This is a genomic window from Acetobacterium sp. (assembly GCF_039830195.1).
In the GTDB taxonomy this organism is placed as follows: Bacteria; Bacillota; Clostridia; order Eubacteriales; family Eubacteriaceae; genus Acetobacterium.
This window is the reverse complement of the sequence record NZ_JBDODG010000022.1, coordinates 1-50,378: the sequence shown is the minus strand read 5'-3', so window position 1 is coordinate 50,378 and position 50,378 is coordinate 1. Positions and strand designations below refer to the sequence as shown.

The following is a 50,378-nucleotide window of genomic DNA, read 5'->3' as shown; positions in this document are numbered from 1 at the left end:
ACGGTGGTGTGGGAGGTCGGCTGATCAATTAATGGTCAGCCTCCTACCCGATTGTGGCGCTTTTGTAAGCAGATTGTGGTTGTAAATCGCGGCGATTTCGGTGGGCTCCAGCGGTTTGCTGAAGACATAGCCCTGGATTCCATCGCAGCCGCTATTTTTGAGGATGGCCACCTTGTCCCACGCCTCGATGCCCTCGGCCATAATTTTTAAATTAAGGCTGTGAGCCAGCAGGATCAGGCTTTCAATCACCTTGAAGCGGTTGCCCTGCAAAAACTGATCGCTGATCGATTTATCCAGTTTTATTTTGTTGACCGGCAGATAGGTCAGGCAATTCAGCGACGAATAGCCAGTGCCAAAATCATCCAGGGCCACCGACAGGCCGGCCGCTTTAAGCGCTTTGAGAAACTGATCGGTCTGGTAATCATTTTCCATCAAGATGCTTTCGGTAATCTCGATCTCAATAAACCGCGGCTCGACGTGATGCTGTTGCAGCAGCGTGGTGATATAACTGACGTAATCTTTGTCGCGCAGTTGGCGGTTGGAAAAATTAATCGCCACCGGTTTTTCCGCCAGGCCTTGCTTGCGCCAGCGGACGATCTGGGCCACCGCTTCCCGGGCTACCCAGCGGCCGATCTCGCTGATCAGGCCGGTTTCTTCGGCCACCGGAATAAACTGATCCGGACCGAGACTATGTTCCTTGACTCGCAGCAGGGCTTCAAAGCCGCCGGTCTGGCCGCTGCGTAAATCCACCTGGGGCTGATAGACCAGTTTAAAACCATCGCATTTTAGTGCTGCCCGGAGCATCATCTCAATTTCGATTTTGCGGTTCATTTCCGTTTTCAGTTCCTGATGATAATACATAAAGTGGTTTTTGCCGCGGTTCTTAACCTCGTACATGGCCGTATCGGCGTTCATAATCAGCTGATCGATGGCACTGCTGTCCCGGGGATAACAGGAAATGCCCATGCTGATACTGATAAAAACCTCCCGGTTGTCCAGCATAAAGGCCGCATCAAAGGCCGCCAGGATCAGATTGGCAGCGCTTTCGAGCTCGGCCGGTTGGCATTTATCGGGGATCAGAATCAGAAACTCATCGCCGCCGAGGCGACCGACCATCATCTTGTCGTCAGCCATCGATTGTAGCCGGCCGGCAATCTGCTTGAGCAATTCATCGCCATAGAGATGGCCGAGGGTATCATTGATGCTTTTGAAATTATCTATATCCAGGAGCAGCACCGCCCCGCTGCGGCCGGCAGTCAGTTCTTTTTCGAGCTGCACCAGAAAGCTCATCCGGTTGGGCAACTGGGTTAAAAAATCATGTCGGGCCAGATGCCGGATCTGTTCTTCCTGAACCTTAAATTTGGTATTATCAAACAGGATCCCGTGTAACTTGCAAAAGCTGCCGGCTGCTGATTTGATCCCCTTGCCGCGGATCAGCAACCATTTCTGGTGCGGCTCGGGGCCCGCCGTCAGCACCTGAATGTTGATCTGGGTTGATTTTCCCTGGAGGTAATTACGGACTTCGGCAATCAGCCGCTCACGATGACCGGCCTCCAGGACGAGGTCCATCCAGTAATGGACACTGCTGTGATTACTGACGGCTTTATTGATAATCCGCGAGCAGTCACCGGCGAAATGGACCGTTTTGGACGTGAGATCCACTTCCCAGACGGCGCTGTTGGTGCCTTCAATGGCCAGCTCAAACTTCTGGTTCAGTTCGCCGACTTCGCGATCGTGCTCTTCCATCACTTCATATTGGCGCCGTAGTGCCCCTTCCACCGCTTCCAGTTCATCGTAGGTTATTTTAAGCTCGGCATTACTGAACTCCAGCGCTTTTTGGATACTCCGACGTTTCAGATTATCGTAGATCAGCAGCAGCGTCACCAGCGTCAGGACAATCAGCAAAATCGCCGCGGCCAGAATCAGAGTGCGGTATTTATCCAGCGGGTATTCGGTTTTGTTGATCAGCACCGCATTCGCGGGAATCAGTTGATCGGGAATCTTAAATTGCTGGATCAGCGCATAATCGAAAATATAATAATAGGGCGTCGCTTCAATTAACGCCAGCGATTCGACCGGGGTCCCGGAAAAAATATCCACGACCAGCTCGGCCGCGGTTTTTCCCAGGGCCCGGTAATCCACCATTTTTCCGCCCATCAACCCCGCACCGACCCCACCCACCGAGGCCCGGTAAACCGGGATCTGGGTATGCTGGTATAAAAAGGCCGCGGCTTTTTCAAACGCCATATATTCCCCATGCTTATCGGGATTCATATCGAGAAACAGCAGAATCGTCTCATCCCCCAGTTGCGCCAGTTCCGTGCCCAGCTCAGCAAAGCTGTAGTCCGGGGTATTGAGGGTGGTAAAGGTCAGCTCGGGAAAGTCCTGGCGGAAGGATTCAAACTGCAGGCGGTTGCCCTGACCGGTCAGGGTTTCATCGACAATCCCGACGACTCGGGTGGCCTGGGGGTTAAAGACCCGAGCGATGTCGAGGGTTTCTTTAATCGAGATCCGTTCCATGATGCCGGTGATGTAGGGATCAGCCGCCGCCTGTCGGGCCCGGGTTTCATCGTTTACACCTAAAAAAACAATCGGGGTCTGGGGAAACAGTTCGGTCTGATAATCGCTGACAAATTGGAGGGCATTGTCATCCCCCACAATCACGGCATCATAGGGTGGCAGATTGGCCAATTTAAATTTCAGGCTCTGATAAAAAACCTGCTTGTTTTCCGGGGTATCGAGGCGCTTGGTATCCATGTATTCAATTTCCAGATTGATCTGCTGTTGCTCAAAAACCGACTGAACGCCGGCAATCTGGTCAGGAACCGAGACAAAGCTCTCGCTGTAGGAGCTGATAAAAAGAACGGATTTTGCCTCCTCGGCCCGAACCAAAAAAGCCGGTCCGGCGAGTAGGCAGACTAAGAAGATGCTGATACAGATGAGCATCCTCACAATTAAGACGGGTTTGGCGGATTTATGGCTGGTCATTTTTTGATTTGGCGCTTGATAAGTCATCGACCCCTCCGTTAATAAAACCTCTTTATTTCACTTCAACGCGATTACGGCCCTTTTCCTTGGCCTGATATAAGGCCGTATCAGCCCGGGAAACGATGGTTTCCGGAGTCTTGTCGGTGGTATACGCCGACACCCCGAGGCTGATCGTGACCTGCCCGGCGGTGCTAAATGAATAGTCGGCAACTGCCTGGCGCAGGCGTTGCGCCAGCAAGGTGGCGTCGGCCAGGGTGGTATCCGGCAGGATAATCAGAAACTCTTCGCCGCCCCAGCGCCCCACCACATCGCCATCACGGACATTTTCATGAAGGATGGCGACCAGTTCAATCAGGACCCGGTCCCCGACCTGATGGCCGTAGGTATCGTTGACCAGCTTGAAATGATCAATATCTAGAATGATGATCGCAAACGGTAACCCACTGTCTTTTGACCACTCAAATTGCGTTTCCATGGTTTCGTCCAGTTTCAGACGGTTGAAGCTTTGGGTCAGCTTATCAGTGATCGACAGCCGCCGGATCTCTTCCTCCATGATTTTTCGTTCGCTGATATCCCGGCTGACCCCGAGCATCCCGACAAAGCGGCCGTCTTCGCTGTAAATCCCGGAAACCGTTGCCTCAGTCCAGACGGTGCTGCCGTCTTTGCAGGGTTGCTCCAGCTCGCCCCGAAAAACCTGAAACGGCAGACCATTCATCACCGAGTTGATGGCCCGGGTCAAACCCTCCTGCATATGAATCAGTGAGCCCGGACACAAGACCTCTTCGGCGCTCTGGGCCAGCACCTCCTCAACCGTGTAGCCTCGGAGTTTTTCCACCGAGGGGCTGACATAGGTGAACCGCCCCTCCAGATCCATGGTCCAGATCACATCCGCGGCATTGTCAGCCAGCAGCCGATGCCGTTCTTCACTCTGCTGCAATTTCGCTTCAATGGCTTTAAGATCAGTGATATCCCGGATCACACTGAGGGTATGGGGAATCCCGTCAATGACGATCAGGTTTGATGACACCAGACCAATATGCTGTTGATTGTTTTTGCCCAGAAAAGAAAATTCCAGGTTTTCGACAAAACCATCTCGTTCGAGATTCCGGATAAAGGTTTCCCGATGGCTGAGATCAAGATAAAGATCCGCGATATTGAACTCACCGTCGCTTAAATCGGCATCGGTGAATTTAGTCGCTTCCATAAAGGCCCGGTTATAGGCAACCAGGGTGCCGTCGGATATTTTGGTAATCACGGTAGCGTCGGGAATGGTCTGAAACACCATTTCAAAATGGGAGCGGGCTTCTTCCAAATCGTGAATCGAGGTCTCCAGTTTTTCGGTCATGCTGTTAAAGGCCTCGGAAAAATCGCCGAGAAAATGGACCCGTTGGGAAAAGTCGCCCGATGCAATGGTTTTGGTGATCCAGGTCAGATTCCGCAGCGACGCCTGGAGATTTTTGATCGAGCCCAGCACATAGCCCCTGCCTTTAATATCATGGGACAGATTGCCATTGCCCAGTTCAGCCGCAGCCGCCCGGATCGTTTTAAGGGTCTGATCAAGCTCCAGAAAGGTCTCATCATTGCTGACACTTTCCAGGGGGACAGCGCTGACGCGCAGGTCATTAAGTAGGGCTTTAAAATACTCTAAAATTGACCGAACCTCGTTACTGCTCATATTAGTATGTCAGCTCCCTTCTGTAGTGATTGTTGATGTTGTCTTGTTGCGTGCTTCGTAACGGCGCCCGATTAATGCCTAGCACTCAGGTTCTGCGGGCACAGCGATTGCTGTGGCGCTGAACCGACAGGTCCGGTCCCCGGTACACCAGCAGTCGACCTCTTTGACAATAAAGGGTTTACCGGAAAAACCTTACAGCAGCGCCGCAATAAAGCCTTCATCATAGGTACAGATCTCATAGCTGTCCTCCGGCAGTCCTGAGCAATCGAGATCTTCGGAGATGGTCAGTATTAATTCGCCTTTGTCCATATCCACCTGTTCAACCCGGAGGATGCCCATGCCCAATTCTTTGAGGGTCTCCTTCAACTGATTGACAAAATGGTTAAGATCATCGGTGGGGGTTATCATATGCTGATAAAAAGCCTGCCCCGCCAGCTGTCCGGCCTGATAAAAGATTTCATCGGTCTCTGTTGCCCCGACATGTTTTTCGATGATGTCTCTGAAGGTAAATTGCATCAGCCGATACACCTCCACCCGGGTGGTATTGCCCAGATTCGGCCGTCCGGCGCCAATATCGCCCAGCAGCTCCCAGGAAAATTCATATTTTCTTGCCAATGATGATCGCCTCCGCTTCGTGATCCGTCGTTACGGATGCCGCTTGTTTTGCGGCATCCGTAAATTGATTCTATTTCTTTATTTTACCACGTCGACCCGGGGGATTGTCAAGGTGCTTTAATTGGCATCACGGCTATTTTATCGAAAACCGGCGTTTTATTTTGCGCATGACGCAGCCAATTATTTTGTGAAAACGATTCTTATAAAAGTTGACTTGACAATTAAAAATTCTTTGGATAAAATAGATAGCATGCTAAGTAATGGAGGACACATGGATAAAAAAGTCTTTAATTTTGGGGGCACTATCAAACAATTGAACAATATTATGGAAATGCGCTTCAATCATTCTCTGAAACAATGGGATCTGACCTCATCCCAGTTTTCCGTGATTATGTATTTGTTAAAAAACCAGGATCAGGCAGTCATTCAGAAAAATATTGAGGAAGCCTTCCTACTTAAAGGGCCAACCGTGACCGGAATTGTTAAACGTTTGGTCGAAAAAGGTTTTATTGAACGAAGGATTGATGCTCAGGATCGGCGCATAAACCATCTGGTTTTGACAGCCCGGGGGCGGGAACTCCAACCCCTACTCTTTGCAGAAATCACTCGCCTCGAAGCCGAAACCCTGGAAGGTCTGTCATCTGATGATCTTGTTTTATTAGAGACGATCCTGCGGCAGATCCTTAAAAACATCACCACACCCTGTCAATCTGCCGATCCCTGCTTCATCCCCTGCCCCTCCACTGAAAATTAGTAATTGCCTTACTCGCAAACAACACACAACAATTGGTCGATGCGGTAGCGAAGGACAAACCACTCTTTTTTTTTGCAAAATTGTTCGCTGCAAACCGGCAGCGAAGCTCAAGACCGTATCGCAATGACCGAACCCGATGATTCAACGAAAGGAATTATTTTTATGAAAAACGATTTATTTGAAAAGTACCCCGTCCCCAAGGCGGTTATGACCCTGGCGATCCCCACGATGCTGAGCATGCTGGTGACGATTGTCTACAATATGGCTGATACCTACTTCGTCGGCCAGACCGGCGATCCCAACCAGGTGGCCGCTGTCACCCTGACGATGCCGATCTTCTTCCTGCTGATGGCCTTTGGTAATATTTTTGGCATCGGCGGCGGTTCCTATATTTCGCGGCTGTTGGGTGAGCGGAAAATCGCCGACATTAAACACACCTCCGCTTTTGCCTTCTACGGCTCGATTGCCCTGGGCCTGATCGGGATGGTGGTGTTCCTGCTCTTTATGGATCCGATCCTGACGATTGCCGGCGCCAGCCCTAACACCCTCGGCCTGGCCAAAAGTTATCTGACCGTTATTGCCTATGGTGCGGTCGCCATCAGCCTGCAGAATTCCCTGGCCCAGATTGTCCGATCCGTTGGTGCGGCCAAAGAATCGATGATTGGGATGATGATCGGAACCATCGTCAACATCATCCTCGACCCGATTATGATTCTGTCCATGGGCATGGGCGTGGCCGGAGCGGCCTGGGCCACCGTGATTGGTAATGCCTGTGCGGTGCTCTATTTTATCTATTACATTTTCAAGCACAGTGATGTGCTGTCGATTGCCCCCAACGATTTCCGGATGGAAGGCGCCATCGCCAAAAACACCTTTGCCATCGGGATTCCCGCCTCGGTTAATAATATTCTGATGAGTTTTTCGATGATCATGTTAAACAGCTTTGCTTCAGCTTATGGCGATACCGTGATTGCCGCGCTGGGGGTTTCCGGCCGGGTCTTCTCGGTCGTGGTGATGCTCGCGCTGGGTCTGGCGATGGGGATTCAACCCTTTATCGGCTACAATTATGCCCAGCATAACTATAAGCGGATGAACGATGCGATCAAGTTTACCGCCATTATCGGGATGATCATGGGCACTGTAGTGATGATCGTCTCGATCGTTTTTGCCACCCAGATCGTGACCTTCTTTATCAACGACCCTGAGGTCATTGCCATCGGTGCAACGATGCTGATTATTCAAATGCTGGTCAGCCCCTTCCTGGGTCTGCAGTTTATTGTCACCACCGTCTATCAGTCGCTCGGCAAGGCGCTCCCGTCCCTGATCCTGACCGTTTGCCGCCAGGGTCTGGCCTTTATCCCAATTCTGATTATCGGCTCCTCGCTGTTTCAGCTTCAGGGCATTATCTGGGCCCAACCCCTGGCCGACGTCGTTTCAATCATCCTGGCGGTTTCAATGTACACCGTCACCTACCGTAAACTGCGGGCCAGCAAGGCCGAACCGGTTTCCCTGGCGATGGAAGACGGCCTGGCTTAAGCCATCAAAAACGCGCCCGTCTAAAGGCGCCCAGGTTGGTGGAAAACTACCGTACCGACCAATTATTAATCTGTTGTTCGCCGCGGAATCGGACAGGCTACGCCGTGTCCGCTCCGATGCGTACAACATGATGTAATAATTGTCGGTACTGGGTTAGTATTTAAAGATTAACTTGAGCGTCCTAATTAGGGGCGCTTTTTTGATTCGCTGGCGCGGAGCCGGTGTTCGGTGTGGAGCATGCCGATGTTGGTGGTCATGACGTTGCCGGTGGTGGCTGGGTAGTCCAGGAAGATGGCGATGGTGACGGCCAGGGCCAGGCCTTCCAGGGGGATGCCCAGCAGGTTGAAGACAATCGTAAAGAGAAAGGCGCCCATCCCCGGCGAGGGCGGTACGGCCACCGAGAGGATCATACAGAGGATCACCACCGGGATCATATCCGGCAGGGTAAAACTGATCCCGTATATATTGCCGACGAACAGGGCCGTCAGCAACAGCATCGGGATGGCGTCCTGCTTGTTGAACAGCACCCCCACCGGGATCGAAAAGTGGACCACGTAGTCGCGGATTTTCTGTTTGCTCAGGGCGGTGGCGGTGTGGCTGGCAAAGGTAGCGCTGGAGCTGGCGGTGGACAAGGCAATCAGCAGAAACGGCGCGGCCGAGCGCAGATACGCCAGCGGGCTCATTTTATGGGCAACCGTCAGGCTCAGCAGCATCACCAGATCGATAATCAGGTAGGCGCCGAGCAGCAACGCAATCAGGCCAAAGGCCCCCAGCAGGGCGGCGCCCTCGCCGGAGATCATCATGTTCAGGATACTGATAAAGACCACCCCGGGCATCAGCGCGCAGACGGCGTCGAGGATCGTGGCAAAGACCAGATTGGCTTCCGTGATGATCCGGGTGATGGCGGGAAAGCGGCCCTTTAAGGTCAGCATTACAACCCCGCCGATAATCGCCAGAAACATGATCTGCAGGGTATTGCCGTCAATAAAAGGTTGGATGATATTGGTGGGAATAATCCCGAAGACCATCGCCCCGATCTGATTCCACAGGTCATCCTGGCCGCCGGCACTGGCCGAACCGCTGCGGCCCAGCAGAAACAGCTGGGCCAGGGCCAGCGAGACCGCCGAGGCAAGCAGAATAACGGCCATTGACCAGGTCAGCAGCAGCCGGAAGATCCGCTTCATCTGGGCCAGGTTATCCATATTGACAATACTGCCGATGGCCGAGAAAAACAGCACCGGAATGACGATGGCGTTTAAAAAGCCGAAAAAGGTTGAACTGATCGGGGTCAGAATCACGCTACCCAGCTGCTTGCCGAGCTCCGGCGCCACCACCTGTAACCCCAGCCCCGCCAGGATCGCCGTCACCAGCGCCACGGCCGTAGTCAGGGCCGGGTTCAGTGGTTTCTGTTTAAGGGTATAAGAGACGTTGTTACAGCCTTTTTCATAGGAGTAGGTCACGGCTGATAAACCAATCAGAATATTCTGCCCGATCCGGTTGTAGTCCGCTTCCTCATCTTCTGACGGTTCCGGCAGGGTCAGCGGGTTTTGGGGATCGCCCCAGTAGTTCAAAGTCAGGGTAATCGTCTTAAAGCGTTTTTGAATCGCCAATTCAAAGCTGGCCGTATCATCGGCCTGATCGGCCCAGTAAACAATCGCTTCTTCGACAAACAGCTGAGCTTTCAGATTGTCGCTTTTGGGACACTTATAGTGGTTTAACAGCGCTTCAACAAAGGCATTGGCTTCATCAAGGCTCGCTAAGCGGAGTGGTAAAATCTTTTTTGTTTCCATGGTTCCCCCTCTGGTGTGGTATCTTATGACGATGTTGGAAGTGAACCATACTACGCTGTACCCACACAAATAACACCGGATCGATGACCCGGTGTTATTGACAGTGATGGAAAACTTGTCTGCTCATCAAATCAACCTGTTAGTCTAATATTACCACTATTATACCACTTGTCCCAGCCGGCCGTCATCATAATTTAACTGCCAGCCGACCCCAAATTTATCAATCAGGGATCCGTAGACCTTGCTCCAGAAGGTTTCCTGGAGTTCCATCTCAACCGTGCCCCCGTCTTTTAATTTATAGTAGAGAATCTTGATCTCATCGAGATCGTCGCTGAAAATCACCAGGGTCATTTTTTCCTTATGGAGATCCCGGTCTTTCGGGAAGGTCGCCGAGTGTTTCAGGTGGTTCTGATCCGGCTCTAGCTCTGCCCGGATGACCACCTTATCGGAGCGATCCTCCAGCTCGGGAACGGCCGGTTCGGGCAGCAAATCACTAAACAAAATAATTTCCGGGATATCGGTGCCGAACACATCGGCATAAAATTCTACCGCTTCCTGACAATTTCCATTAAAACTGAGATAGGGTTGTATCTGCATTGCTACACTCCTTTTCCTTGGGATGCGACACGGAATCCGCGTACTTCCTGAATCCGCTGTGTTTTCGTTTTAATCAATTTTACCGAACCATGACACTCTATTACATTGTATAGCCTCTTTTTTACGCTTTAAACGGTTTCGGGTAAAATTTTTGTTAGTTTCTGTAAAATAAAATTGACCTCAGGCCTATCTGCTGGTATTGTAGTAATGGCTGTCAATGCATTTTTATTTCTTTTCATTTTGTAGGTCATCATTTATGTCATCATTTGTATCTTTATAAGGAGGATTTTTGTGAGTATTATTTTATTAATTATCGGGCTGGTTTTATTAGTCAAAGGCGCCGATTATTTTGTGGAGGGTTCGTCCTCCATTGCCAAACGTTTTAACATCCCCAGCATGGTCATCGGTTTGACCCTGGTGGCTTTTGGAACCAGTGCCCCGGAACTGGCGGTGTCGGTGTCCGGATCGCTGAATCAGGCCAACGGGATTGTCTTTGGGAACGTGGTCGGCTCCAATATTGTCAATGTCCTCTTTATCCTGGGGATCTCAGCCTTTATTACCCCAATCAGTATCAAGTCCAAAACAATTTTTAAAGAGATGCCGTTTGCCATCCTGACCACCGTCGCACTGATGCTGATGGTCATGGATGGCCTGATCAATGGCGACCCGATCTCGGTGGTTTCCCGTTCGGAAGGCTGGATCTTACTGTTGTTTTTTGCCATTTATCTGTATTCGATGGTCGAAATCGCGATTCTCGGCAAGGAAGAATCCGCAGGCGAGATTATCCTGCTGCCGATGCCGAAAAGCACTGTCTTTACCATCGGTGGCCTGGCAGCCGTCATTTTTGGTGCCGATCTGGTCGTCAACGCCGCCATTGAAATTGCGACGCTGATGGGCTTATCCGAAACCGTTATCGGTTTAACAATTGTTGCCATCGGCACCTCCCTGCCGGAACTGATCACCTCGGTGGTCGCCGCCAAGAAGGGCGAAAACGACATTGCCGTCGGAAATATCGTCGGTTCCTGCATTTTTAATGTGCTTCTGGTCATGGGCATTTCCGGAATCATCTATCCGATCGAGATCGCCATGGAAAACTATGCCGATCTGTGGATCCTGTTGGCGTCCATGGTCGTCGTGGTCCCGATGATGTACACCTCCAAGAAGATCAGCCGCTGGGAAGGCGTGGTGATGATGCTCGGCTACGTCGGCTACTCCGCCTTTATCGTGATGCGGGCGATCTCTTAACCGCCGCGCAATCTAAACTAAACAAAGCAAACGAAAAAAAGCACCGGTTTTAAGCCAGTGCTTTTTTTCTATCAAAATGGATAACCCAGTACCGACAATTGTTCTATCATGTTGTGTGCCTCTAGGCGAACAGTTGCGGCGAAAAACAAGAGTATTTGAATCATTTAATTCGCAACTGTACGAATTGTGCGCATACAACAGATTAACAATTGGTCGGTACGGCAGTTTAACACCAACCGGCGCGCAGGCCTATGCCCGGGCTTCGTAGCGACTGATCAGCTCGTCGAGACCGGCAATGGTGGCTTCTTGGGGCAGCACGTAGGGGCTGTCAGGGAGGCTGCGGAAAAAGTCGTCAAAGGCGGCGACGATATTGGCTTCGGTTAATTTGATGGTCTTAAAGACCTGCTGATCGCCTTTTTTGTAGTGCAGAATCAGATGCACCAGGGTGGCTTCATTGACAAACTCCACCGCCGCATTCAGGGCGATCTTGGTTTCATCAAAGGCATAGGTTTTGCGGACCCCGGCGGCGATATCGTCGCGGACCTGTTTGATCAGCAGCAGCCGTTCCGCCGGCGTAAAGGGATGGCAAACGTCCTCCGGAAAGTACATGTTGCCGTCTTCCATGAAGGTGGCCAGATTGGTCAGCGAAAAGACGTTGATCATCGAACGGTTTTCCTGTTTAAAATAATCATAGAAGCGATTAGTCGCGGTCACTAGCGGTTCATAAAAGGGCAAGCTCTTGCGGACCTTGGCGGCGACCATCTCATGGGTAGCGTAATAGGCAAAACAGGGCAGCGGTTCCACCACCGCACGGATTCGATAGGTGCTATCCAGGGAATAAATGGCAAATAAGTCCCGGCTTTCTTCAATAAACTGTTCCGTCTGCTGGAGGATCGTCACAAAGCCCTTCTGGTAGAGGCGGTAAAACTCCGGATCACGATAACGGATCGCCTGACTGAAATCCCGGGAAATGGTGATGACATCTTCTGAGGTCAGGATAAAATACGGAAACAGCGCATTGATTTCCGGAGCATCCCCGGCGCACTGATAATAGTAATGGGAGTGATAGCTGACATTATCCAGCAGCGACAGGCCAATCAGGGTTTTCAGAATCCCCAGGCCCGGATCGGCCGCCGTTTCGGTGCCGGTTTCCAGAAAACTCTGGACGTCCTGCAAGATCAGTTGTTTCTGGTTGCCCAGCATCTGTTGAAAAATATGCTGATAGACCGCTTCAAATCGACTGGGAACGGCCAGCTTTAAATGGGGCTGCTCTTTACTAAACAGTTCGCGGTCAATACAGTTTTCGATCATCGTCAGCACCGCTCCGGCGCCGGTGACGACCCGGATGCTTTCCGGGGCATCAATGGCCATGTCACCGCTGTTACTGATTTTGATTTCTTTGGAAAAAGGGATTTGATAGCTGGTCAGTTCAGAGATGATCCCGATCAGTTCAATTATTTTGTGACGATTGTAATAGGTGCGTTCCCCGACCTGGGTGATTTCCATCAGTATCTGTAATTCTTCGGCTTCGGTATTTGACAGACGCAAGGCCCTGGTTAAGCTGTCAAAAACTTTTTTGGTGGGCAGCCGTTCACCGGTTTTAATCCGCTGCAGGGTAGTGCGGTTGATTTTGCCCGTTTCCGCAAGGAATTGAATCGTTTCACCGCTTTCCTCGAATAGTTCTGAGATTCTTTTGCTAAATTGTGTCATGAGCTGCTCCTGTTTAAATTTATTTTGCTGACGCTAGTTTATCTGCCGTAATTTTTTTCGTTCACTTATTTAAATTTATTTATAGCATTAATTTGTAATATTAATATCATTACTTTATTCAAATCATTAGCGAAACGATGCTACCTTTTATTATAGCGATGTTTCAGTCAATTGCAAGATGTGGCGTTTAGTGTGCCAGAATATTCAGACTTTTTATTTTTTTCCTGGCCCCGCAGCGCCGTTCGTCGTTGCGTCGTAAAAAAAGACAGCCCACTCAGTTGACCTGAAGGAGCTGTCTTTTTGCGTGGCAGTGTGATTTATTTTTACTGTCTGATGTGGCATCGCTGTCAGGCAATATTACCAATGACATTCTTGGCCCAGTTAATTGCCTCGCGGTAGTCGTGATAAATACAGTAATCCTCGATTTTTAACGCCTCGGCTGCTGCCTCAACCACGGCCCAGTCACCTTTTTCATAGGCTAGCATCAATTCATGAATGGGCTGCAGGCTGCCTTGCTCGTTGATCAGGGCAGCGAGAATTGATTGCGGCAGGGTAATGCCCGCCAGCACCACCTCCATAGGCTGATCCAGAATCGCGTCCAGCACGCTAAACAGACCCATCAGCGCGGCATCATGTTCCTGGTCGAACATCCCGGCGCGTTTAGCCAGGGATTCGGCAAAACGGGTGCGGATCAGGGATATTCTAATCAGTTCGGTGGGTTTATCCTTGCTGAGCTCATGGATCATTAAAATACTGATCCAGCGTTCAAATTCGCGCAGACCGATATAGCTCAAGGCAAATTTGATCGAGCTGATCAATTCGCTGCCGGCTCGAAAACTGGCTAACCGCAGCAGTCGATAGGTCAGCGTCACATCCTGTTCAATCAGATCCGCCAGCCGCTCAAACGAGGGTTCGTCGGTGTGTATTTCAGTCATCAGCTTCAGATACTGGATCTGGGTCGGTGTGGCCCGGATGGACCGCCCGGCAATCCGCGGCTTGCTGAAGAAATAGCCCTGGAACAGGGAAAAGCCCATTTCTTTCGCTTGGTTAAACTCATCCTCGGTTTCCACCTTTTCGGCCAGCAGGGTCTTTCCCTGGGCCAGGCCGGTCGGGACATCAGCGGCGATGGTATCCAGCGGGGTGATCATAATATCGTATTTGATAATATCGGCCAGCGGCGTCAGCGGGTAGGTTTGATAGGTCTGGGCAAAATCATCCAGGGCGATGCAGTAACCCATCGCTTTAATATCGGTCAACCGCTCCATCAGATTGTCGCTGACTTCAATGTCTTCCAGCATTTCCACAATCATCCGATCGGGTTTGATCAGTTCCACGGCCTCGGAATGGATAAAAATCTCGTCAAAATTAATGAAGGCGATTTTGTCTTCGATGAGATTTTCCAGGCCCGATTCAAACAGACCGGTAATGACCATGGCGGTGGCACCCTGAGATGATACCCCGCCAAATTGAGTGGACTGGCGATTAAGCCGAAATAACAGCTCATAACCGTACACTTCAAGCTGAGCGTTAAAAATCGGTTGTCTGGCAATAAACATGGGGCCTCCTGAGACTTTGATATACAGGTGCAAATTTATAATTGTCGGTTCCTTTGCAATATCTACATTGTAGCACTTTGTTTCATCAAGGACAAGCTATTTGTCTTATCATGCGCGTTTTAATTGCATCGTTATTTATTAAAAGGCGTCACTAAAAAAACACCGCGACTGATCATATGATCAGCTGTGGTGCTTTCACGGTCGTTTATTTGGCCGGTTTGCCGTAGGCAAATTTCCCTTTATAGACGAGCCGGCCATTGCGGTCGTAGGAGCGCCCTTCGCCATGCCAGACGCCATTGACAAATTCGCCTTCATATTTAAGCTGGCCATTGTCGTAGTATTCTTTGCAATGCCCGGTGGGCACTGAGGGGTCTTTGATGTTTTCCTGATTGCTGGGCAGCCGGGCAAAATTGCCTTCGCATTTGAGTTTGCCGTTGGCATCAAAGATCCGGCCCTGTCCGGCGGCGTAGCCATAGGCAAAATTGCCGATATATTTGAGTTTGCCGTTTTCTTCATAGAGCTTCCCCGCTCCGGAGGCCAGGCCGTTGGCGAAGTTGCCTTCGTATTTGAGGGTGCCGTTGGGGTAATACTCTTTGCCGGGTCCGACCTGGATGGCGTTGACAAAGACCCCTTCGGAGGCCAGCCGGTTAGCGACGAAGCGCTGGCCGAAAAAGCGGCTGCCCTGATAATAACCGATGATGTAGCCGTCCTGGCAGGGGATTCTGATCTGGGGCTGCTGGCCATTGGCCGGGCTGCTGCGCGGGGATGTCAGATAGAGCCACAGGCCCACCGCGACGATGACGACCAGAACCAGAAAAATAATACCGCCCATAAGCTACACCTCACTTTTCATGGATTTTCGGGACTGCAAAACAATTTTGTGTGAACTGGAGGTTGGCACTGCGCTGGCGTACCGACCAATTGTTAATCTGTTGTTCGCTGCGGGATCGGACAGGTTTATCAACCTGTTCGCCCCGATGCGTACAACATGATGTAACAATTGTCGGTACTGGGGTTGATTTAGTCATTCAGTTTGGTTTTATTCTTTACAAAATTGTTTTTGGGACCGAGAGCAAAGTAACTATGTTCTTTTCGTAATATCCTTTTAATTATTATACCCTGGTTGGCGCCAATGCTGCAAGCGGTTCAGTGAAATCGGGGACGGCGGCAGGTTCGTATTCGGCAATCATGGCATCCATAACCGCCAGGGTGGTTTCGGTGGGCAGCACGTACTCGCTGTTCGGCAGGCTGGTGAAAAATTCCTTAAAGGCGGCAATAATGCCGGGTTCCCGGAGTTCGATGGTTTTATATACCACCCGACCGGCAACTTTATAATGCAATACCAATCGCAGGCAGCTGGTGCTTTCGTAGATGAATTCGACCGCCTGGTTCATTGACAGCTTATCATCATCCAAGGCAAAGAGGATGCGGCGATCATGAAACAGATCATCTCTAACCTGGGTCAAGATCATCAGCCGTTCAACCGGGGTTAGTAAATGATAGATTTCTTCCGGAAAAACCAGGCTGCCATCGTTCATGAACTGGCGCAGGTTTTTCAGCGAAAAAACATTGAGCATCCCCCCGCTGACCTGCCGGAAGTAATTAAAATAGCGATCCACCGCCTCAAGTAGCGGTTCATAATAAGGAAAATCCTTATTCAGCTTGGCTTCCAACAGCTCCCGGTCGGTATAGTATGCAATACATGGCAGTGGTTCAACCACCACTTCCACCTTGAAGTTCCGGTCCAGATCAAACACCTTAAAGAGATCATTACTCTCCAGAATAAACGGCTGGGTCGTCGCCAGCATTTCGGCGAAGCAGTCGCTGTAGAGGTGTAAAAAGGCCGGGTCCTGGTAGATGACGGCCTGGGTCAGATCCCCGGAGATGGTGATGACGGCACTGGAGGTCAGGATAAAGTACGGGAACAGGGCGCTGATTTCCGGGCCGGGGATGGCTTCATCTGTTTGCGAAACCCAGCAATGGGACTGATAATTGACATTGTCCAGCAGCGTCAGGGCGATCAGATGTTTCAGGGCGCCCAGCAGCGGATCGGCCGTGGCAACGCCCGCTTCCCGGCGCAGGTTGAGGACATCCTGGAGGTTTAAGGTTTTCTTGTTCCCCATCAGTTGCTGAAAAAGATAATCATAAACCGCCTGGAAACCATAGGGAATCGCCAGCTTTACGGCGGGTTCGGCGGCTTCAAATAACTCCCGGTCAATGTTGCACTCAATCAGGCTCAGCACCTGTTTGGCCCCGGCGACAACCTGCAGCGCCGGGGTTACGGCGGCGCTATGGTTGGGGTTTTGCTGCTGCCGTAGCTCCTTGGAAAAGGGGATCTGATATTCGGTTAATTCGGCGATCGTTTCAATCAGTTCGATGATCTTTTGGCGGTTGGCGTAGGTGCCATCCCCCACCTGGGCGATGGCCAGCAGGGTTTCCAGTTCTGCTTCTTCGGCCGGTGACAGCCGCAGCACCCGGGTCAATTTTTTAAAAAAAGCGCGGGTCGGCAGCCGTTCCCCGGACTTAACCCGCTGCAGGGTGGTGCGGTTGATGTTGCCCATCTCCGCCAGCGACTGGACGCTTTCGCCACTTTCGATAATATACTCTTCGATTTTTTGACTGAGTAAAGACATGATACCTCCACGGTGTTCGAGATGTTGCCTAATGCGACTTTATTAATGTTTCTTAAAGATTTATATTCACTTATCTTTTTTATTATTCATCGGCATCCCTAATCATAATCGTTTTATTAAATACTGGCAAGTGTAATATTTTGTGATTGTTACAGATTGCTGCGTTTGTCAAATGGAGGCCTGCTTTTTTTGATTTGAATTTTTCGATTTATTTTGTTTTTTTTTAACCGTAACGCTGGTAAATAAACCGCTAAATCGCTATAATAGGTAATGTTGCTTGCTGTTTCGCAGCGTTTTTGGATTGCCTTAGGCTCCCCCGGCCTGACAGCGTATTTGTCCACCAACGCCAACACCGGATTCAACCCATGTCGTGTGACAATCCCAACCGATTGGAGATACCGTTGAATACCCGGACAAGCGGTTAGCAGTCAGCACCAATCACCAACAGAAAGAGGTTAATTAATGGAAGAAAACGAACAATCACAACCCGACACCACCATCATTCCGGCCCCGGATATGGCCGTTGTCCCCGAGCAGCGGGTGATCAAAAAACACCTGTCCACCAAACTGCTGGGTTTCACCCTGGCGATCCTGGCCCTGGCGGTCATCGCCCTTGGACTTATTTCTTATCATATGGGGTCTTCCGGCATCACGGCCAAAGCCAATGAAGACGCCCTCAAATACACCAACGAAGGCGCGGCCCACGTGGCGGCCATCATTTCCGGGAATCTGGAAACCCTGGCTGAAGTCAGTAAACGCAATGGCGTTGCCTCGATGGATTACCCCACCCAGGTGGCGGCCCTCGTCGGTGACGTTGAAGCGCTGGGTTATGAGGATCTGGCTGTCATGAACCTGGCCGGTCATGCCAAATACGTCATAAGTGGCGGCGAGTTTGACTCCTGGGGCGAATTCTGGTACGAGAACGGCTTTAAAGGTGAAATGGCCATCTCTGATGTCGCCATCAGTAAGGTCACCAAGGCCCCCTGTGTCTTTGAAGTGGCACCGATTAAAAGCAACGGCCAGATCGTCGGGCTGCTGGTCGGCCGTCGTTCCCCCACCTTCTTAAAAGTAACTACCAACGCCATGGGCGACGGCGCGCATCAATACGGCTTTGTCGTGAACAACGAGGGCGGTTTTATGGCCCATCCCAATGATGAGGTTATTTTAAACCAGACCAATGTCTTTGCCGAAATTGAAGCCGGTGGTGACTGGAAAGATTTAGGGCTGGCGATGCAGCAGTTGGGAACCGGTCAGGCCGGGATGCTGTCCTACACCCTCAAGGGTGAGGCCAAAAGCGGGGCCATGGCGCCGATCCCGGGGACCAACTGGAACCTGATCATCGCCCAGTACCAGAGTGACGTGCTGGCGCCGATGGTGGCGCTACGCAATGTCACGATCCTGCTTTCGCTGCTGGTGCTGCTGATCGGCGGCGCGGCGGCCTGGTATCTGGCGAAGCGGATCACCGCCCCGATTGTGGCGCTCACCGACGTGGCCAATCAGTTGGCCCAGGGCGATATGGAGTTGGTCATCGACACCGGCCGGGAAGACGAAATCGGCGCGCTGATGGCTTCTTTTGCCACCATCATCGATAACCGCAAGGTTCAGGCCGAGGCCGCCAAACGGCTGTCGCAAGGGGATTTTGCGGTAGCCATCGTGCCCCAGTCCGACAAGGATGTACTGTCCTACGCGTTGATTGACATGGTCGCTGAAATGAACAAACTCAGTGCCGATATCAAAAAGATCGGGGCTGCCGCTCAGGACGGACAGCTAAATTACCGCGGCAATACGACTATCTACAACGGTGCCTACAAAGAGATGATCATCAGCCTCAACAACATGATCAATACCTTTGTCAAGCCGCTCAAAGTCGCTAACAAAGCCATCGAGCGGATTGGCCACGGGATCATCCCACCGGCCATCACCACCGAATACAAGGGCGATTTCAACGACCTTAAAACCAATATCAATGCCTGCATCGAGGGCCTCGGCGCCCTGACCGAAGGCAACGCGGTACTGGCGCTGCTCTGTGCCAATGATCTGTCGACCAAAATTACCGGCCAGTACACCGGGATCTATGCCGAGATTGGGGAATCGATCAACGGCGTTCACGCTCAGCTGACCCACATCGTCGAAATTACCAATAACATTGCCGCCGGCAACCTCTGTGATCTGGACAGCCTGAAAGCGATTGGCCAGCGCAGCGACAACGACACCCTGGTGCCCAGCCTGATTTCAATGATCGACAGCATTGCCCTGCTGGTCACCGAAACCCAGACAATGACTCAGATCGCCGTCGAAGGGGATCTGACCACCCGTGGTGATGTGAGCAAGTTCCAGGGCGAATACGCCAAGGTCGTGGAAGGCTTCAATCAGACCCTGGACGTGGTGATCGAACCGATTAATGCCGCCTCGGCAACGCTCCGGGAACTGTCCCGGGGTAATCTCCACACCGCCATGAGCGGCGACTTTAAAGGCCAGCACGGACAGATTAAAGAAGATATGAACCAGACCATTGCCTTCCTGAAAGAATATGTCGAAGAAATTACCGAGACCCTGGAAGAAATCGGCCGCGGTAACCTCAATCAGGAAATTACGACCACCTATCTGGGCGATTTCCAGGCCATCAAACTGGCGCTCAACAGCATTACCGGAAGTCTCAGCGGTACCCTGGCGGATATTGACAATGCCGCCGGTCAGGTGGAATCCGGGGCCCGTCAGATTTCGGATGGCAGCCAGGCAATGGCTCAAGGCGCGACGGAACAGGCTTCCGCGATTCAGGAACTGACCGCGTCAATTGAAGAAGTGGCGCAGGAAACCAAACAGAATGCGGTCCATGCCAACGAAGCCAACCAGCGCGCCATTGAGGTGCGCAACCACGCCGAAATCGGCAATGTCCGGATGACCAACATGGTCACCGCGATGGTTGACATCAATGCCGCCTCCCAGAATATTTCTAAAATCATCAAGGTGATTGACGATATCGCCTTCCAGACCAATATTCTGGCCCTCAATGCCGCCGTTGAAGCGGCTCGGGCCGGTCAGCACGGCAAGGGCTTTGCAGTGGTCGCCGAAGAAGTCCGGACCCTGGCCGCCCGCTCCGCCGAAGCCGCCAAAGAAACCACCGGCCTGATTGAAGGCTCCATCGACAAGGTCTCCGTCGGCACCAAAATTGCCGATGAAACCGCCGAAAGCCTGACCCAGATCCGCGCCGATATTGAGAAGGTCACCAGCCTGGTTGGCAACATCGCCCGGGCGTCCAACGACCAGGCCGCGGAAATCACCCAGATTACCCAGGGCATTGAACAGGTCTCCGAGGTGGTCCAGACCAACTCCGCCACCGCCGAAGAAAGCGCCGCCGCCAGTGAAGAACTGTCCGGCCAGGCCGAACTGCTCAAACAGATGGTCGGTACCTTTACCATCAAGGCCAGCAGTGGCCGTTTAACCGCCGCGACCCCCACCCCGGCCGCAAAACCAGTGGCTCACCCAGCCCCTCCTACTCCACCGGCACCAACCGCCGAACCGCGGATCGTGTTGGATGATTGGGACAATGATAAGTATTAAACAATGTAGAACAAAATTTGCTTTGATGACGGTTTTCGCAAACTATTTCGTAACGTGTAGTAGAAATTGTTTGGCGTAAACCGGCAGCGAAGCTTGAACGAACGTTTTTGTATTTAATTTAGAATCACTCTTGATTTCTGTGCCGTCACAGGTTATAATTTACTCATAACTAATTTAATAATCAACCAACATAATTTTATACACGCGGAGGATTTTACTATGGCAATCGTATGGACCCAGGATTTATCAGTCGGAGTCAACAGCATTGACGGACAGCATCAACAATTATTTAAAATGGCCGATGAACTATTTGAAGCCGGCAAAACCGGCAAATCCAAAGAAAAAGTCGGTGAACTGCTGAACTTTTTGGATGCGTATACCAAACAGCATTTCAGTGACGAAGAAGCCTATATGAAGAGCATCAATTACCCCGGCCTGGCTGAACAGCAGACCGCTCACAAAAATTTTATCGCCGAGCTGGCCAAATTAAAAGCCGCTTATGATACCTCTGGTGGTAATATTTCAGTGATTATCGGTGCCAACCAGATGGTCGTTGACTGGCTGACCAAGCACATCTCCGGTATGGACAAAAAAATCGGCACCCACGCCTAAAACCACGCCATTCATGTGAATTCATGACCTTAAGAAATCCCCCCAATGACGGTTTAACTGTCGTTGGGGGGATTTTTGCGCGGTTGCGGCGGGTCTTCCTGCCCCAGTTCAGCGACCACCTGTTTGAGGCGCCGCGGGATCGGGACGCCGGCACCTTCTTTCTGGGTTAGTGGTACGTAGGGGTGGTAAGCCGCGTGGACACGGCGGTATTTTTTTATAAGCAACCGCTGGTTTGAGATCAAAGTACCAATTCCGAAGGGTTCGAAGGGGTTTGGGGCTAAAAAAAGTCGGTTTACTGGAAATATTTTATTTTTTTTCGCCAGAGCTGAGTTTACAAAAAAAAGCCTTCGACCCCTTTGAATCCTTTATTACAGCCGTTTGTGCCCTTCGGAACCCCTTCGAAAGCTTCGGAACCCCTTCGTTTTAAGGGTCTTTACGCTAGCGATTTCGCCACTTTGTCTCATTTTGTTCATCATCAGCCTAAATCTGCTAACTCTTCCAGATCAATCCCGACTTAAATCGACCTTCTTGACAGTGAATCCTTCTCTCTTTCCACCATGCCAAAACTTTCTTTCAGCTCCATCCAGAAGCGTTTCTGACTGACCGGTAGCGGGTCAGTCCCGCCAGGGCCCAGTTGAAAATCCCCAGCGCTTCGGTGACAAAGCAGTCCTTTATTTGATGCATCTCGACGTGATCGGCGCGCAGATATTTACGGACGATCTGTTTGCGGTAGACCTTTCCTCCGCTTTCTTGATATTTAAAATCAGCCTAGTTTAAATCTTTAATCGCTTCTTTTTTTATTTTTTTACTTGAGAAACCATTAAGATTCAACCGATTCGCCAACTGTCTGGCAATTTTACAAGCGTTTCCCGCAAATTCCCAAACAAAAAAGCCCTACCGCTTGATCAGCCGGAAGGGCTTTTTGTTTGACGCGTTGTTTGTTGGTCGCTACACCAGGTACCGTTCAAGCCCCGCCGCCGCTTTGGTCGGCAGAAATTCCAGGACATCGTAGTCGGCCACCTGTTCCAGATAAAAAGGATCTTCGGCGATAATCGCCCAGACCTCATCCTTATCTTTGGCCTGACAGAGAATCACCCCACCGGTCCGGGGACTTTTGCGGCCGGACAAAACAAATTTATCCAACTGATAATAACGCTCGAGATACTCAATATGCGCGGGGATCACTGCCTCCACCACTTCGATCGGTTTAATGTAGTTTAGTAAGATAATAAACATTCTTTCTCCTCAATCTGCTTGTAGTTCGTAAAGTTTCATTTTGCTCACACTGCCCGCTCAGTCATGATCCGACAGATCGTCCTTGATTTCCAGAATCCGGTCCCAGATGGCAAATAAAATATCAATCAGCACGGGGTCAAACATCGCGCCCCGCTGTTCGCTCAGAAAGGCTCTGACCTGCTCCAGCGCCTGCATATAGGCTGCTTCATCAGAGCCGTAGCGGCGGGCCTGGTCGCGGAAAAAGTCATAGTCGATGGGCTCATCCTCGTAAAAACTGGCCCAGAAAAATATGCCCCATCCGCTGATCATTGATATAAATAGGGGTGGCAATGTCCCAGAGATTGTTTTTGAATGAGCCGTGATCCCCTACATCAGCACGATCAGACTCAGCGCCATCAGCATCATCCCGGCGATCAGCCCGTAGATCGACAGATGGTGTTCGCCGTATTCCCTGGCCGTGGGCAGCAGCTCATCAAGGGAGATAAACACCATGATCCCGGCGATGCCGGCAAAGAGGATCCCGAAAACGGTGTCGTTGAGAAAGGGCAGCAAGATAAAATAGGCAACAATCGCCCCGACTGGTTCGGCCATCCCCGAAAACAGCGACCAGCCGAGGGCCTTTTTGCGGGACCCGGTGGCGCAGAAAACCGGTATCGCCACCGACATCCCCTCGGGAATATTATGAATCGCCACGGCAATGGCAATCGCCAACCCCAGTGAGGGTTGCTGAATGGCAGAGACAAAGGTGGCCATCCCTTCGGGAAAATTATGGATGGCGATGATGACGGCGGTAAAAATCCCGGTCCGCAGCAGTTTCTGACTGCCATCCACGGGGCAGGAGGCGGCTTCTTCGAGCATATGGGTCTCGTGGGGATTTTCGTAGGAGGGCACCAGCTTATCGATGATGGCAATCAGCAACATCCCGCCAAAAAAAGCGATGACATTGACCCAGACCCCGGTTTCCGGGCCGAGATTGAGAATCAGCAGGCGCCGGGACTCAAACAACAGCTCAACAAAGGAGACATAAATCATGACGCCGGCGGAAAAACCCAGCGCCACGGATAAAAGTTTGGTATTGGTTTTTTCAAAAAGCAGCACAATCAGCCCCCCGATTCCGGTTGACAAGCCGGCTAAGACGGTGAAGAGGATGGCGATTGCCAGATTTGCAGAGTTCATTGGTTCACATCCTTATGAGGTTTTTTAATGATCAGTTTGTTTCATTGTAAAAAGGGCAACAGAAATAATATAACACGAATAATAAAAAAATGAAACCGGAAAACACAAATCATCACCGCTCCGGAAACAGCGCATTAAAAAAAGAAGCATTCCACTGGATGATTGAGATCCGGGCTATCGCTTCTTTCCATGGATTTATGCTTGACAATCGAAGCATTAGAATAAACTGTTGGCGGCTTTGCGGCTGGTCTGTCCCAGCACTAGTTTTTTCGGTTGCTGCGGTTCAGCGGGCTGGCTATCATCCGCGCGGCTTTTCATTTCGGCATTATAGGCCGCGACGGTAATTTTGCCGGACAACACCAGGCCTTTGAGTTCCGAACTGGTGTAGCCGCCCAGCTGATTGCCGGATACCTGCTCGTCTTCCGGTTCATCTTCCTCAGCCAGCTGGCTTTTGGGCTCTTTTTTGTCAACGTAATCTTCTTCATCCGGCTTGACCCGGGCCGCTTTCTGGTCAATGGTGGAACTCTGCTGATCGGTATCACTGTTGACGGTGGCATTTTCGCTCTTCATCCGATACCCGACATATTCCCGACTGAGTTCCATGGTGTCGTATTTGTAGTAAGAATTGGCCTCATTGGCAGCATTCTGGGCGTTGACACTGTCACCGGTGGGTTTAATGGTAACCGCATCAATTTTCTTTGACAGCGATGTGGCCGGCCCCTGCAATTCGACGGCATTTAAACTGATTGGATCCATATTCGTTCCCCTTTCCTGACTGTGGCACGCTCAAGTGACACTCCCCTGAGCCTAAAATTGGTTGACTACATTATTAAAAGTAGTATACCACAATTCCCCAGAAATTTCATCAATTTTCGTTAAATCACGGTTGTTTGTATTTCAAAAAGACATCAGGATGGTGGGAGATCCACGGATCGTTTGTCGCTACCGTACCGACCTATTGTTAATCTGTTATTCCCAAACAACCGTGAGCTTTGCCACCGGTTTGCGCGAAACAATTCTTACACTGTACGCCGTACAGAATCGTTTGCGAAACCGACACAAAGCAATCATTGTTCGATTCAAACTACGAAAAGCCGTATTATTAGAGACAAAACACCCCGGTTGCCCGGGGTGCCTGTGTTGTTGTGATCTTGATTAGAATTTTTTATAGGCTTTGGTGGTGGCCAGCATTTCGACGACTTCATCGAAGGATGAGCCAATGGAGGCTTCAACCGCGCCAAAGATGGTGCCTTCGACGATGGGCGCATCAATGATCTTGACCTGACTGCCGCCTTCCCGCATTTCGATGGCCATTTCCGAGCTCATCACGGCACTGCCGAGATCAACCAGAATGACCACGCCATCGCCTTCATCAACGGCTTCAATGGCGTCGGAAATTTTGGCGACGTCGGTACCGATGCTGCCGTCAGCCATCCCGCCGGCAGCAGCTATCTTGGCATCAGCAGCCATTTGGCGGGCCAGTTCAACCGCGCCTTCAGCTATTTTCTGACTGTGAGAAACAACTACAATTCCGACCATCGCTTATTTACCCGCCTTCTCAGCGACTTCGCGGGCCGCCTGAAAAGCATAAGCCATCGAAGTCGCACCGGGGTCCTGATGACCGATACTGCGTTCCCCCAGATAAGAGGCCCGGCCTTTGGTGGCAATGATCGTTTTGGTATACTCGACGCCATCCCAGGCGGCCGCTTCCCCATTGATCAGGGCTTCCCGCATCGATTTGCCGGCGGCAATGCTGGCTTTAATGGCATCGATAGCTGGCATCATGCTGTCGAGAATGGTTTTTTCACCCTTGACGGCCTTGCCCCGGAACTGAATCCCGCCGACGGCTTCATCAAAAGCCAGAATCACATCCTCACTAGATAATTCTTCCTTACCCTTAACCGCCGCCCCGGCTTTCATAAACGCCGTGCCATACAGGGGCCCGGAGGCTCCACCAACTGTGGAAACCAGCGTCATCCCCACCATTTTTAAAATATCATCAATATTTTTTTCTTCAACCGTCGGTAATTTTTCCATCACCGCTTTAAATCCCCGGCTCATGTTAATGCCATGATCGCCGTCACCGATTGCCTGATCAAAATCGGTCAATTCTTGTCGATGTTCTGCCATCTTATCCGCATAAACCCGAATAAAATCCAGCACTTCTGCCTTTGTTGCCATGTATTTTCCTCGTTTCTATGTTTGGTGGTTATTTTTAGTACATTTTGAAGCCGATGGTATCAGCTTGGGCCAGTAATAAGTCTTTGAGTTCAGCGTCCAGTTTTAATAAGGTGATGGATGCACCGGCCATGTCGATGGAGGTCATGTAATCGCCAACGAAGGTTTTGAAGACTTTAACGCCCTTGTCAGCCAGGATCTGCGAAACCCGACGGTTTAAGATATACAGTTCCATTGGTGGGGTGGCGCCGGCACCATTGATCATCACGGCAACTTCGTCGCCTGCCTTTGGATCCATATCTTTTAAGATCCGTTCCATCAGGTAATCAACAATTTCATCAGCCGTCTGGATTGGTTTTCGTTCGGTTCCCGGTTCGCCATGGATCCCGATGCCCAGTTCCATTTCATCTTCCGTCAGTTCAAAGCCCGGCTTTCCAGCCGCGGGAACGGTACACGGTTTTAGTGCCACACCCATGGTGCGAACGTTGGCTATAACCTTTTCAGCGGTCGCCTTAACTTCATCCAGGCTAGCGCCGGTTTCAGCTTTAGCGCCGGCAATTTTATGAACAAAAACAGTTCCAGCCACGCCGCGACGGCCAGTGGTATAAAGACTATCTTCAACAGCAACATCATCATTGGTAACCACGTTGGCAACCTTAATGCCTTCGGCTTCAGCCAGTTCAGCGGCCATTTCGAAGTTCATGATATCACCGGTATAATTCTTGATAACTAATAATACACCCTGTCCGGCATCAACCGCTTTGATCGCTTCGAATACCTGGTCTGGTGTGGGAGAAGTAAATACAGAGCCTGCTACAGCACCGTCGAGCATCCCTTTACCGACAAATCCGCCATGGGATGGTTCATGACCGCTGCCGCCGCCGCTTACCAAAGCAACCTTGCCAACTTTTTTGTCAGCGCGGACCAGCACATCAAAACCTTCCAGACGGGCTACGTATTCAGGATGGGCCAGAACGATACCTTCCAGCATTTCATTTTCCACATTTTCTACATCGTTAATAAACTTTTTCATAAGACTTCCTCCTATAAACATTATTAGTCCGGTACGTGCACAAGGGCCGTGAGCTTTGCATTCAGTTTCGCACGAAACACTAGAAGAAATCGCACTGCGAATTTCTTCTTTGTCGCGGGCAGTCGCCAACTACAAGCAAGCTTGTGATTGGCTCGTTGTCTTCGCGAATTTCTACACTGTACGGCGTACAGGCTATCGCCTGTTCGCCTACACGTTACGAAATTGTTTGTGGAAACTAAACGCAAAGCAATCATTGTTCGATGTTTATTCACTTGCAATTGTACATACCTTAAACCATACTATAACACGTTTTTACCCATTTTGAAGATAAAAAAACGATATCAAGAGATCTTTTTTGGTGTGGTTCCCACAATTCAATAAAATTTACGAACCCGACAGGTAATTTTTCGATCTGTCAATAGGGTTGGGGGTTGCTGGATAAAATTTATGTTAATCTTTTGTAAATTTTGTATGCTTTTATAATCAGTTGAATGATGATTAACGCTATACTTAAACCATGACGTTATCCTGCCTGTACCTCGCAGCGCAACCTTCATCTATGGGTCAGTATTCAGTACCAAAAGCACTGCTAGAAAACAAACCCAGTACCGACAATTGTTACATCATGTTGTGTTCCTCAAGGCGAACAGTTGCGAAAACTCGCTGTTGCTATAATAATCACTGAATACGCAACTGTACGAATTGTGCGCATACAACAGATTAACAATTGGTCGGTACGGTATCTCACGCCATCCCTGCCCCTTAAACCAGTGCCGCCTTCATCTTGCGGACGTAGTCGGTCAGCGGGCCGGTGGACGCGGCGCCGTGCTCGGCGATGATCCGGACGATGGCGCTGCCGACGATGACGCCATCGGCGAGCTGAGAAATCGTCGTGGCCTGTTCCGGGGTGGCGATCCCAAAGCCCACCGCCACTGGCGTCTGAGTCACCGCGCGGATGTCGGCAATGATCGCGGCCAGATCGGTTTTGATCTCGCTGCGGACCCCGGTGACCCCCAGCGACGAGACCAGGTAGATAAAGCCCGTCGCCTCCCGGGCCAGCATCTGAATGCGATCCTGGGAGGTCGGGGCGATCAGAGTAATCACATCGACCTCATGAGCCTGGGCGACGCTTAAAATCTCGCCTTTTTCTTCAAACGGCAGATCCGGGATAATGATGCCGTTAATCCCATTATTCTGACAGGCGGCAAAAAAGCGCTCCACCCCGTAGACAAACACCGGATTCATATAGGTTAAAAAAACCAGCGGAATACCCGTTTGGGCCCGGACCCGGGCGACCATCGCAAAGATCGCATCGGTGGTGGTGCCGACCCGCAGGGCCCGCTCGTTGGCGGCTTCAATCACCGGCCCCTCGGCAATCGGGTCCGAAAACGGAATCCCGATTTCAATCAGATCGGCTCCGGCCGCAGCCATCGCCAGGATAAATTCCTCGGTTTTATCTAAAGACGGATCACCGGCGGTTAAAAAGGCGATAAAGGCTTTCTGGTCCGCAAAGATCTGCGAAATGGTGTTATTTTCGATATTCGTTATCTTATTCATGGATATCTTCCCCCTTATAGCGGGCAATTGCCGCCACATCCTTATCACCCCGGCCGGATACATTGACAATTATGATCTGCTCTTTGCTCATTGTCGGTGCCAGCACCATGGCATAGGCAATGGCATGGGCCGATTCGATGGCCGGAATAATCCCCTCGGTGCGCGACAGGTATTCAAAGGCCGCGACGGCCTCGTCATCGGTGATCGGCACGTATTCGGCCCGTTTGCTGTCGTGGAGATGGGCATGCTCCGGCCCGATCCCGGGATAATCAAGCCCGGCCGAAATGGAGTAAACCGGGGCGATCTGGCCGTATTCGTCCTGACAGAAATAGGACTTCATGCCATGAAAAATCCCCAGGCTGCCCCGGGCGATGGTGGCGGCGTGTTCTTCTGTATCGACCCCGTGGCCCGCCGCTTCACAGCCGATCAGCCGGACGGACTCATCAGGAATAAAGTTATAGAAAGCACCGATAGCATTGCTGCCGCCGCCAACACAGGCGATCACGGCATCCGGCAGGCGTCCTTCTTTTGTAAGAATCTGCTCCCGGGCTTCACGGCTGATGACACTCTGAAAATCCCTAACCATTTCCGGGAAGGGATGGGGTCCCATCACCGAACCCAGCACATAATGGGTGTCGTCCACCCGGGTGGTCCATTCCCGGAAGGTTTCGTTAACAGCATCCTTTAAGGTCATCGTCCCGGAGGTGACCACATGAACCGTGGCACCCAGCAGCCGCATCCGAAAGACGTTGAGGGCCTGACGGTCGGTGTCTTCCTTGCCCATAAAAATCTCGCATTCAAAACCCATCAGGGCCGCGGCGGTGGCCGTGGCAACGCCATGCTGACCGGCGCCGGTTTCGGCAATCAGTCGGGTTTTCCCCATTTTCTTGGCCAGCAGCGCCTGACCCAACACGTTGTTGATCTTATGGGAGCCGGTATGGTTTAAATCTTCGCGCTTGAGATAAATCTTGGCCCCGCCCAGATCGGCGGTCATTTTCTTGGCATAATAAAGCCATGAGGGCCGGCCAGCGTATTCATTCAATAATTCGGTTAACTCGGCCTGAAAGGCCGGATCGTTTTTATAGTGTTCGTAGGCTTTTTCCACTTCAATTATGGCATTCATCAGGGTTTCTGGTGTGTACTGACCCCCGTGGATCCCGTATTTTCCTTTACTCATTTTCTTTCTCCTTTTTCGTATCGTCCTTTATTGGACTGCCGTGAGCTTTGCTGACGGTTTTGAGGACAATTTTGGGTGAACTTGAGGTTGGCACTTCGCTGGCGTACCGACCAATTGTTAATCTGTTGAATGCGCACACCACGAGAAATACGCTTCGCTCCTTTCTCTTTGGTTCACGGGCAGTCGCCAACTACAAGCAAGCTTGTGATTGGCTTGTTGCCTTCGCGAAAATTCGTACAGTTGCATATAAACAACGTTGAAATATTAAGTTCAGTCTGCAACTGTTCGCCTTGAGGCACACAACATGATGTAACAATTGTCGGTACTTGGTTATGCTAATTACAAGGTTCGTTTTTTAAATTCACAAAATTGTTTTTGGGAACCGACAGCGAAGCTATGATTGTTCGTATCTTGTGTTATGGCGGTAGTGCCAGTCCAATGCAATAATACTATTCCATAGAGTATATAAATAATACAATGTAGTCAATCTCGGTTCGTAGAGGCGATTATCAATCGCCTGAGAGCTGTTGATTTTTAAAATTGACGTATTAACATAAGATCGACGTTCCGGGCGGTCAATGACCGCCCCTACTAAATAATGCTCTGCGTCAGTGCTTTTATTTGGATCTTTTATTAACGGTTAATCTTCCTGATCATTTCCACAATTTCAATAATTTTGTCCCGGTCTTTCACCCCGTCGGTTTCGACGCCGCTGCTTAAATCGACACAGTAGGGATTGACCTGGTTGATGGCGGCGGCAATATTGCTGCTGTTGAGGCCGCCGGCGAGAAAGAAATCGCCGGTAACACCCTGAAGCAGATCCCAGTTGAAGGCCGCCCCGGAACCGCCATATTGGCTGGGGTCGTAGGTGTCAAAGAGCCGGTAATCGGCGGCGGTGGCCTGGATGTCGGCCGGACTGCTGATCCGGAAAGCCTGGATCACCGGCAAACCAGTTTGGGTTTGCAAGAGCCGCACCGTGGCCTCGCCCTCATCGCCATGGAGCTGGATGAGATCGATGATGCCCGCCGCGGCCAGGGCAATGATCTCGGCCACCGGGTGATTGACAAAAACCCCCACCGCGGCAATGCCAGGATCCAGTTCCTGTTTTAACGCTCGCGCCGTTTCTAAATCGACCTGGCGCTTACTTTTGGCAAAGACAAAGCCAATATAATCCGGCTGGGCCGCGTTCACCGCCGCAATATCTTCTAAGCGGGATAAGCCGCAGATTTTTATTTTTGTCATGGTATTCTCCTCGTTCTTTAGTCCATTCGTCGCTGATTTTATAATAAACGTTTGGTCTTAGATCCACGTTCCAGGCGGGTACGACCCGCCCCTTGAACTGCGGATTCCAATACAAACCCAGTACCGACAATTGTTACATCATGTTGTACGCATCGGGGCGAACAGGTTGATAAACCTGTCCGATCCCGCAGCGAACAACAGATTAACAATTGATCGGTACGGCAGTCAGCAGTCAGCAGCTACCCCCGCAGCTGATCCAGCGCCCCCTTCTTATCCCCACTTCGCATTAATGTTTCGCCGATCAGAACCGCATTGGTCCCATTTTCCCGCAGTTTCGCGATATCTTCCGCGGTACGTATCCCACTTTCCGAAACAAACAGAATTTCCGGCGGCACCAATTGTCGTAGCCGAATGCTGTTGTTTAGATCCACCTCAAAGGTTTTAAGATTGCGGTTATTGATCCCAACCACCCGGGCGCCAGCGGCCAGGGCCTGCTTCACTTCCGCTTCATCGTGGGCTTCCACCAGGGCCGACAGTCCCAGCGTATCGGCAATCTCAATGTATTCCCGGATCGTTTCGGTATCTAAAATCGAACAGATCAGCAATATCGCATCGGCGCCGATCCGACTGGCTTCATAAATCTGAATGGCATCGATAATAAAATCTTTACGCAGCACCGGGATGCTTACCTGCGCCTTGATTTCAGTCAAATAATCATTGGACCCCTGAAAAAAATCCGGCTCGGTCAGCACCGAAATCGCATCGGCCCCGGCGGCCTGATAGTCCCGGGCGATCTCGAGATAAGGGAAATCCGCCGCGATCACGCCTTTGGACGGCGAGGCTTTTTTAACCTCGCAGATAAAGGCAATTTCCCCGGCGGTTTGTTTCCGGGCCAGGGCTTGCTCAAAAGCAAAGGGGTTTTCCGACCGTTTGGCCTGACTTTTCAGAGTTTCCAGAGCGGTCGTTTCTTTAAGCACCGCCACCCGTTTGGCCGTGGCCGCCACAATTTGATCCAGAATCATGCCAGCACCTCAATGGCCAGCTCATTGCTGCGTTTGACAAACGCGTCCAGCTTGGCCTTAGCCTTGCCGGAGTCGATAATCTCCTCGGCCATCCTGACACAATCCCGGAGGGTGATATCATTGTGGGACATATACAGGCAGAAGGCCGAATTCAGCACCACCACATCGCGCTTGGGACCTTTTTTGCCATTAAGAATATCCCGGGCGATGACGGCATTTTCTTCTTTTTCGCCACCGATCAGATCACGCAATTCGCAGTGCTGCAGCCCCAATTGTTCCGGGGTGATAAAAAAGCTGTTGATCTTGCCATCGGCAATTTCACAGATGGTGGTGGTGTCGGTCAGGGTAATCTCGTCCAGGCCGTCGTGGCCGTGAACCACCATCCCCCGCTTGACATTAAGCTTGTTCAGCACATTGGCAAGGGGTTCGACCAGGTTTTCGTCATAGACCCCCAGCAGCTGCATATTGGCCCCGGCCGGGTTGGCCAGCGGGCCGAGAATATTAAAGATCGTCCGGATCCCCAGTTCCTTGCGGACCGGTCCGGCGTATTTCATCGAGGCGTGATAGGTCGGGGCAAACATAAAGCAGATCCCCAGCTCGTCGAGCAGCACCGCGCTTTTTTCGGCCGACAGTTCAATGTTCACGCCCAGGGCTTCCAGCAGATCCGCCGATCCGCATTTACTGGAAACGCTGCGGTTGCCGTGCTTGGCCACCGGCACCCCACCGGCGGCAATCACCAGTGACGAGACGGTCGAAATATTAAAGGTCGCCACCTCGTCGCCGCCGGTGCCGACAATGTCCAGCACATCGGTTTTGGGGAAAATCTTGGTGCATTTGTCACGCATCACCATGGCGCAGGCGGTGATCTCATCGATGGTTTCGCCCTTCATCCGCATCGCCGTCAGAAACGATGCGATCTGGGCGTTGGTGGCCTGGCCGTTCATAATCTGATCCATGACCTCCCGGGTCCGCTCCAGGGACAGGTCCTTGCCGTTGACAATATCATAAATCGCTGCTTTAATCATTGCTCATTTCCTATCTTTAAAAAGTTCTCAATCATCCGGTGGCCCGAATCGGTGAGGATCGATTCGGGATGGAACTGGACCCCGTAAACGTCATAACTGCGATGCTTCACCGCCATCACTTCGCCCTCGTCATCCTCGGCGATAATCAGCAGCTCATCCGGCAGACTGCTGCGCTCGGCACTGAGGGAATGATAGCGGCCGGCGGCAATAATCGGCGGCAGACCCCGGAAAATCGGGCTGCCATTGGCGATATGGACGTTGCTGCTTTTGCCATGCATCAGGGTGCTGGCATAGATGATGGTGCCGCCAAACACCTCGCAGATGGCCTGATGGCCAAGGCAGACCCCCAGAATCGGGGTTTTGTCCTTAAAATATTCGATCACCTCTTCACAGATCCCGGCATCGGCCGGCCGGCCCGGCCCCGGCGAGACAATGATATGATCCGGTGCCAGGACGGCGATTTCGGCCAGACTCAGTTCATCATTTTTGATCACCCGGATATCGGGATTGATCATCCCCACATATTGATACAGGTTATAGGAAAAGCTGTCGTAATTGTCAATCAGTAAAATCATTATTCCACCTCCTGGGCCCGATCCAGGGCTTCAAACATCGCCTGGGCCTTATTTCGGGATTCATTATATTCATTTTCCGGGATGCTGTCCGCGACGATCCCAGCGCCGGCGGAGACATAAACCTTGTCGTTTTTGCGAACCGCCATCCGAATCGCAATGCACATATCCATGTTGCCGGAAAAGTCGATATAGCCCACCGCCCCGCCATAGACGCCGCGCTTCTGGCCTTCTAACGCATTGATGATTTCGATCGCCCGTTTTTTCGGCGCTCCGGACAGGGTGCCCGCCGGCAACACTGCCCCGAGGGCATCGAGCTGATCCAGTCCCTCTTTAAGCCGCCCGGTGACGGTGGAAGAAATGTGCGAGACATGTGAGTAGCGGACCACCTCCTGATAGGTTTCCACCTTCACTGAACCAAATTCACTGACCTTGCCCAGATCGTTGCGGCCCAGATCGACCAGCATATTGTGTTCACTGAGCTCCTTTTCGTCCTTGAGCAACTCGGCAATCAGGGCCTCGTCCTCTTCCGGCGTCTCGCCCCGGGGACAGGTGCCAGCAATCGGAAAGGTCGACAGTTTGGAATTTTTCAGCGACACCAGCGTTTCCGGCGACGCCCCGGCCACCTGAATCGTATCAAAGTCGATATAAAACATATACGGCGAGGGATTAACGGTTCGCAGCACCCGATAGGCCGACAGCAGATCGCCCTCAAAGTCCGCTTCCAGCCGGTTGGAAATCACTGCCTGGAAAATATCGCCCTGGTAAATATGCTCTCTTGTTTTTTCGACCATCTCGCAATAATACTCTTTAGTAAACAGTGAGCGGTACTCCGAGGTCACCTGACCCCGGAAGGCCACGGTGCTACTGCAATTTTTAATTAAGGCTTCAATTTCCTTCAGCGCAATCACCCCGTTGATATAGTTCGCCTCAAAGTTGTCGGTTTTAATATTGACAATCACCACAATTTTCTGGCGCAGGTGATCATAGGCGATGACCTTATCAAACAGCATCAGATTCATGTCATCAAAGTTCTCGGCATTCTCATTTTCCAGCACCAGATTGGTTTCGCTGTATTTAACAAAATCATAGGAAATATAGCCAACAAAGCCACCGGTAAACACCGGCAGAAAATCCAGCTTGGGGCTTTTCCATCCCGCCAGAATTTCCCGCAGCACCGACCGCGGATCATCGGCGAGAATGTCCCGGGTCTTGCCGTTTTTAACCACCACTTCGCCGTCCAGACAGCTCACTGCCAGGGTCGGGTCAAAGCCCAGAAACGAATAGCGCCCCCATTTTTCTCCGCCCTCCACACTTTCGAGCAAATAACACTTTTTGCCCGTGGCTTTTAAACATTTCAGCACCTCAATCGGTGTCTTGATATCTGAAAACAGCTCCAGACTAATCGGGATGCTCTGATAATCCCCGCAATACCCTCTGGCCTCTTCCATCGATGGTTTAATCATAATCGTATCCTTTCGTTCGTTGGTTTTTAATGTTTAAATATACTGCTGTGAGCTCTGTGCGGATTTTCGCAAAGGGATGAGCAAAAACTCAAACTCAACACTAGCCAGTACCGACAATTATTACATCATGTTGTACGCATCGGGGCGAGCACGGCGGAGCATGTCCGATCCTGCAGCGAACAACAGATTAACAATTGGTCGGTACGCAGTGACGCCTCCACCCCCAAGCCAGCACCAATCAGCGTCCACACCTATTTATGCGCTTTTTAAGTAATAAAAAAACGCCCGCCCAAGATTAATATAAATTAATCAAGGACGAGCGCAAAAATTACTAGCCCGCGGTACCACCTTCATTTACAGAGAAAACCCCTGTACACTTAGCAGGATACAAACATATCCCTCGCAACTGACGTATGCGTCACGTCGCAGAATACTCAGAAAGATCGCTTTCCTTTGACTGCGCCCTCAGTGGTCCATTTGATGTTCTGCGTTGTGCGAGGCTCTCAGCCTTCCCCGCTCTCTGTAACTGCACGATACACCGTTATCTCCACGTCAACGGTTTGATTGAAGTATTAAATTAGATCAAGCATAATCGATATGGCCGCTTTTGTCAAATTAAATTTTTCTGATAACGCCATCATTAAGAAACTTCCAAACTGGTTTTCGCCGCAATTGCATAACTGCCGTGAGCTTCGCTGCCGGTTTGCGCGAAACAATTTCTACACTGTACGGCGTACAGTTCTACGAACTGTTCGCCTACACGTTACGAAATAGTTTGCGGAAACCGACATCAAAGCAAATTTTGGTTCACAATCAGCCCTTTACCATCAGCTTCATCGGCACAAACCGGATCCCCTTGTTAACCTGTTCCGGGGCGGTCTCTTCAAAGCCGAAACGGCGGTAAACGTCCACCGCATAGGGGGACGAATTGACGGTCATGACAAAGGGTTTTCCCGGTTGCCGGCTTTTTAAATCGGCCAGGACGGTGTTGAATAAGGCCCGGGCAATGCCCTGGTGGTGATGGTTCCGATCGACAAACATCAGCGAGACATGGAATTCATCCCGGGTCCCAATGACCCCAATAATCTGGTCGTCTTGATAAAAACCCCATAGTTTCTTATGGCCACTGGCCAGATCCTCAGCCATTTCTTCCAGCTTAAAGTCCAGATAATCGGTAAAGGTCTGGCGGCCTTCAGCGCTGTAGCCATCGGCAATAAATTCGTAAAAAACCGCATTGGCCAGCTCCACCGCCGCTGCTAAATCGCTATTTTCTATTTTTCTAATCATCTAAACCTCTCCTCGGATGTCAATCGGGATTGACGTTCAAATCCCTCATTATTTTTCATTGAGTCGGCCCATGCCGACAAGCTGATCGTCTCCGAACAAAAGCCCGGACTATTGCTGCGCGGGCTTTCCGATCATTGAGATCCTGCTGCTGACACCCGCGTTAGCTAGTGTTTGTTTTTATTCTTTGCCTGGCGCATCAGCTGTTTCATTTCGCCTTTGCTGCCAAACATCTTTTTGATCTTTTCGGCTTCCAGCTGCCGGGAATTGAGCCCTTCGTAGTCCAATTCCTTTTGCAGCTTGCGATAGTTTTCAAACCGTTTTTGAGATAACTGCCCGGCTGCAATGGCGGCACGGACCGCGCAGCCGGGTTCGCTACTATGGCTGCAGTCGCCAAACCGGCATTGTTCGGCCAGGCGTTCAATATCGGCAAAGGAGCGGGACAGATCGGCGCTGTCCAGATGGAGTTCCCGCATCCCCGGCGTATCAATGACCACGCCGCCTCCGGGTAACAGCAGCAGCTGCCGATGGGTGGTGGTGTGCCGGCCCTTGTCATCACTTCGCAGACCTTTGGTGGCCAGCACCTCGGAGCCGATCAGATGGTTGATAATGGTCGATTTTCCAACTCCGGATGAGCCCAGAAAGACTATCGTTTTGCCCGGGGCCAGATAACCGGCGATCTCGTCATAGCCACGGTTATCAACACTGGAGCAGACTACCACATCGGTTCCCACCCGGACCGCGAATATTTCGTTGAGCCGGGCCGCTAAATCATCACAGAGATCGGCTTTGGTCAGGACGATCACCGGCCGGGCCATGCTGTTCCAGGCAATTGATAAATAACGCTCCAGCCGGCGCAGATTAAAATCGTTGTTTAGTGACATGCAAATAAACACCAGATCAAAATTGGCCGCGACAATCTGGCTGCCGCCACCCGTTCCGGCTGCTTTGCGCTCAAACAGGGACTTCCGGCTTAACACCTGATGGATCACCGCATTCCCCGAACCTTCATCGGTCCGGTCGATCATCACCCAGTCGCCGACCACCGGGAAGCTGGTATTATCCCCTGCATTAAAAACAAACTTCCCCGACACCTCCGCCAGTAATTCACCGGCTTCACCAATCACCTTATAAAGCTCCCGATGCTGCTCCGTCACCCGCGCCACAAACAAGCCCTGATACATACTGGCTTCCTGCTTAACCCGCTGATCTAATCCGTAATTTTCCAAATCTATCTTATTCATTTTTTTCCTCCAAATTTTATTGATCTAGATAATTGCGAGACAGCCGTGAGCTTCGCTGCCGGTTTGCGCCAAATAATTTCTACACTGTACGGCGTACAGGCTATCGCCAGTTCGCCTACACGTTACTAAATTGTTTGCGGAAACCGACATCAAAGCAACTTTTGTTCTTGCTTTCAGCTTTACGCAACTACCTATATAAATTTCATACGTTTGGAGGGCTAAAGGCCTAGTCTCGTTCTTTGCCCTCCGGCGTCACGACACTATCCATTTTATTAGTATTTTTCATAAATTCTCCATTCTATTTAAATTCAAATTCCAGCCTGTTAATTAGAGCCTATCCTAGTACCGACAATTGTTACATCATGTTGTATGCCTCAAGGCGAACAGTTGCGAAAGTTCATTATTTTTATAATAATAACAATATACGCAACTGTACGAATTGCGCGCATACAACAGATTAACAATTGGTCGGTACGGTACAGCACATCACTTCATTTCTCGATTAACACCCTGTGCTATTATTGTAAATGATTCTTTTTAATCTAGTCAAGGCAAATAAATTGCTTCCTGATGGGAAAATCTCAAACTGGGCAAGAAAACAAATGCATTCTTGGTCAAAATCAGATAAAATAGAAGGGTAAAACTATTTGACAAAAAACGAAAGGCCTAAAAAAATGAGAACATTAAAATATGCCATCCTGGGACTCATTAACCGGGAAACCATGACCGGTTACGATTTGATGAAAGTATTTAATATGGAGCTGGTCAATTTCTGGTATGCCAAACACAGCCAGATCTACCCGGAGCTGAAAAAACTCACCGACGAAGGGATGATCACCTTTGAAACCCTGCCCGAGGGCGACAAACTCCGCAAAAAAATATATTCGATTACTGAAAAAGGAAAACAGGATTTCCAAAACTGGCTACTGCAGCAGGATTTGCTGGACCCGACCCCCAAAGACATCTTCAGGCTCAAAGCCTATTTTATCGAGTCGATGTCCAATGAGAAAATCCTGGCGCACTTTCACTACCAGCTGACCCAACGTCAGGAAAAACTGGAAAAGCTGCAAAACAACATGCGGATACTGCTGGACACCAAAGATATTTCCAAAATCCAGAGTCCCGAATACGGCGACTACATCGTCCTGAAGTCGGCTATCAAACGCGAAATATCCTACATTGAATGGCTGGGCGAATGCATCGAAGAAGTCACCACCAACACACGGATCTATTGATTTTGACTGTCGTGAGCTTTGCTGTCGGTTTTAAAATAATTTTGCAATGAAAAAGAACATACTGATTATATTACTTCACAACCAAGTACCGACAATTGTTACATCATGTTGTACGCATCGGAGCGAACAGATTGATAAACCTGTCCGATTCCGCAGCGAACAACAGATTAACAATTGGTCGGTACGATAGCAAAGTGCCAACCTCAAGTTTAATCCAAAATTGTTCTACGAACTGCCGGCAAAGCTCACAGCACTTTCCCGATTAGCTAACATAAATTTTTGCATACAAGGAGGCCCATATGAGCCCAACTATTTGCCCACAATGTGGCGGCACCAACACCAGTCCGGCGACCCTGCCGTTGCTTTATTGCGGGGACTGCCAGACTACTTTCGGAGGTGATCACCGGGAGCTGGTGGCGACGACCCGCCAGATTGTACTGAACACCTATCAGCAGGGGGCGGCCAGTCAAAATCTGACCTTTACCAAAACCCCGGCCGGGGCCACCATCGAGGGGCCGTTTCTCTGTTATTACCCGGATCTGCCGGAGATTTACATCGACCACCAACAATGGCAGCAGTTGCTGACGGATTTTTGGGGGCTTTATGTGCGGGACTGGAAAGCTGAGTACCTCGCCGATGCTGCCCCGGAACATGGCAACAGCGCCTTCGGCTGGGATTTAAAAATTATCATCGCTGATCAGGAACCGCTGCTTTGCAAAGGTCAGGGGCTCTACCCGCCCTACTGGACAGCCCTGATGGCGCTGTTTACCAGCTTCGGTCTGCCCAATATCGGCAAGGCGCTGGGTCAGAATTTTTTACAGCTCCAGGCCCAAACCTCCTGAAGCGACCGATAATCTACCCCTTATTAACCAAGATTTTATGGCGTACCCGTTTAGAATACGATAAAATGTGGTATAAATAAAGCGACTCGATGTCATTAACCTACGAACAATGATTGCTTTGGGTGCAGTTTCCACAACAATAAGAAATCGCTCTGCGAATTTCTTATTGTTCGCGGGCATTCGCCAACTACAAGCAAGCTTGTGATTGGCTCATTACCTGCGCGAAAACAATTTCGTAACGTGTAGGCGAACAGGCGGTAGCCTGTACGCCGTACAGTGTAGAAATTGTTTCGTGCGAAACTGGGCTCAAAGCTCACGGTACTCCGGTACTCTCAAAAAAGAAAAGGCGGAAATCAGGATGAAGATTTTTAACAAACATTCAATCGGTAATAAAATCACCTCGATGGTGATCATTTTTGTAGCCCTGGCCCTGCTGGTGATTGGCATTGCTGTCACCGTTTTAAGCATCAACACCGAAAACCAGCAAATCGAAGAGCGGATGAACCTCCAGCTCAGTCAGATTATCACCGAGGTGGAACAGTCCCTGGACAACCACAGCAAGGTAGTCAGCAGTTTAAGCAAAACCATTGGTGTCACCGGGACGCAGCTGACCGTTCCGGAATACAACGCGCTGCTGACCCAATATGTGGGCCTCAATGCCGACACCTATGGCGCCGGCGTCTGGTTTGATTATAATGGTTATCAACCGGGCATCAAATATTTTGGGCCCTATGCTTATCGCGACGGTGGCACGGTCAGCTTTGCCGAAGCGCTGTACAGCACTGACGAATATGACTTTCCCAATCAGGAATGGTATCTGGCCGGAAAAAATGGCAGCGACACCGTGGCCTGGTCGGCCCCCTATCAGGATGAGACCCTGGGGATTTCCCTGGTTACCGCCACCCAAGGTTTTTACGACAGCAACAAGCAGTTTAAAGGCGTCGTCACCGGCGATATCGATCTTTCCAGCCTCCAGGCTATGATCAGTGACATCAAAGTCGGCGAAACCGGCCGGGCTTTCCTGGTCGATCAGAACGGCCTCTACATCGCCGATGCTGATGCTACGAAGGCGATGAGCGTCAATCTGCAGGAAGACCCCAATACCAGTCTGGCCGCCCTGGGTGAAAGCATGCTCGGCGGCGCGCCCGGCACCGGCGTTTTCAGCGATGATGCCGGCAAAAACAATATCTATTACGCCCCTATCCCCGCCACCGGTTGGACGCTAGCGATTATGGAGCCCCAAAGCGAGCTCAATGCCCCGATTATGACCCTGATTTTCCAGCTGATCGGCCTGTTTTTATTAACCCTGATCGTGCTGAGCTTTATCATTGTTAAACAGATCAAAGGCGTCGTCAATCCGATTGTCCTGATCACCGAGCTGTTCCATAAGGCCGAATTAGGCGATTTTGACAGCGAAATTCCGGCGGCAATCATCAGCCGGGAGGATGAGCTGGGTAAGCTGGGCCTGTCCTTCCAGAAACTGTCCGAAAATATTCAGGAAAACATCGCCACCCTGGAACAGATTTCGCTGGGAAATCTCAATGTCGCCGTCGATGTCAAATCCGACCAGGATATCCAGTCGAAGAGTCTGATTGAAGTCGTCGAAAACCTCAAGAACCTCGAAGCCGAGGTCGAAAAGCTGACCCAATCGGCCACCGACGGCCATTTATCGATCCGTGGCGATGCCTCCAAATTCCAGGGCAAGTACCGCGATATCGTCGTTGGCGTCAACAATACCCTGGATGCTGTGGTCGAGCCCCTGACTATGTCCGCCGACTATGTCGATAAGATCAGCCGCGGCGAAATTCCGGAGAAAATCACCGCCACCTATCATGGCGACTTTAATACCATTAAAGAAAACCTCAATGCCTGTATCGATAATATCAATGCCCTGGTCGCTGATGTCAATATGCTGGCTCAGGCCGCCACCGCCGGTCAGCTGGAAATCCAGGCTGATGCTAGCCAACACAGCGGTGATTTCCGTAAAATCATTGAAGGTTTCAATAATACCCTGAACTCGCTGCTGGCACCGATCAATGAAGCCCGCCAAGTGATGAACAAAATGGCCGCCAATGATTACACCCTTTCCATGGTCGGCAGCTATAGAGGCAGTATGGATGAGTTTGCTGAAGAAATTAACCTGGTTCATTCCCGCCTGCTCACTGTCCAGGATGCCTTTATCGATATTTCCCAGGGCGATACCAGCCGGCTGAACGAATTCGTAGCCGTCGGCAAGCGTTCCGATAATGATCAACTGACCCCATCGATTATCGCTACCCTGACCACCATCGACAACCTGATTGCCGAATCACGCAATCTGGCTCAGGCCGGGATCAACGGTAAGCTGGAAGTCCGCAGTGATGCGTCCCGCTTTTCCGGTGGTTATCGGGATATCGTTGAGGGCTTCAACCAGACCCTCGACGCCATCGAACAGCCAATTAACGAAGCGGCCATCGTCCTTGAACAAATGGCCGCCGGCAATCTGACCCAAGCGATGACCGGCGATTATCTGGGCAGCTATGCGATTATCAAAAATTCCCTGAATGATACGATGACCTCGCTCAATGAGATCCTCGGCAACATCAATCATTCCGCTGACGAGGTCGCTTCGGGTTCCCGCCAGGTTTCTGATGGCAGCCAGGCCCTGGCCCAGGGTGCCACCGAACAGGCCAGCTCGATGGAAGAGCTCAATGCTTCCATTGAAGAAGTGGCGGTGCAAACCCGGGAAAACGCCATCAATGCCAATCAGGCCAACCAGCTGACCCTGACCGCCCAGCAGAATGCCGAAAACGGCAACGTCCAGATGCAACAGATGCTCCGTTCGATGGCCGAAATCAACGCTTCATCGGCGAAGATTTCCAATATCATCAAAGTCATCGATGATATTGCCTTCCAGACCAATATTTTGGCCCTAAATGCCGCGGTCGAAGCTGCCCGGGCCGGACAGCAGGGCAAGGGTTTTGCCGTCGTCGCCGAAGAGGTCCGGACCCTGGCCGGCCGCAGCGCCGAAGCGGCCAAAGAAACCACCGAACTGATTGAAGGTTCCATCGCCAAGGTTTCCGAGGGCACTGTGATCGCCAACAACACCGCCGAATCGCTTACTGAAATTGTCGACGGCGTGGCCAAGGTCGCCGCCCTGGTCGGTAAGATTGACGCCGCTTCCAACGAGCAAACCGCGTCGATCAACCAGATTAACGTTGGTATCGATCAGGTCTCCCAGGTGGTTCAGACCAACTCCGCCACCGCCGAAGAAAGCGCCGCCGCCAGCGAAGAACTCTACAGCCAGGCGGAACTGCTTAAAAACATGGTCAGCAAGTTCGACCTGACCAGGTAAACATCCTAAACCAGACCCCCGTGATGCCGAATTCTCATACGGCATCACGGGGATTTTTTATTTTGCGCACAAAAAAGACACCGTAAAAAACGATGTCTTTTTTTTAAGCCTCTGTAGTACCGACAATTGTTACATCATGTTGTACGCATCAAGGCGGACACGGCAACGCCTATCCGAGCTTGTGGCGAACAACAGATTAACAATTGGTCGGTACGGTAGTTCATCGATAACCTATTTAATCCAAAGCCACATTGACTTCCAGCTTGATGCCGTCGATATCAAACTCCACGCACATGACTTCATCTTTGCTCATGCTCAGTTCGATGTCCTCACCGGTCAGCATTGTTGGCGGTGAAATATCCACCGTGATGGCTTCGTTGGAGAGATTAATGCTGGCGTTGGCGGTGAGCATATTGGACAGCTCCGAAATGGCACTTTTAGCCATATCATCCAGTTCATCCACCGGCATCCCCATCATCATAATCGAGGCAATCTGTTTGGCGCCCTCGGTGTCGATGGCATAAGCCACATTACCCTTTTTATCGCCGACAATCCCCAGCGTCAGGACAATACCGCTGGCGACAATTTTTTTCGACTTTTCCAGCTGATTTTTGATGATAATGCTACCAAACCCCAGCTGCGGCATCACATCCGTAACGGATGCAATAAAGGAATTAATAATTGCTACATCCATGCCACATCCCCCTTTTGGAAACCCACATTCATAAAGACATCACCTAGATCGGTTTTGATGATAAACGATTCGCTCATGATATCGCCGATGGAGATAGTAATATCTTTGCCCCGGAACACCGTCGGCGGTGAAACCCGAAGACCAAAGGAACGATTAAGCCCGTTTAGGAGCGAGCAGGCGTTACCACCGATAACATTGGTAAATTCGCTGAGGAAATTAATGGCATCGTCGATCTGCTGGTCATCGTCCTGAAGGATTTTTCGGGTCATCCCCAGAGCCGTCGCTTCGGACATATCCATGATTAAGCGGCCGTCGTGGCGGCCAATGATCCCGATGGCGACCGAGATCCCCGAAGAATTGGTGGTCGTCGCATGATCAGCAACCTTTTCAACCACCACTTCCCCGCCGATTTCCCGTTTCAGGAAACTGAAAATCGATTCTTTAAAAGCTTCTTCAAAATTGCTCTTTAAAACGCCAAAAAGTTCTTCGCCTTCAAAAAGCCGTTCGATGGCGGCATCCAGATCGGTCTGATCCACTGGTTTCTGCAAATAACCTTTGATGCCGACTTTTTTAGCCCGTTGGATAATTTCTTCATCCATCATCGCACTGATGGCAATGATTTTTGTATCACTCAAATGTTTAAAGATCTCTTGTGAACACTCGATTCCATCACCGTCCGGCAAGGTCATATCCATTGTAATTAAATCTGGCTTGAGCTCCTGAGCTTTTTCGACTGCTTCTTTCATGTTCAGGGCCGTCCCGACTATTTCCAGCCCCTCTTTTTGAAGCATCCGTTTGAGCACAGCTATTGAGAAAGTTGAATCATCGACTATCATCACGCTAATATTTTTCATAAATCCACCGCCTTTTTTTGTAGAATCGAAAAAATTCCTATTTACTAATTTTAATTGTTATCATTAGCATTCGTCAAGCAGTATTTACTTCTCGCTGCTAGAATAATTCATACCCCGATGGCTTTAAAATACGCAAGCTTTACAGACTATCTCTTTTCTTGTTTTTCGCATAAAAACGATCCCGATCTTTTTTTCCGCCGGTATTTTTCCCCGAGCTGCTGCCGCTGCCCCGACGATTCCGAGGTGCGGAGGCCTGATGGGCCGAGGGCCGTCGTGACGATGGTACTCTTTGCTCTTCCGGCACTGCCACCAGGGGAAAGGGGTGAACCTCAACCACCGGGATTGATTTCAAGACCAGTTTTTCGATACCTTCAAGTAAGGGCATTTCTTCCTGGTCACAGAATGCAATGGCGATACCGCCAAGACCAGCCCGGCCGGTCCGGCCGATCCGATGCACATAGGTTTCAGGAACCTCCGGCAAATCATAATTAAAGACATGGGACAGTTCTTCAATATCGATGCCCCGGGCGGCAATATCAGTGGCTACCAGGATCCGGGTTTTTCGTTCTTTAAAGTTATTCAAAGCCAGTTGTCGGGCGTTCTGGGATTTGTTACCATGAATAGCCTGGGCTTTAAAGCCGGAACGCTCCAGATGTTTGACAATTTTATCGGCCCCATGTTTAGTTCGGGAAAAAACCAGCGCTGAAACAATAGCTTTATTTTTCAAAAGATGAACCAGCAGGTTGATCTTATTGTTTTTATTGACATAATATACATTCTGTTCGATCACTTCAACCGTTGATGAAACCGGGGTAATTGTGACTTTAACCGGATTATTAAGCATCGAACCGGCCAGTTTGGCAATTTCCGTCGGCATCGTCGCCGAGAAAAGCATATTCTGTCGCTCAACCGGCATGTGCTTGATGATTTTGCGGACATCCTGAAGCATACCCATATCCAGCATCATATCTGCTTCATCGAGTACAAAGGAGTTAATCTGTCCCAGCTTAATGTATTTCTGATTAATCAGATCCAGAAGCCGTCCTGGCGTTGCCACCAAAATATCTACGCCGGCACCCAGGGCTTTGGTCTGGGGATTTTGGGATACGCCCCCGTAAATAACCAGGGTTCGTAGTCCTAAAAACTTGCCATAGGCCTTAAATGAATCGCTGATCTGTAGCGCCAGTTCCCGGGTCGGTGCCAGGATCAATGCCTTGATCGGGCGATTGCCCTTAAGATTACGCTGTTCATAGGAAAGCTTTTGTAAAATTGGAATGGCGAAGGCCGCCGTTTTTCCGGTGCCGGTCTGAGCGCAGCCCAATAAATCTTTGCCTTCCAGCAAAGACGGAATAGCCTTTTCCTGAATCGGGGTGGCCTCGGTATATCCTTCTACTTTAAGAGCCTTCTGAATCGGCTCAATTATATTTAAATCTTCAAATTGCAATATGTTCTCCTTTATTTTTAAAATGTTCCTCTGGTCGAACTTTTCTCGCTCAACCGCTATCATAAATAAAGAACGCCGGCAGCGTTCCTTAGAAATTTGCTTTATTTATCAAAAAATCCGCCTCGTTTGGTTGTTTTAAAGGCCTTTCGCTGACTAATTCTGTTTTGTTCAGGTTTATCGCCTTTGATTCCTTGTTGGGCACTTTGTTTCTTTTTCGCGGCAATAATTTTTTTCATTGCTTCAATATTATTTGTTGACATAAAACCCTTTCCTGTTCCCTGTAAAGCCAAAGCAGTTTTTAAGAATTGCTATTCAAGATCAGGGATCGGTGCTGTAATTTTTGTGACAAGATAAAAAAAAACTTATGCCATTTTCAGGCATAAGTTTAAACGTTCTTGTTATTAGATAACTTGAATATTTTCGGCTTGTGGGCCTTTAGGTCCTTGAGTGATTTCAAAAGAAACTTCTTGGCCTTCTTCTAAAGACTTGTAACCGCTTGATTGGATTTGTGAAAAATGTGCAAATACATCTTTACCATCTTCCCCTGTAATAAATCCAAAACCTTTTTCTGAGTTAAACCATTTTACTGTACCATTCATTGATGAGTACCTCCTAATTTTATTCCCTAAATCCTTGTAATACGGATAACAACTACATTTCTAAATTAGGATAATACTGTAAAGCATAGTACCAATTAAAAAATATTAATGTTAAATTCATTTACTATTAATTTAAGTTCTTACTTATAATAACACGATACAATCAATAAAGCAAACTTTTTAATATTTATTTTCAAAATATCTTAAGTCTCTTAATTAAAGCCCCGATTGTTCCTTGATTTTTTTCGCTGAAAAGATGGAAAATCTGCTTCTTAAATGGTACAATATAAAAACTGTTTCTAAATTCTTACTGATATTAACATCCCAAAGGGTATGCAGCTGTAGACATTTGGATAAAGCAGTACCGACAATTGTTACATCATGTTGTTTGCATCGGGGCGAACATGGCGAAGCCTGTCCGATCCCGCAGCAAACAACAGATTAACAATTGGTCGGTACGGTAGTTTGTCGACAACCTGCAGCCTTGGCGGCTTTTAAATTTACGGTGGCATTTAGCTAGTATTTTTTCTTAGGAGGTTTCATATGCGTTTAGTTACTCGTTCGGATTTTGATGGTTTAATCTGCGGCATGTTGTTAAAAGAAGCCGGCATCATTGACGACTGGATTTTTGTTCATCCCAAAGACCTGCAGGACGGGCTCTTTTCCCCCACTGAAAATGATGTGCTGGCCAATGTTCCCTATGTACCCGGTTGCGGTATGTGGTTTGATCACCATTCTTCAGAACAAGATCGAATGGGGTGGCATCCCGGCGTTGCCGGCGAAAGCCGTCTGGCACCATCGGCAGCCCGGATCATTTATGAGTATTACGGCGGCGCCGCCAAATTCCCCTATTATCATGAGATGATTATTTCGGTGGATAAGGTGGACTCTGGCAATCTAACCCGGGAGGAGATCTTAAATCCCACCGGCTGGATCCTGCTCGGCTTTATCTCTGATCCGCGGACAGGATTAGGACGGTTCCGGGATTTCCAGATCAGCAATTATCAGTTAATGGAAGAACTGATCAACCTTTTCCGCAACCAGTCCATTGAAGATATTCTCGAATTGCCGGATGTCAAGGAGCGAGTTGAACTCTACAATGATCAGGCCCGACTCTTTACCGAAATGGTTGCGTCCCATACCAAAATCGACGACAATGTAATTGTTACCGATCTACGGGACGTAGAAACCATCTATACCGGTAACCGTTTCATGATCTACAGCCTCTACCCGGACCAGAACGTATCGCTCTGGATTGTCGATGGCAAACAGAAACAAAATGTTTCGATTGCCTGCGGTTACAGCATCCTAAACCGTACCTGTACAGCTGATATCGGCAAACTGATGCTCAAATACGGCGGCGGCGGTCATCATATGGTCGGTACCTGTCAAATTCCCTATGACGAGGCCAACCAGATTATCGACGAAATTATCGCAGTCCTAAAAAGCGAATAATAAAAGCGCAACCCTATTGGAATACTTAAATCTTAAAACTGATACAAACCCAGTACCGACAATTGTTACATCATGTTGTACGCATCGGAGCGGACACGGCAAAGCCTGTCCGATTCTGCGCGCAGGCAGTCGCCAATCATAAACTTGTTTATAGTTGGCGACTGCCCGCGACCAATGCGAAAGAAGCGTAGCGGATTTCGCATTGCGCAGCGAACAACAGATTAACAATTAGTCGATACGGTAGTTAGACGACAAAAGCGCAACCTGTGACGGTTGCGCTTTTATTTATTCTGCCGGCCGGAATTCGAAGACTTTCAGGGAGCCCTTGTAGCCAAGAAAGGTCAGATAGGCTACTGAGCGGTCGGGATTGATCCAGGCCATCACCGAGTAGGAGTTGGCGGCATCCTTCTTATTGTAGGCCGAGTTGATTTCGATCCCGTCCACCCCACCAAAAAGTGTTTTGACTTCCTCATAAGACATCCCTTCTTTCAGGGACTTAACCTGATCCGCTGTTACATTGGCGTTGACCAGGGCATCCAGATAGGTATCGTCCGGCACGTAGAGTTGTTTAAATACCGCTACCTCAGGGGCTTCTTCCGCATCCGTTTCGGTGGTCACTGCCACCACAGTGTCGTAGCTCACCGTTACCCCATAGCCAGTGTTTTCATCGATATAATTAAAGCCCTTCCCTTTGACCGACCCTTCAACTTTCAGAATTTTTTCGGCTTCTTCTTTCGGCATTCCTACCAGCACTTTATTGTACAGGTTAAGGGGATCGCTGCTGACCTCTTTTTTACCGCCCCCGAACAACATCAGAACAACGCCGACCACCAGAGCAATGACGACCAGCAAAGCAATACCGCCGATCAGCAACGGTTTGGAAATTTTTTTCTTCATTCTATTCTCTCCTGTTTTTTCTCATTCTTTGTGTAATAACGAGGTTAAATCCGCATCAATAAGCTACTAAAAAAGAGCGTGTATCGCAACGTCTCGATACTACCACTCTCTACGATGATCTTCACTGAGATTTTCACTGAACTCATTCTAAACAAAAGCAGCGCTTTTGTCAATTAGAAAGGGCAAATCCGCTTTACTTTCCGACATCCAGTTAGATCTGCATTCAGCGTTAGCATCACCGGGATGATGCCAGCACAAAATATTCTCCATCGCTATTATAAACAGCTCAATTTTTTCTAGATGAACGTTCAAATTTTCCCATTTAATTCAATTGACATCGTCTTCACTGCGTGATAATGTTTCCATATGTAAACAAACCGCCGGGTTTTATGTAAAATTTTCATACCACTGGGATCAATCTGTTCGACTTCTGGTCTGGTACTTGCCCTGAAGTTTAATTGTTTCGTTTTCGCTGGTTGACCCGGTAAATTTTAAAGGAGGCTATTTATGGCAGCTAAAATTCTATTAGTCGGCAGTGTTATGATGGATCTTATTCTTCGGTGTGAACGGGCACCAGAACCCAGTGAAAGTGTTTTAGGACACGATTACCGCAATGCACCTGGAGGAAAGGGCAGTAATGCCGCAGTGGCAGCCGCTCGGACCGGAGCCCAGGTTTCGGCATATGCCACCGTCGGCAATGATTCCAACGGTGAATATCTCCTCGATTGCTGGAAAAAAGAAGGCGTGGATACCACCTTCACCATCGTTAAAGATGGTGCCAATACCGGTTTTGTGGCCATCACGCTGGAAGACAACGGTCAAAACCGCCTGATCATCTTTCCCGGAGCCAATATGCTGACCCCTCCGGGTGAACTGGAAAAAGTGTTTGCGAACGATTTTGATGCCGTCCTGCTACAGTTTGAAATCCCGCTGGAAACCAATGCCAAAGCCATTGAACTGGCCAAAAAAAAAGGTATTATCACAGTTCTCGATGCCGGCCCGGCCCAGGATTACCCGCTGGAAAAACTGCCACCGGTAACGATCCTCTCCCCCAACGAAACCGAAACCAAAGCCCTGGTCGGCATCTATCCCGCTGATGAAGAATCCTGTCGGGCCGCCGCCAAAAAGCTGATGGAACGCAACGGCTGTAAATTTGTGGTCCTGAAACTGGGCGATCGCGGCTCGTATCTCTATGGCGATGGCCTGGATGTGATGGTTCCGCCCTACAAGGTTGACGCCATCGATCCCACCGCCGCCGGCGATGCCTACACCGGCACCCTGGCCAAGGCCTTTGTCGAAATGAGCGACCTGGTGGAAGCGGCCAAGTATGCCAGTGCATCAGGTGCCCTGACCTGTACCCAACTGGGTGCGCAACCATCGCTGCCCACCGCTGCCGAAATTGACGCCTTCCTGGCCACCCAGAATTAAGTCTTAAAACACAAAAAGCAACAAACCGATTTAAGGTTTGTTGCTTTTTTTATGTGAGCCCGGCATGGGCGCAATCTAACGGGTGAAAGTCCCGAGCACGGGTAGGTAGTGC

At 50.1% G+C, this 50,378-nt stretch carries 41 protein-coding genes; 10 read left to right on the top strand and 31 right to left on the bottom strand.

Annotated elements, in window-relative coordinates:
• Positions 1-24: 24 nt before the first annotated feature.
• The 3 genes from ABGU93_RS07695 to ABGU93_RS07685 form a co-directional block, all read right to left on the bottom strand.
• The gene (locus tag ABGU93_RS07695) at positions 25-3,015 is read right to left on the bottom strand and encodes an EAL domain-containing protein (protein WP_347412895.1); all 2,991 of its coding nucleotides are present in this window, start codon (positions 3,013-3,015) and stop codon (positions 25-27) included.
• A gap of 25 nt (positions 3,016-3,040) precedes the next feature.
• Positions 3,041-4,663, bottom strand: coding sequence for a diguanylate cyclase (locus tag ABGU93_RS07690; protein ID WP_347412894.1), 1,623 nt, complete (start codon positions 4,661-4,663; stop codon positions 3,041-3,043).
• Between the two features lie 192 nt (positions 4,664-4,855).
• Positions 4,856-5,278: a 4-vinyl reductase gene (locus tag ABGU93_RS07685; RefSeq protein ID WP_347412893.1), complete on the bottom strand. Its 423-nt coding sequence runs from the start codon at positions 5,276-5,278 to the stop codon at positions 4,856-4,858.
• Positions 5,279-5,549: 271 nt separating this feature from the next.
• On the opposite strand from ABGU93_RS07685, the gene ABGU93_RS07680 reads away from it, so the two are divergent.
• Complete coding sequence (locus ABGU93_RS07680) at positions 5,550-6,032, top strand: MarR family winged helix-turn-helix transcriptional regulator (protein WP_347412892.1); 483 nt, start codon at positions 5,550-5,552, stop codon at positions 6,030-6,032.
• A 162-nt stretch (positions 6,033-6,194) separates the two neighbouring features.
• A complete protein-coding gene (locus ABGU93_RS07675) occupies positions 6,195-7,568 on the top strand; it encodes an MATE family efflux transporter (protein WP_347412891.1) in 1,374 nt (457 codons plus the stop codon).
• Between the two features lie 185 nt (positions 7,569-7,753).
• Here the strand turns inward: ABGU93_RS07675 and ABGU93_RS07670 are convergent, their stop codons facing one another.
• Both ABGU93_RS07670 and ABGU93_RS07665 read right to left on the bottom strand, forming a co-directional pair.
• The gene (locus tag ABGU93_RS07670; RefSeq protein WP_347412890.1) at positions 7,754-9,358 is read right to left on the bottom strand and encodes a cation:dicarboxylase symporter family transporter; all 1,605 of its coding nucleotides are present in this window, start codon (positions 9,356-9,358) and stop codon (positions 7,754-7,756) included.
• 159 nt (positions 9,359-9,517) lie between these two features.
• Complete coding sequence (locus ABGU93_RS07665) at positions 9,518-9,955, bottom strand: VOC family protein (RefSeq protein ID WP_347412889.1); 438 nt, start codon at positions 9,953-9,955, stop codon at positions 9,518-9,520.
• A gap of 291 nt (positions 9,956-10,246) precedes the next feature.
• Between ABGU93_RS07665 and ABGU93_RS07660 the strand changes: the two genes are divergently transcribed.
• A complete protein-coding gene (locus ABGU93_RS07660; RefSeq protein ID WP_347412888.1) occupies positions 10,247-11,200 on the top strand; it encodes a calcium/sodium antiporter in 954 nt (317 codons plus the stop codon).
• A 249-nt stretch (positions 11,201-11,449) separates the two neighbouring features.
• Here ABGU93_RS07660 and ABGU93_RS07655 read toward each other — a convergent pair whose 3' ends face one another.
• The 4 genes from ABGU93_RS07655 to ABGU93_RS07640 all read right to left on the bottom strand — a co-directional run bounded on the left by ABGU93_RS07655 (position 11,450) and on the right by ABGU93_RS07640 (position 17,099).
• Positions 11,450-12,910 carry a hypothetical protein gene (locus ABGU93_RS07655; RefSeq protein ID WP_347412887.1) on the bottom strand — a complete coding sequence of 487 codons (1,461 nt, stop codon included), beginning with the start codon at positions 12,908-12,910 and terminating at the stop codon, positions 11,450-11,452.
• 347 nt (positions 12,911-13,257) lie between these two features.
• On the bottom strand, positions 13,258-14,466 hold the full coding sequence (locus tag ABGU93_RS07650; protein WP_347412886.1) for an EAL domain-containing protein: 1,209 nt from the start codon (positions 14,464-14,466) through the stop codon (positions 13,258-13,260).
• Between the two features lie 205 nt (positions 14,467-14,671).
• Positions 14,672-15,298: a hypothetical protein gene (locus ABGU93_RS07645; RefSeq protein WP_347412885.1), complete on the bottom strand. Its 627-nt coding sequence runs from the start codon at positions 15,296-15,298 to the stop codon at positions 14,672-14,674.
• A gap of 280 nt (positions 15,299-15,578) precedes the next feature.
• The gene (locus ABGU93_RS07640) at positions 15,579-17,099 is read right to left on the bottom strand and encodes a helix-turn-helix transcriptional regulator (RefSeq protein ID WP_347412884.1); all 1,521 of its coding nucleotides are present in this window, start codon (positions 17,097-17,099) and stop codon (positions 15,579-15,581) included.
• A 462-nt stretch (positions 17,100-17,561) separates the two neighbouring features.
• On the opposite strand from ABGU93_RS07640, the gene ABGU93_RS07635 reads away from it, so the two are divergent.
• Positions 17,562-20,660, top strand: coding sequence for a methyl-accepting chemotaxis protein (locus tag ABGU93_RS07635; protein ID WP_347412883.1), 3,099 nt, complete (start codon positions 17,562-17,564; stop codon positions 20,658-20,660).
• Positions 20,661-20,879: 219 nt separating this feature from the next.
• A complete protein-coding gene (locus ABGU93_RS07630) occupies positions 20,880-21,272 on the top strand; it encodes a bacteriohemerythrin (RefSeq protein WP_347412882.1) in 393 nt (130 codons plus the stop codon).
• A 948-nt stretch (positions 21,273-22,220) separates the two neighbouring features.
• On the opposite strand, the gene ABGU93_RS07625 is transcribed toward ABGU93_RS07630, so the two are convergent.
• The 16 genes from ABGU93_RS07625 to rsgA all read right to left on the bottom strand — a co-directional run bounded on the left by ABGU93_RS07625 (position 22,221) and on the right by rsgA (position 37,484).
• Positions 22,221-22,508: a YciI family protein gene (locus ABGU93_RS07625; RefSeq protein WP_347412881.1), complete on the bottom strand. Its 288-nt coding sequence runs from the start codon at positions 22,506-22,508 to the stop codon at positions 22,221-22,223.
• A 57-nt stretch (positions 22,509-22,565) separates the two neighbouring features.
• Positions 22,566-22,817 carry a hypothetical protein gene (locus ABGU93_RS07620; protein WP_347412880.1) on the bottom strand — a complete coding sequence of 84 codons (252 nt, stop codon included), beginning with the start codon at positions 22,815-22,817 and terminating at the stop codon, positions 22,566-22,568.
• 57 nt (positions 22,818-22,874) lie between these two features.
• Positions 22,875-23,684: a zinc transporter ZupT gene (gene zupT, locus ABGU93_RS07615; RefSeq protein ID WP_347412879.1), complete on the bottom strand. Its 810-nt coding sequence runs from the start codon at positions 23,682-23,684 to the stop codon at positions 22,875-22,877.
• Positions 23,685-23,900: 216 nt separating this feature from the next.
• On the bottom strand, positions 23,901-24,440 hold the full coding sequence (locus tag ABGU93_RS07610; RefSeq protein WP_347412878.1) for a hypothetical protein: 540 nt from the start codon (positions 24,438-24,440) through the stop codon (positions 23,901-23,903).
• A 399-nt stretch (positions 24,441-24,839) separates the two neighbouring features.
• Positions 24,840-25,223 (bottom strand): dihydroxyacetone kinase phosphoryl donor subunit DhaM, encoded by a 384-nt coding sequence (gene dhaM, locus ABGU93_RS07605; RefSeq protein WP_347412877.1) that lies wholly within the window; start codon positions 25,221-25,223, stop codon positions 24,840-24,842.
• A gap of 3 nt (positions 25,224-25,226) precedes the next feature.
• Positions 25,227-25,865 carry a dihydroxyacetone kinase subunit DhaL gene (dhaL, locus tag ABGU93_RS07600; protein WP_347412876.1) on the bottom strand — a complete coding sequence of 213 codons (639 nt, stop codon included), beginning with the start codon at positions 25,863-25,865 and terminating at the stop codon, positions 25,227-25,229.
• Positions 25,866-25,899: 34 nt separating this feature from the next.
• Positions 25,900-26,895: a dihydroxyacetone kinase subunit DhaK gene (dhaK, locus tag ABGU93_RS07595; RefSeq protein ID WP_347412875.1), complete on the bottom strand. Its 996-nt coding sequence runs from the start codon at positions 26,893-26,895 to the stop codon at positions 25,900-25,902.
• Positions 26,896-27,657: 762 nt separating this feature from the next.
• Positions 27,658-28,452, bottom strand: a complete 795-nt coding sequence (gene trpA, locus ABGU93_RS07590) for a tryptophan synthase subunit alpha (protein ID WP_347412874.1) — start codon at positions 28,450-28,452, stop codon at positions 27,658-27,660.
• Positions 28,445-29,629 carry a tryptophan synthase subunit beta gene (gene trpB / locus ABGU93_RS07585; RefSeq protein ID WP_347412873.1) on the bottom strand — a complete coding sequence of 395 codons (1,185 nt, stop codon included), beginning with the start codon at positions 29,627-29,629 and terminating at the stop codon, positions 28,445-28,447. The genes trpA and trpB overlap by 8 nt, the downstream gene beginning before the upstream one ends.
• A 633-nt stretch (positions 29,630-30,262) precedes the next feature.
• A complete protein-coding gene (locus tag ABGU93_RS07580; RefSeq protein WP_347412872.1) occupies positions 30,263-30,871 on the bottom strand; it encodes a phosphoribosylanthranilate isomerase in 609 nt (202 codons plus the stop codon).
• Between the two features lie 239 nt (positions 30,872-31,110).
• The gene (gene trpC / locus ABGU93_RS07575; RefSeq protein WP_347412871.1) at positions 31,111-31,893 is read right to left on the bottom strand and encodes an indole-3-glycerol phosphate synthase TrpC; all 783 of its coding nucleotides are present in this window, start codon (positions 31,891-31,893) and stop codon (positions 31,111-31,113) included.
• Positions 31,890-32,918, bottom strand: coding sequence for an anthranilate phosphoribosyltransferase (gene trpD / locus ABGU93_RS07570; RefSeq protein WP_347412870.1), 1,029 nt, complete (start codon positions 32,916-32,918; stop codon positions 31,890-31,892). The genes trpC and trpD overlap by 4 nt, the downstream gene beginning before the upstream one ends.
• Positions 32,915-33,493, bottom strand: a complete 579-nt coding sequence (locus tag ABGU93_RS07565) for an aminodeoxychorismate/anthranilate synthase component II (RefSeq protein ID WP_347412869.1) — start codon at positions 33,491-33,493, stop codon at positions 32,915-32,917. Before ABGU93_RS07565 ends, trpD begins: the two co-directional genes overlap by 4 nt.
• Complete coding sequence (gene trpE / locus ABGU93_RS07560) at positions 33,493-34,956, bottom strand: anthranilate synthase component I (RefSeq protein ID WP_347412868.1); 1,464 nt, start codon at positions 34,954-34,956, stop codon at positions 33,493-33,495. The genes ABGU93_RS07565 and trpE overlap by 1 nt, the downstream gene beginning before the upstream one ends.
• A gap of 813 nt (positions 34,957-35,769) precedes the next feature.
• Entirely contained in the window at positions 35,770-36,243 is a 474-nt protein-coding gene (locus ABGU93_RS07555; RefSeq protein WP_347412867.1) for a GNAT family N-acetyltransferase, read from the bottom strand.
• Between the two features lie 164 nt (positions 36,244-36,407).
• Positions 36,408-37,484, bottom strand: coding sequence for a ribosome small subunit-dependent GTPase A (gene rsgA, locus ABGU93_RS07550; RefSeq protein ID WP_347412866.1), 1,077 nt, complete (start codon positions 37,482-37,484; stop codon positions 36,408-36,410).
• 674 nt (positions 37,485-38,158) lie between these two features.
• Between rsgA and ABGU93_RS07545 the strand changes: the two genes are divergently transcribed.
• From ABGU93_RS07545 to ABGU93_RS07535, 3 genes are all read left to right on the top strand, one after another.
• On the top strand, positions 38,159-38,719 hold the full coding sequence (locus ABGU93_RS07545; RefSeq protein ID WP_347412865.1) for a PadR family transcriptional regulator: 561 nt from the start codon (positions 38,159-38,161) through the stop codon (positions 38,717-38,719).
• A 299-nt stretch (positions 38,720-39,018) separates the two neighbouring features.
• Positions 39,019-39,561 (top strand): hypothetical protein, encoded by a 543-nt coding sequence (locus ABGU93_RS07540; protein ID WP_347412864.1) that lies wholly within the window; start codon positions 39,019-39,021, stop codon positions 39,559-39,561.
• A 358-nt stretch (positions 39,562-39,919) separates the two neighbouring features.
• A complete protein-coding gene (locus ABGU93_RS07535) occupies positions 39,920-42,895 on the top strand; it encodes a methyl-accepting chemotaxis protein (RefSeq protein ID WP_347412863.1) in 2,976 nt (991 codons plus the stop codon).
• 235 nt (positions 42,896-43,130) lie between these two features.
• Here ABGU93_RS07535 and ABGU93_RS07530 read toward each other — a convergent pair whose 3' ends face one another.
• The 5 genes from ABGU93_RS07530 to ABGU93_RS07510 all read right to left on the bottom strand — a co-directional run bounded on the left by ABGU93_RS07530 (position 43,131) and on the right by ABGU93_RS07510 (position 46,486).
• Positions 43,131-43,589: a chemotaxis protein CheX gene (locus tag ABGU93_RS07530; protein ID WP_347412862.1), complete on the bottom strand. Its 459-nt coding sequence runs from the start codon at positions 43,587-43,589 to the stop codon at positions 43,131-43,133.
• The gene (locus ABGU93_RS07525) at positions 43,580-44,443 is read right to left on the bottom strand and encodes a response regulator (RefSeq protein WP_347412861.1); all 864 of its coding nucleotides are present in this window, start codon (positions 44,441-44,443) and stop codon (positions 43,580-43,582) included. The genes ABGU93_RS07530 and ABGU93_RS07525 overlap by 10 nt, the downstream gene beginning before the upstream one ends.
• 139 nt (positions 44,444-44,582) lie before the next feature.
• Positions 44,583-45,887 (bottom strand): DEAD/DEAH box helicase, encoded by a 1,305-nt coding sequence (locus tag ABGU93_RS07520; RefSeq protein ID WP_347412860.1) that lies wholly within the window; start codon positions 45,885-45,887, stop codon positions 44,583-44,585.
• 101 nt (positions 45,888-45,988) lie between these two features.
• Positions 45,989-46,147, bottom strand: coding sequence for a hypothetical protein (locus ABGU93_RS07515; RefSeq protein WP_347412859.1), 159 nt, complete (start codon positions 46,145-46,147; stop codon positions 45,989-45,991).
• 141 nt (positions 46,148-46,288) lie between these two features.
• A complete protein-coding gene (locus tag ABGU93_RS07510) occupies positions 46,289-46,486 on the bottom strand; it encodes a cold-shock protein (protein ID WP_111886821.1) in 198 nt (65 codons plus the stop codon).
• A gap of 543 nt (positions 46,487-47,029) precedes the next feature.
• On the opposite strand from ABGU93_RS07510, the gene ABGU93_RS07505 reads away from it, so the two are divergent.
• A complete protein-coding gene (locus tag ABGU93_RS07505) occupies positions 47,030-47,941 on the top strand; it encodes an exopolyphosphatase (protein ID WP_347412858.1) in 912 nt (303 codons plus the stop codon).
• A 285-nt stretch (positions 47,942-48,226) separates the two neighbouring features.
• Here ABGU93_RS07505 and ABGU93_RS07500 read toward each other — a convergent pair whose 3' ends face one another.
• Entirely contained in the window at positions 48,227-48,838 is a 612-nt protein-coding gene (locus ABGU93_RS07500; RefSeq protein ID WP_347412857.1) for a hypothetical protein, read from the bottom strand.
• Between the two features lie 507 nt (positions 48,839-49,345).
• On the opposite strand from ABGU93_RS07500, the gene ABGU93_RS07495 reads away from it, so the two are divergent.
• A complete protein-coding gene (locus tag ABGU93_RS07495) occupies positions 49,346-50,266 on the top strand; it encodes a ribokinase (protein WP_347412856.1) in 921 nt (306 codons plus the stop codon).
• The last annotated feature ends 112 nt before the right edge of the window (positions 50,267-50,378 follow it).

What these genes read in the sequence shown, in the direction of transcription:
- ABGU93_RS07505 (WP_347412858.1), top strand. Translation starts at nt 47,030, where the DNA reads ATGCGTTTAGTTACTCGTTCGGATTTTGATGGTTTAATCTGCGGCATG.
- ABGU93_RS07690 (WP_347412894.1), bottom strand. Translation starts at nt 4,663, where the DNA reads ATGAGCAGTAACGAGGTTCGGTCAATTTTAGAGTATTTTAAAGCCCTA.
- trpA (WP_347412874.1), bottom strand. Translation starts at nt 28,452, where the DNA reads ATGAATAAGATAACGAATATCGAAAATAACACCATTTCGCAGATCTTT.
- ABGU93_RS07500 (WP_347412857.1), bottom strand. Translation starts at nt 48,838, where the DNA reads ATGAAGAAAAAAATTTCCAAACCGTTGCTGATCGGCGGTATTGCTTTG.
- ABGU93_RS07510 (WP_111886821.1), bottom strand. Translation starts at nt 46,486, where the DNA reads ATGAATGGTACAGTAAAATGGTTTAACTCAGAAAAAGGTTTTGGATTT.
- ABGU93_RS07625 (WP_347412881.1), bottom strand. Translation starts at nt 22,508, where the DNA reads ATGTTTATTATCTTACTAAACTACATTAAACCGATCGAAGTGGTGGAG.
- ABGU93_RS07670 (WP_347412890.1), bottom strand. Translation starts at nt 9,358, where the DNA reads ATGGAAACAAAAAAGATTTTACCACTCCGCTTAGCGAGCCTTGATGAA.
- ABGU93_RS07610 (WP_347412878.1), bottom strand. Translation starts at nt 24,440, where the DNA reads ATGGATCCAATCAGTTTAAATGCCGTCGAATTGCAGGGGCCGGCCACA.
- trpC (WP_347412871.1), bottom strand. Translation starts at nt 31,893, where the DNA reads ATGATTCTGGATCAAATTGTGGCGGCCACGGCCAAACGGGTGGCGGTG.
- ABGU93_RS07540 (WP_347412864.1), top strand. Translation starts at nt 39,019, where the DNA reads ATGAGCCCAACTATTTGCCCACAATGTGGCGGCACCAACACCAGTCCG.
- ABGU93_RS07555 (WP_347412867.1), bottom strand. Translation starts at nt 36,243, where the DNA reads ATGATTAGAAAAATAGAAAATAGCGATTTAGCAGCGGCGGTGGAGCTG.
- ABGU93_RS07495 (WP_347412856.1), top strand. Translation starts at nt 49,346, where the DNA reads ATGGCAGCTAAAATTCTATTAGTCGGCAGTGTTATGATGGATCTTATT.
- dhaL (WP_347412876.1), bottom strand. Translation starts at nt 25,865, where the DNA reads ATGGCAACAAAGGCAGAAGTGCTGGATTTTATTCGGGTTTATGCGGAT.
- ABGU93_RS07635 (WP_347412883.1), top strand. Translation starts at nt 17,562, where the DNA reads ATGGAAGAAAACGAACAATCACAACCCGACACCACCATCATTCCGGCC.
- trpB (WP_347412873.1), bottom strand. Translation starts at nt 29,629, where the DNA reads ATGAGTAAAGGAAAATACGGGATCCACGGGGGTCAGTACACACCAGAA.
- trpD (WP_347412870.1), bottom strand. Translation starts at nt 32,918, where the DNA reads ATGATTAAAGCAGCGATTTATGATATTGTCAACGGCAAGGACCTGTCC.
- dhaK (WP_347412875.1), bottom strand. Translation starts at nt 26,895, where the DNA reads ATGAAAAAGTTTATTAACGATGTAGAAAATGTGGAAAATGAAATGCTG.
- ABGU93_RS07565 (WP_347412869.1), bottom strand. Translation starts at nt 33,493, where the DNA reads ATGATTTTACTGATTGACAATTACGACAGCTTTTCCTATAACCTGTAT.
- ABGU93_RS07620 (WP_347412880.1), bottom strand. Translation starts at nt 22,817, where the DNA reads ATGATCAGCGGATGGGGCATATTTTTCTGGGCCAGTTTTTACGAGGAT.
- ABGU93_RS07665 (WP_347412889.1), bottom strand. Translation starts at nt 9,955, where the DNA reads ATGCAGATACAACCCTATCTCAGTTTTAATGGAAATTGTCAGGAAGCG.
- ABGU93_RS07530 (WP_347412862.1), bottom strand. Translation starts at nt 43,589, where the DNA reads ATGGATGTAGCAATTATTAATTCCTTTATTGCATCCGTTACGGATGTG.
- ABGU93_RS07675 (WP_347412891.1), top strand. Translation starts at nt 6,195, where the DNA reads ATGAAAAACGATTTATTTGAAAAGTACCCCGTCCCCAAGGCGGTTATG.
- ABGU93_RS07580 (WP_347412872.1), bottom strand. Translation starts at nt 30,871, where the DNA reads ATGACAAAAATAAAAATCTGCGGCTTATCCCGCTTAGAAGATATTGCG.
- ABGU93_RS07645 (WP_347412885.1), bottom strand. Translation starts at nt 15,298, where the DNA reads ATGGGCGGTATTATTTTTCTGGTTCTGGTCGTCATCGTCGCGGTGGGC.
- ABGU93_RS07515 (WP_347412859.1), bottom strand. Translation starts at nt 46,147, where the DNA reads ATGTCAACAAATAATATTGAAGCAATGAAAAAAATTATTGCCGCGAAA.
- zupT (WP_347412879.1), bottom strand. Translation starts at nt 23,684, where the DNA reads ATGAACTCTGCAAATCTGGCAATCGCCATCCTCTTCACCGTCTTAGCC.
- trpE (WP_347412868.1), bottom strand. Translation starts at nt 34,956, where the DNA reads ATGATTAAACCATCGATGGAAGAGGCCAGAGGGTATTGCGGGGATTAT.
- ABGU93_RS07545 (WP_347412865.1), top strand. Translation starts at nt 38,159, where the DNA reads ATGAGAACATTAAAATATGCCATCCTGGGACTCATTAACCGGGAAACC.
- dhaM (WP_347412877.1), bottom strand. Translation starts at nt 25,223, where the DNA reads ATGGTCGGAATTGTAGTTGTTTCTCACAGTCAGAAAATAGCTGAAGGC.
- ABGU93_RS07650 (WP_347412886.1), bottom strand. Translation starts at nt 14,466, where the DNA reads ATGTTTATTGCCAGACAACCGATTTTTAACGCTCAGCTTGAAGTGTAC.
- ABGU93_RS07655 (WP_347412887.1), bottom strand. Translation starts at nt 12,910, where the DNA reads ATGACACAATTTAGCAAAAGAATCTCAGAACTATTCGAGGAAAGCGGT.
- ABGU93_RS07640 (WP_347412884.1), bottom strand. Translation starts at nt 17,099, where the DNA reads ATGTCTTTACTCAGTCAAAAAATCGAAGAGTATATTATCGAAAGTGGC.
- ABGU93_RS07525 (WP_347412861.1), bottom strand. Translation starts at nt 44,443, where the DNA reads ATGAAAAATATTAGCGTGATGATAGTCGATGATTCAACTTTCTCAATA.
- ABGU93_RS07535 (WP_347412863.1), top strand. Translation starts at nt 39,920, where the DNA reads ATGAAGATTTTTAACAAACATTCAATCGGTAATAAAATCACCTCGATG.
- rsgA (WP_347412866.1), bottom strand. Translation starts at nt 37,484, where the DNA reads ATGAATAAGATAGATTTGGAAAATTACGGATTAGATCAGCGGGTTAAG.
- ABGU93_RS07630 (WP_347412882.1), top strand. Translation starts at nt 20,880, where the DNA reads ATGGCAATCGTATGGACCCAGGATTTATCAGTCGGAGTCAACAGCATT.
- ABGU93_RS07680 (WP_347412892.1), top strand. Translation starts at nt 5,550, where the DNA reads ATGGATAAAAAAGTCTTTAATTTTGGGGGCACTATCAAACAATTGAAC.
- ABGU93_RS07695 (WP_347412895.1), bottom strand. Translation starts at nt 3,015, where the DNA reads ATGACTTATCAAGCGCCAAATCAAAAAATGACCAGCCATAAATCCGCC.